At 68.1% G+C, this 56,271-nt stretch carries 53 protein-coding genes (1 of these 53 only partly in view); 29 read left to right on the top strand and 24 right to left on the bottom strand.

Annotated elements, in window-relative coordinates:
* Nucleotides 1-311, bottom strand: the start of a protein-coding gene (locus tag CRT60_RS18115) for an energy-coupling factor ABC transporter ATP-binding protein (RefSeq protein ID WP_098737967.1). 364 nt of this gene lie to the left of the window's left edge; the window shows 311 of its 675 coding nt (coding positions 1-311); the start codon lies at nucleotides 309-311; its stop codon lies beyond the left edge, outside the window.
* Nucleotides 312-516: 205 nt separating this feature from the next.
* On the opposite strand from CRT60_RS18115, the gene CRT60_RS18110 reads away from it, so the two are divergent.
* Together CRT60_RS18110 and CRT60_RS18105 are read left to right on the top strand one after the other, a co-directional pair.
* Complete coding sequence (locus CRT60_RS18110) at nucleotides 517-783, top strand: type II toxin-antitoxin system Phd/YefM family antitoxin (RefSeq protein WP_098737966.1); 267 nt, start codon at nucleotides 517-519, stop codon at nucleotides 781-783.
* Nucleotides 764-1,030, top strand: a complete 267-nt coding sequence (locus CRT60_RS18105) for a Txe/YoeB family addiction module toxin (protein WP_098737965.1) — start codon at nucleotides 764-766, stop codon at nucleotides 1,028-1,030. Before CRT60_RS18110 ends, CRT60_RS18105 begins: the two co-directional genes overlap by 20 nt.
* Before the next feature lie 55 nt (nucleotides 1,031-1,085).
* Here CRT60_RS18105 and CRT60_RS18100 read toward each other — a convergent pair whose 3' ends face one another.
* The 5 genes from CRT60_RS18100 to CRT60_RS18080 all read right to left on the bottom strand — a co-directional run bounded on the left by CRT60_RS18100 (nucleotide 1,086) and on the right by CRT60_RS18080 (nucleotide 5,010).
* Nucleotides 1,086-1,913, bottom strand: a complete 828-nt coding sequence (locus CRT60_RS18100; RefSeq protein ID WP_098737964.1) for an amino acid ABC transporter ATP-binding protein — start codon at nucleotides 1,911-1,913, stop codon at nucleotides 1,086-1,088.
* A complete protein-coding gene (locus CRT60_RS18095) occupies nucleotides 1,913-2,617 on the bottom strand; it encodes an amino acid ABC transporter permease (protein ID WP_098737963.1) in 705 nt (234 codons plus the stop codon). The genes CRT60_RS18100 and CRT60_RS18095 overlap by 1 nt, the downstream gene beginning before the upstream one ends.
* Before the next feature lie 4 nt (nucleotides 2,618-2,621).
* Complete coding sequence (locus CRT60_RS18090; protein WP_098737962.1) at nucleotides 2,622-3,269, bottom strand: amino acid ABC transporter permease; 648 nt, start codon at nucleotides 3,267-3,269, stop codon at nucleotides 2,622-2,624.
* Between the two features lie 71 nt (nucleotides 3,270-3,340).
* Nucleotides 3,341-4,171 carry a transporter substrate-binding domain-containing protein gene (locus tag CRT60_RS18085; protein ID WP_244592589.1) on the bottom strand — a complete coding sequence of 277 codons (831 nt, stop codon included), beginning with the start codon at nucleotides 4,169-4,171 and terminating at the stop codon, nucleotides 3,341-3,343.
* Nucleotides 4,172-4,236: 65 nt separating this feature from the next.
* Nucleotides 4,237-5,010, bottom strand: a complete 774-nt coding sequence (locus CRT60_RS18080; RefSeq protein WP_244592588.1) for a GntR family transcriptional regulator — start codon at nucleotides 5,008-5,010, stop codon at nucleotides 4,237-4,239.
* Nucleotides 5,011-5,292: 282 nt separating this feature from the next.
* Between CRT60_RS18080 and CRT60_RS18075 the strand changes: the two genes are divergently transcribed.
* From CRT60_RS18075 to CRT60_RS18065, 3 genes are read left to right on the top strand one after another with little or no spacing between them, the layout of a single operon-like run.
* On the top strand, nucleotides 5,293-6,618 hold the full coding sequence (locus tag CRT60_RS18075; protein WP_244592587.1) for a paraquat-inducible protein A: 1,326 nt from the start codon (nucleotides 5,293-5,295) through the stop codon (nucleotides 6,616-6,618).
* Nucleotides 6,611-8,329 carry a PqiB family protein gene (locus CRT60_RS18070; RefSeq protein WP_098737960.1) on the top strand — a complete coding sequence of 573 codons (1,719 nt, stop codon included), beginning with the start codon at nucleotides 6,611-6,613 and terminating at the stop codon, nucleotides 8,327-8,329. Before CRT60_RS18075 ends, CRT60_RS18070 begins: the two co-directional genes overlap by 8 nt.
* A gap of 29 nt (nucleotides 8,330-8,358) precedes the next feature.
* The gene (locus CRT60_RS18065; protein WP_244592586.1) at nucleotides 8,359-8,949 is read left to right on the top strand and encodes a PqiC family protein; all 591 of its coding nucleotides are present in this window, start codon (nucleotides 8,359-8,361) and stop codon (nucleotides 8,947-8,949) included.
* A gap of 19 nt (nucleotides 8,950-8,968) precedes the next feature.
* Here the strand turns inward: CRT60_RS18065 and CRT60_RS18060 are convergent, their stop codons facing one another.
* From CRT60_RS18060 to CRT60_RS18035, 6 genes are all read right to left on the bottom strand, one after another.
* Complete coding sequence (locus tag CRT60_RS18060) at nucleotides 8,969-9,520, bottom strand: hypothetical protein (RefSeq protein ID WP_098737958.1); 552 nt, start codon at nucleotides 9,518-9,520, stop codon at nucleotides 8,969-8,971.
* 93 nt (nucleotides 9,521-9,613) lie between these two features.
* Entirely contained in the window at nucleotides 9,614-10,372 is a 759-nt protein-coding gene (locus tag CRT60_RS18055; RefSeq protein ID WP_244592585.1) for an ABC transporter permease, read from the bottom strand.
* The gene (locus tag CRT60_RS18050) at nucleotides 10,369-11,328 is read right to left on the bottom strand and encodes an ABC transporter ATP-binding protein (protein WP_098737957.1); all 960 of its coding nucleotides are present in this window, start codon (nucleotides 11,326-11,328) and stop codon (nucleotides 10,369-10,371) included. The genes CRT60_RS18055 and CRT60_RS18050 overlap by 4 nt, the downstream gene beginning before the upstream one ends.
* Nucleotides 11,325-12,509: an ABC transporter permease gene (locus tag CRT60_RS18045; RefSeq protein ID WP_244592584.1), complete on the bottom strand. Its 1,185-nt coding sequence runs from the start codon at nucleotides 12,507-12,509 to the stop codon at nucleotides 11,325-11,327. The genes CRT60_RS18050 and CRT60_RS18045 overlap by 4 nt, the downstream gene beginning before the upstream one ends.
* 9 nt (nucleotides 12,510-12,518) lie before the next feature.
* Complete coding sequence (gene osmF, locus CRT60_RS18040) at nucleotides 12,519-13,451, bottom strand: glycine betaine ABC transporter substrate-binding protein OsmF (RefSeq protein ID WP_098737956.1); 933 nt, start codon at nucleotides 13,449-13,451, stop codon at nucleotides 12,519-12,521.
* 184 nt (nucleotides 13,452-13,635) lie between these two features.
* A complete protein-coding gene (locus CRT60_RS18035) occupies nucleotides 13,636-14,811 on the bottom strand; it encodes a glycosyltransferase family 4 protein (protein WP_143273317.1) in 1,176 nt (391 codons plus the stop codon).
* A gap of 328 nt (nucleotides 14,812-15,139) precedes the next feature.
* Here CRT60_RS18035 and CRT60_RS18030 point away from each other — a divergent pair, with 328 nt between their 5' ends.
* The 16 genes from CRT60_RS18030 to CRT60_RS17965 all read left to right on the top strand — a co-directional run bounded on the left by CRT60_RS18030 (nucleotide 15,140) and on the right by CRT60_RS17965 (nucleotide 34,060).
* Entirely contained in the window at nucleotides 15,140-15,733 is a 594-nt protein-coding gene (locus tag CRT60_RS18030; RefSeq protein ID WP_244592583.1) for a polysaccharide biosynthesis/export family protein, read from the top strand.
* Between the two features lie 3 nt (nucleotides 15,734-15,736).
* Nucleotides 15,737-16,849, top strand: a complete 1,113-nt coding sequence (locus CRT60_RS18025) for a glycosyltransferase (RefSeq protein WP_098737954.1) — start codon at nucleotides 15,737-15,739, stop codon at nucleotides 16,847-16,849.
* A 241-nt stretch (nucleotides 16,850-17,090) separates the two neighbouring features.
* Nucleotides 17,091-18,431: an outer membrane beta-barrel protein gene (locus CRT60_RS18020; protein WP_161958089.1), complete on the top strand. Its 1,341-nt coding sequence runs from the start codon at nucleotides 17,091-17,093 to the stop codon at nucleotides 18,429-18,431.
* Nucleotides 18,432-18,464: 33 nt separating this feature from the next.
* Entirely contained in the window at nucleotides 18,465-19,823 is a 1,359-nt protein-coding gene (locus CRT60_RS18015) for a sugar transferase (RefSeq protein ID WP_204561996.1), read from the top strand.
* A gap of 49 nt (nucleotides 19,824-19,872) precedes the next feature.
* Complete coding sequence (locus CRT60_RS18010; RefSeq protein ID WP_098737951.1) at nucleotides 19,873-22,140, top strand: GumC family protein; 2,268 nt, start codon at nucleotides 19,873-19,875, stop codon at nucleotides 22,138-22,140.
* A 58-nt stretch (nucleotides 22,141-22,198) separates the two neighbouring features.
* Entirely contained in the window at nucleotides 22,199-22,822 is a 624-nt protein-coding gene (locus tag CRT60_RS18005) for a hypothetical protein (RefSeq protein ID WP_098737950.1), read from the top strand.
* Nucleotides 22,823-22,842: 20 nt separating this feature from the next.
* A complete protein-coding gene (locus tag CRT60_RS36215; protein WP_161958087.1) occupies nucleotides 22,843-24,261 on the top strand; it encodes a hypothetical protein in 1,419 nt (472 codons plus the stop codon).
* Complete coding sequence (locus CRT60_RS18000; protein ID WP_161958086.1) at nucleotides 24,258-26,288, top strand: glycosyltransferase; 2,031 nt, start codon at nucleotides 24,258-24,260, stop codon at nucleotides 26,286-26,288. The genes CRT60_RS36215 and CRT60_RS18000 overlap by 4 nt, the downstream gene beginning before the upstream one ends.
* A complete protein-coding gene (locus CRT60_RS36210) occupies nucleotides 26,285-27,172 on the top strand; it encodes a hypothetical protein (protein WP_161958085.1) in 888 nt (295 codons plus the stop codon). Before CRT60_RS18000 ends, CRT60_RS36210 begins: the two co-directional genes overlap by 4 nt.
* Nucleotides 27,169-27,912, top strand: a complete 744-nt coding sequence (locus CRT60_RS17995) for a class I SAM-dependent methyltransferase (protein WP_161958084.1) — start codon at nucleotides 27,169-27,171, stop codon at nucleotides 27,910-27,912. Before CRT60_RS36210 ends, CRT60_RS17995 begins: the two co-directional genes overlap by 4 nt.
* Nucleotides 27,905-28,711 (top strand): polysaccharide deacetylase family protein, encoded by an 807-nt coding sequence (locus tag CRT60_RS17990; protein WP_161958083.1) that lies wholly within the window; start codon nucleotides 27,905-27,907, stop codon nucleotides 28,709-28,711. Before CRT60_RS17995 ends, CRT60_RS17990 begins: the two co-directional genes overlap by 8 nt.
* A complete protein-coding gene (locus CRT60_RS17985; protein ID WP_098737946.1) occupies nucleotides 28,708-29,595 on the top strand; it encodes a class I SAM-dependent methyltransferase in 888 nt (295 codons plus the stop codon). The genes CRT60_RS17990 and CRT60_RS17985 overlap by 4 nt, the downstream gene beginning before the upstream one ends.
* Before the next feature lie 5 nt (nucleotides 29,596-29,600).
* Nucleotides 29,601-30,866: a glycosyltransferase gene (locus CRT60_RS17980; protein ID WP_098737945.1), complete on the top strand. Its 1,266-nt coding sequence runs from the start codon at nucleotides 29,601-29,603 to the stop codon at nucleotides 30,864-30,866.
* Nucleotides 30,863-31,612 carry a polysaccharide deacetylase family protein gene (locus CRT60_RS17975; RefSeq protein WP_098737944.1) on the top strand — a complete coding sequence of 250 codons (750 nt, stop codon included), beginning with the start codon at nucleotides 30,863-30,865 and terminating at the stop codon, nucleotides 31,610-31,612. Before CRT60_RS17980 ends, CRT60_RS17975 begins: the two co-directional genes overlap by 4 nt.
* Nucleotides 31,609-32,880: a nucleoside/nucleotide kinase family protein gene (locus CRT60_RS17970; RefSeq protein WP_098737943.1), complete on the top strand. Its 1,272-nt coding sequence runs from the start codon at nucleotides 31,609-31,611 to the stop codon at nucleotides 32,878-32,880. The genes CRT60_RS17975 and CRT60_RS17970 overlap by 4 nt, the downstream gene beginning before the upstream one ends.
* Nucleotides 32,858-34,060 (top strand): glycosyltransferase, encoded by a 1,203-nt coding sequence (locus CRT60_RS17965; RefSeq protein ID WP_098737942.1) that lies wholly within the window; start codon nucleotides 32,858-32,860, stop codon nucleotides 34,058-34,060. Before CRT60_RS17970 ends, CRT60_RS17965 begins: the two co-directional genes overlap by 23 nt.
* Here CRT60_RS17965 and CRT60_RS17960 read toward each other — a convergent pair.
* A complete protein-coding gene (locus CRT60_RS17960) occupies nucleotides 34,044-36,326 on the bottom strand; it encodes a WecB/TagA/CpsF family glycosyltransferase (RefSeq protein WP_098737941.1) in 2,283 nt (760 codons plus the stop codon). The genes CRT60_RS17965 and CRT60_RS17960 overlap by 17 nt on opposite strands.
* Nucleotides 36,319-37,257: a class I SAM-dependent methyltransferase gene (locus CRT60_RS17955; protein ID WP_098737940.1), complete on the bottom strand. Its 939-nt coding sequence runs from the start codon at nucleotides 37,255-37,257 to the stop codon at nucleotides 36,319-36,321. Before CRT60_RS17955 ends, CRT60_RS17960 begins: the two co-directional genes overlap by 8 nt.
* Before the next feature lie 209 nt (nucleotides 37,258-37,466).
* Here CRT60_RS17955 and CRT60_RS17950 point away from each other — a divergent pair, with 209 nt between their 5' ends.
* The 6 genes from CRT60_RS17950 (at nucleotide 37,467) to CRT60_RS17925 (ending at nucleotide 45,489) form a co-directional block, all read left to right on the top strand.
* Nucleotides 37,467-38,822 carry an O-antigen ligase family protein gene (locus CRT60_RS17950; protein WP_161958082.1) on the top strand — a complete coding sequence of 452 codons (1,356 nt, stop codon included), beginning with the start codon at nucleotides 37,467-37,469 and terminating at the stop codon, nucleotides 38,820-38,822.
* A 173-nt stretch (nucleotides 38,823-38,995) separates the two neighbouring features.
* The gene (locus CRT60_RS17945; RefSeq protein WP_204561993.1) at nucleotides 38,996-40,141 is read left to right on the top strand and encodes a hypothetical protein; all 1,146 of its coding nucleotides are present in this window, start codon (nucleotides 38,996-38,998) and stop codon (nucleotides 40,139-40,141) included.
* Nucleotides 40,138-41,010, top strand: coding sequence for a metallophosphoesterase family protein (locus tag CRT60_RS17940; protein WP_244592582.1), 873 nt, complete (start codon nucleotides 40,138-40,140; stop codon nucleotides 41,008-41,010). Before CRT60_RS17945 ends, CRT60_RS17940 begins: the two co-directional genes overlap by 4 nt.
* Before the next feature lie 243 nt (nucleotides 41,011-41,253).
* A complete protein-coding gene (locus CRT60_RS17935) occupies nucleotides 41,254-41,781 on the top strand; it encodes an RNA polymerase sigma factor (protein ID WP_098737937.1) in 528 nt (175 codons plus the stop codon).
* A 92-nt stretch (nucleotides 41,782-41,873) separates the two neighbouring features.
* Entirely contained in the window at nucleotides 41,874-42,863 is a 990-nt protein-coding gene (locus CRT60_RS17930; protein ID WP_161958081.1) for a FecR family protein, read from the top strand.
* 193 nt (nucleotides 42,864-43,056) lie between these two features.
* Nucleotides 43,057-45,489 carry a TonB-dependent siderophore receptor gene (locus CRT60_RS17925; RefSeq protein ID WP_098737935.1) on the top strand — a complete coding sequence of 811 codons (2,433 nt, stop codon included), beginning with the start codon at nucleotides 43,057-43,059 and terminating at the stop codon, nucleotides 45,487-45,489.
* Here CRT60_RS17925 and CRT60_RS17920 read toward each other — a convergent pair.
* The 10 genes from CRT60_RS17920 to CRT60_RS17875 form a co-directional block, all read right to left on the bottom strand.
* Nucleotides 45,461-45,598 (bottom strand): helix-turn-helix domain-containing protein, encoded by a 138-nt coding sequence (locus CRT60_RS17920; protein WP_280177236.1) that lies wholly within the window; start codon nucleotides 45,596-45,598, stop codon nucleotides 45,461-45,463. The genes CRT60_RS17925 and CRT60_RS17920 overlap by 29 nt on opposite strands.
* 60 nt (nucleotides 45,599-45,658) lie before the next feature.
* Nucleotides 45,659-46,777 carry a pyrroloquinoline quinone biosynthesis protein PqqE gene (pqqE, locus tag CRT60_RS17915; RefSeq protein WP_098737934.1) on the bottom strand — a complete coding sequence of 373 codons (1,119 nt, stop codon included), beginning with the start codon at nucleotides 46,775-46,777 and terminating at the stop codon, nucleotides 45,659-45,661.
* Between the two features lie 37 nt (nucleotides 46,778-46,814).
* A complete protein-coding gene (gene pqqD, locus CRT60_RS17910) occupies nucleotides 46,815-47,111 on the bottom strand; it encodes a pyrroloquinoline quinone biosynthesis peptide chaperone PqqD (protein ID WP_143273312.1) in 297 nt (98 codons plus the stop codon).
* The gene (gene pqqC / locus CRT60_RS17905) at nucleotides 47,108-47,884 is read right to left on the bottom strand and encodes a pyrroloquinoline-quinone synthase PqqC (protein WP_098737933.1); all 777 of its coding nucleotides are present in this window, start codon (nucleotides 47,882-47,884) and stop codon (nucleotides 47,108-47,110) included. The genes pqqD and pqqC overlap by 4 nt, the downstream gene beginning before the upstream one ends.
* Nucleotides 47,881-48,813 (bottom strand): pyrroloquinoline quinone biosynthesis protein PqqB, encoded by a 933-nt coding sequence (gene pqqB, locus CRT60_RS17900; RefSeq protein WP_098737932.1) that lies wholly within the window; start codon nucleotides 48,811-48,813, stop codon nucleotides 47,881-47,883. Before pqqB ends, pqqC begins: the two co-directional genes overlap by 4 nt.
* 131 nt (nucleotides 48,814-48,944) lie before the next feature.
* Nucleotides 48,945-49,025, bottom strand: coding sequence for a pyrroloquinoline quinone precursor peptide PqqA (pqqA, locus tag CRT60_RS17895; RefSeq protein ID WP_014249839.1), 81 nt, complete (start codon nucleotides 49,023-49,025; stop codon nucleotides 48,945-48,947).
* Nucleotides 49,026-49,161: 136 nt separating this feature from the next.
* Nucleotides 49,162-49,773, bottom strand: a complete 612-nt coding sequence (locus tag CRT60_RS17890; protein ID WP_098737931.1) for a rhodanese-like domain-containing protein — start codon at nucleotides 49,771-49,773, stop codon at nucleotides 49,162-49,164.
* The gene (locus tag CRT60_RS17885) at nucleotides 49,773-50,423 is read right to left on the bottom strand and encodes a response regulator transcription factor (protein ID WP_098737930.1); all 651 of its coding nucleotides are present in this window, start codon (nucleotides 50,421-50,423) and stop codon (nucleotides 49,773-49,775) included. Before CRT60_RS17885 ends, CRT60_RS17890 begins: the two co-directional genes overlap by 1 nt.
* Before the next feature lie 172 nt (nucleotides 50,424-50,595).
* Nucleotides 50,596-51,057, bottom strand: a complete 462-nt coding sequence (gene pedF, locus CRT60_RS17880; protein ID WP_098737929.1) for a cytochrome c-550 PedF — start codon at nucleotides 51,055-51,057, stop codon at nucleotides 50,596-50,598.
* A gap of 265 nt (nucleotides 51,058-51,322) precedes the next feature.
* Nucleotides 51,323-52,240, bottom strand: a complete 918-nt coding sequence (locus CRT60_RS17875; RefSeq protein ID WP_098737928.1) for an SIS domain-containing protein — start codon at nucleotides 52,238-52,240, stop codon at nucleotides 51,323-51,325.
* Nucleotides 52,241-52,479: 239 nt separating this feature from the next.
* Between CRT60_RS17875 and edd the strand changes: the two genes are divergently transcribed.
* Nucleotides 52,480-54,318 (top strand): phosphogluconate dehydratase, encoded by a 1,839-nt coding sequence (edd, locus tag CRT60_RS17870; protein WP_098737927.1) that lies wholly within the window; start codon nucleotides 52,480-52,482, stop codon nucleotides 54,316-54,318.
* 138 nt (nucleotides 54,319-54,456) lie between these two features.
* Entirely contained in the window at nucleotides 54,457-55,977 is a 1,521-nt protein-coding gene (zwf, locus tag CRT60_RS17865; RefSeq protein ID WP_098737926.1) for a glucose-6-phosphate dehydrogenase, read from the top strand.
* Nucleotides 55,978-56,271 lie beyond the last annotated feature (294 nt).

The raw sequence follows: 56,271 nt of genomic DNA, 5'->3' as shown, positions 1-56,271 counted from the left end.
AGCTTGCGCGCCTTCAGCCCGAAGGCGAGATCCTCTTCCACCGTCGGATAGACGATCTGGGTGTCGGGATTCTGGAAGACGAAACCGACCCGCTGGCGCACCGCCCGGCCGTCGCTGCGGGTATCCAGCCCATCGACCGTGACAGTGCCGGCGGCCGGTACGATCAGCCCGTTCAGCAGGCGGGCCAGCGTGCTCTTGCCCGAGCCGTTGCCGCCGAGAATGGCGATGCGCCGCTCGGCCAGCCGCAGCGACAGGTCGTGCAGGACGGGGCGGTCGCCATAGGCGTGGGTGACGGACCGGAGTTCGATCATCGACGGAGCCAGGGCTTTCGCGTTGCAGTTCTGTTGCGCGTGCGAAAGGTTCTTAGCGGGTTTGTCGGCGGGGTGCCAGGGGGAGCGTGGCTGTAGTAAGGGAGACTTGAAATATGTCCATGTTTCTGTACATAATGTGATCGACAGAAGCCTTGATGAAAATCGAGGTGCTGCGCGGCCTTACGGACTTGGTAGGCGCCTTACAATGAGTCACATCAGCTACACCGATCTTAGAAACAACCTTGCCAGCGTGATGGACGAGGTCTGCGACAGCCGTGCACCATTGACCGTCACCCGACAAAAGGGGCGTTCGGTGGTGATGATTTCCGAAGAAGAGTTCGAAGGACTCATGGAGACGCTCCATCTCCTGAAAAGCCCTAGAAACGCGGAACGGCTGCTCAAGGGAATCGCTCAACTCGATGCTGGAAAAGGCATTGAGCGGGATATTCTGAATGAAGAAGGTTTGGACTGACGGCGCCTGGGAAGATTATTTACACTGGCAGAAGAATGATCGAGCCTTATTAAGGAAGATCAACGATCTGATCCGCGATGCCGAACGTAATCCGTTTTCAGGGCTGGGTAAGCCTGAACCTCTCAAGGAAGGACTCGCCGGCTGGTGGTCGCGCCGCATCACGGGCGAGCATCGACTGGTGTATCGGGTGACCGGGAGTGGTGACGCCCAGGCGCTCGAAATACTGGCCTGCCGGTATCATTACTGAGCCGCCACGAAGGCCGCCCCAATTGGGGCGGCCTTTCTTCATCGGCGAACGGCGGTCAGAAGCTGTTGCGCTCGTGATATGTTTGAAGGAATTGCTGCACCCGCGGCTCGGTCGATTCGTGGAAAACCTCGCGCGGGGTTCCGAAGGCGGCGATGCGGCCGCGGTCGAGGAAGGCCACCTTGTCCGCGACATTGGCGGCGAAGCCCATCTCGTGGGTCACCACCACCATGGTCATGCCGTCGGCCGCCAGATCGCGCATCACCTGCAACACCTCGCCCACCAATTCGGGGTCGAGCGCGGAGGTCGGCTCGTCGAACAGCATCAGGTGCGGTTCCATCGCGATGACGCGGGCGATGGCGACGCGCTGCTGCTGGCCGCCGGACAGGCGGGCGGGGTAACTGTCGGCCTTGGCCGCCAGACCCACCCGGTCCAGCATCCGGCGGGCGTGGGATGTTGCTGCGGCCTTGTCCATGCCGCGGACCTGCACCAGGGCTTCGGCCACATTCTCCAGCGCGGTCATGTGGGGCCACAGGTTGAACTGTTGGAACACCATGCCGACGTTGCGGCGCAAGCTCCGCAGGTCGCGGTTGGACAGGCGGCGGCGCGGCGTGTCCTCGCTATAGCCGACCAGCCTGCCTTCGATGCGGATCTCGCCGCGATCATAGACCTCCAGGAAGTTGATGCAGCGCAGAAGCGTGCTCTTGCCCGATCCGCTGGGGCCGATCAGGCAGACGACCTCCGACTTGTTGACGGTCAGATCGATGTCGCGCAGCACCTCGTTGGTGCCGAAGCTCTTGCCCACGCCGCGGATCGAGACCATCGGCACGGTATCGCCCTGGACACTGGTACGCGACAGGGGGACAGTTTGGGAAACGGCGGTCATCACGCCCTCGCGGTTGCAGTCTCGGACGACGACCCTTGCGGCGAGGCGTGGGTCAGGAAACGGGTGACGCGCGCCTCCAGCCGGCGGCCCAGGCGCGACACCACCTCCACCAGCAGCCAGTAGAACAGCGCCATCCCCAGGATGGTCTCGAAGGTGGCGAAGGTCTCCGCCGCCATCGTCTGCATCTCGTACATCAGTTCCGGCACGGTGATGATCGACAGCACCACCGTCTCCTTGGTCAGGATCGCCATCATGTTGACGATGGCCGGGATGGTCGACACCAGCATCGCCGGCACAATCACCCGGCGCAGGATTGAGCCGTAGGACATGCCGAGGCTGAGCGCCGCCTCCACCTGCCCCTTCGGCACCGCCTGATAGCCGGCGCGGAAAATCTCGGCGAAATAGGCGCTGCCGTAGATGCCGAGGCCGAGGATGCCGGCGGTCGTCGCCTCCAGCCGCAGGCCGATGGACGGGCCGCCGCTGTAGAGCAGGAACAGCTGGATTAGAAAGGGCGTGCCACGGATCACCTCGATATAGGCGCGGATGACCCAGCGCAGCGGCTTCACCGGTAGCTGCCGCAGCAGCATGAGCGCGAAGCCCAGCACCATGCCGATGAGGCAGCCGGCGCCCCAGCACAGGATGGTGACCCCGAAGCCGCGCAGCAGCGCCGGGCCGTACTGGACGAGAAGGGAAAGGTCCAACATCGGGTCAGGCCTGTTGCAGGCGGCGTTCGACCAGCGTGCCGAACAGGGCCAGCGCGCCGTTGATCGCCAGATAGATGAGGCCGGCCGCCAGATAGATCTCCAGCGGGCGGTAGTTGCTGGCCGAAATGGTCTGGCTGGTCCGCGTCAGCTCCGCCACCCCGACGACGGAGATCAGCGAGGATGCCTTTAGCAGCAGGATCAGCTCGTTGACCAGCGCGGGAACCGAGATGCGGAAAGCCTGCGGCAGCAGGATGCGCGTCCAGATCGACGACCCGGGGAAGCCCAGCGCCAGCGCCGCCTCCGACTGGCCGTGCGGGACGGCATTCAGCGCGCCGCGGTAGATCTCCGACACATAGGCGCCCGACGCGAGGCCGAGTGCCGCGATGGAGGCGACCAGCGGCGGCACGTCGATGCCGATCAGCGGCAGCATGTAGTAGATCAGCAGAAGCTGGATCAGCAGCGGAACGCCGCGGAAGAAGCTGACATAGACACCGCCGGCCATGTCGGCCGCCCGGCCGCCGGACTGGCGCGCCACGCAGACGGCAACGCCGATCACCTGCCCCAGCAGCACGCCGAGCAGGGAGACCCAGATGGTCGTGACGGCCGCTCCCAGCAGATAGGGAAAGGCGTCGATGATGACGCTGAACTTCATCGTGTGGGCCTTGGTCGGGCGATCCTGTCCTCTCCCGCCCGAAAGGCGGGAGAGGGAAGGTCATGCGTTCCTTAGAGCTGCGGTTCCGGAACGGTGGTCGGCAGCTCCTGCGAGACGCCGAACCACTTCTTCTGGATGGCGGCCATACGGCCGTCCTTCTGGATCTTCACGAGCGCGGCGTTGACCGCCTCGATCAGGCTCTTGTCGTCGTCGCTGGGGCGGCCGACCCAGGAGAAGTAGGACGGCTTGCCGAAGGGCGGCAGGACGACGGCGAAGGTCTCCTTGCGCTGGGCGGCGGCGAAGTTCAGGTTCGGCAGCGAGTTGACTGAGGCATCGACGCGGCCGGCGGCCAGGTCGGCGTAGGACTGGTTGCTGTCGACATATTCGCGCACGTCCGGCGGGGTCGGCAGAGTCTGGCCGAATTCCTTCACCTGGGCCAGCTGCGAGGTGCCCTTGCCGCCGCCGACCTTCTTGCCGGCGATGTCTTCCGGCTTGTTGATGGTCTTGTCGTCGGCGCGCTTCATCAGGGCGGCGGTCGCCTCGGAAATCGGAACGGTGAAGGAATAGCGCTTCACGCGCTCCTTCGTGATGGTGACCGGGGCGATGACCAGGTCGAACTTCTTGGCTTCCAGGCCCGGCAGCACGCTGGTCCAGGGCAGGTCCATGTACTTGGCCTTGACGCCCAGTTCCTTCGCCACCTCGTCGAACAGGTCCTTGTCGACGCCCTTGTATTCGTTGTTCTCAAGGAAATCGAAGGGCGGGAACTGCATCTCGGTGGCGACGGTGAAGACGCCCGCCTTCTTCACGTCGGCCAGCGTGTCGGCCATCGCCGTCCCGGCGGCGGCACCGGCGACCAGCAGGGTGGCGCCCAGCAGCGCCGTCTTGAACATCGTCCGAACCATAGCCTTGCTCTCCATCGTGAAGTCACCCCTGTTGCGGCCGGCGCCTGTCACCGGTCCTTTTGTGTTTACAAATTCAACTCGGTCGCGCTGTCGGTGATCGACGATCCGCTGAGGCTGAAGCGGTCACCGACCGAGAGGAAATGAACCAGCGTCACCGGCCGGCTGAGATGCATGGTCTGCCGCCGGATCGACAGGCAGGCCGCACCGGCTTCCACCCCCAGCAAGGCCGCCATCTCCGCCGTCGCGTTGACCGCGCGCACGGTGTGGTCGGCCGATGACCAGGGAACCCGGTCGACCAGCCATCGGCTGGGTGCCACGACATCGAAGGATTCGTCAACCACCTCCGGCACGACCTCGAGATTGACCAGCCGGCGTTCGTGCTGGATCGGCGTGCCGTCGCTGAAATGCAGGCATTCCAGCGTCAGGATCGGCGTCCCGTCGGGCAGGTCGGGCCAGCGGAGGCCCTCGCCGTTGCGAAAAATCTTGCGGTCGCGGATGCGGAATTCGTAGACACGCCCATCCCGCGCCACCACGTCGCCGATGTCCTCGATGGGCAGGGCGAAGCGGTCGCGGCGGCTGGTGGCGACGAAGGTGCCGGCGCGGCGGCGGCGGACCAGGAAGCCCTCGCGCGCCAACAGGGCGATGGCCTTGTGCACGGTCTGGCGGGAGACGCCGTAAAGGCCGGACAGTTCCGCCTCGTTGGGAAGGCGCTGGCCCGCCTGCCAGCGTCCGCGCAGGATCTGCCCGGCAACGGCACGCTTGATCTGGTCGAACAGGGGGCCGCGGCCGTCGAGGATGCTGTCCTCCGGCGCGCTGTCCGGAGCCGGACCGGCTTGCAACGGATGTTCCGGCGGGGACGCCGGTCCGTTACCGCGGTTCTGTCCGGTCAGGCCTTGCCGTGCCAACCCCTGCACCCCGCTCTCCGCGCCGCGTTGCGATGTGACGTTTCGGCAATAATGTATGTACATAATCTTTCGGTCAATCGCGAATTCCCGAACGTGACACAAGCCATGTTGCAATGCGGCGGAATTCCGCCTATCCGCTTCGCAGGGGCTTGCGCCAACGCTGATAAAAGCCAATTGGAGAGCGGGTTTCGTCGGCTGGAAGGTTCGCGTGCGTGCATGTCGGTTGGAACGGGCAAGGAAGGGTTGAGGGTGCCGGCGGCGGAGAGTCGTGACGATCTCGTCGCCTGTCCCGATTGCGGCCGCCTGCACCGCGTCCGCCTGCCGCCGCCGGGCCGCCGGGCCGAATGCACGCGCTGCGGTGCGGTGCTGTTCCGGAACGGGCGCGGCGGCGTTCGCCACGCGCTGCCGATGGCGGTCGCCAGCGCCCTGATGCTGCTGCTGATCGCCGCCAACCCGCTGATGGGCGTGAATATCCAGGGCAACGACCGCACGAGCCTCGTCACCACCGGGGTCGAGATTCTGGCCGACCAGGGCATGTGGCCGCTGTCGCTGCTGGTCGGCGCGCTGGTGCTGGCCGCCCCCTTCGCCCGCATCATGGCGGTGATCGCCGTGCTGCAACGGCTGCATGACGGGCGTCCTCCCGCCCGGGTGCGGGAGACGGCGCGGCTGTTCGCCTGGGCCGAGAAGCTGCGGCCCTGGGCGATGCTGGACGTCTTCCTGCTCGGGCTGCTGGTCGGCTATTCGCGGCTGAAGGGCTTCGCCAACGCGGAGTTCCTGGCCGGCGGACTGGCGCTGGGCGGCTTCGTGCTGGCCGGTACGCTGATGGATCTGGCGCTCGACAGCCGCCGGGTCTGGCAGGCGATCGACCATGTGCCGCCCAGCGATGCCCCGGCGCCCAGGCGCTGGATCGCCTGCACCGTCTGCCAGCGGGTCCATGGCTGCGACCATGGGCCGGCACCGGACCGCTGCACCCGCTGCCACAGCCGCCTGCACCCGCGCGAGCCAAACAGCCTGGAGCGCACGGCGGCGCTGGTGTCCGCCGGTGCCGTGCTCTACATCCCGGCCAACCTGCTGCCGGTGATGACCGTCGTCAATTTCGGCCAGGGTGCTCCCAGCACGATCCTCAGCGGCGTGCATGAACTGGCGGAGGCCGGGCTGTGGCCGCTCGCCCTGCTGGTCTTCGTCGCCAGCGTCGCCGTGCCGGTGCTGAAGCTGGCGGGGCTCGGCTGGTTCCTCCTGGCCGCGAGGCGGCGTTCGGCCGCGAGGCTGCATGCCCGGACGCGGCTGTACCGCATCATCGACTCCATCGGGCGCTGGTCCAACATCGACGTGTTCATGATCGCCATCCTCACGGCGCTGGTGCAGTTCGGCGCCGTCGCCTCCGTCCGCGCCGATCCCGGCGCCATCGCCTTCGCCGGCGTGGTCGTGCTGACCATGATCGCAAGCCACATCTTCGACCCGCGGGTGATGTGGGACCGCGCAGAAGAGGGCGCGCCCGATGCGGCGCAGAACGAACAGGCTGGAATGATGCGGCATGGCTGACGAGACCCGAGACAACGACCGGCCGGACACCCATTCGCCGGAAAGCCATCCGCCTGCCGATCACCCGCCGGCCAACCATCCGCCAGAGGTCGCGACACCGCCGCGCCGGCGGCTGTCGCCCCTGTGGCTGCTGCCGCTGGTGGCGGTGCTGATCGCCGGCTGGCTCGGCTGGCGCTGGTTGGAGGAGCGCGGGCCGCAGATCGTCATCACCTTCCAGTCCGGCGACGGGCTGGAGGCCGGGCGGACCCGCATCAAGCACAAGAACGTCGATCTGGGCGTGATCGAATCGGTGCGGCTGTCCGATGACCTGTCGCAGGTGATCGCCACCGCGCGCATGGACCGCACCGCCGCCCGCCATCTGAAGGACGGCACCCGCTTCTGGGTGGTGGCGCCGCGCCTCGGCCTCGGCGGGGTGTCGGGGCTCAGCACCGTGGTGTCCGGCACCTATGTGGAGATGGAGCCCGGCGGTGGCGACGACCGGCGGGAGTTCGACGCGCTGGACGAACCGCCGGTGGTCCGCGCCGACGTGCCGGGCCGCAGCTTCAACCTGAAGACCGAGCAGCTGGGATCGCTGGCCCAGGGCTCTCCCGTCTATTTCCGTGGCGTCCAGGTGGGCGAGGTGATGGGCTACAACCTGTCGCCGCAGGACCGCAGCGTGTCGGTGGCGATTTTCGTCCGTGCCCCCTATGAGGGGCTGGTGCATGAGGGAAGCCGCTTCTGGCGGTCGTCGGGCATCCAGTTCTCCGCCGGGGCCGACGGCATCAAGTTCCAGACGGAATCGCTGAAGTCGCTGGCGCTGGGCGGCGTGGTGCTGGAGACCCCGCCGGATCCGGAGGCAGGGGCACAGGCGCTCGATTGGGCCAGCTTCACGCTTTACGAGGATCAGGCGTCTGCGGCGGCTGCTCGCGACCGGCTGCGCGTGCGCTACCGGCTGGAGTTCCCCGGTTCGGTGCAGGGGTTGCAGGCAGGCGCGCCGGTGCTGATGCGTGGCCTGACCGTGGGCCATGTCGCCGCCGTGCGGCTGGTGTATGACGAGGCCAAGGAGGAACTGCACATCCCCGTCGACATTGATTTCGAACCCGATCTGGTCGCCCGGACCTATGCCGTGATCGATGGCAAGCCGATGGACGAGGCGGCGGTGCGCAAGCTGATCGCCATGCAGGTGCAGAAGGGGCTGCGGGCCCGGCTGGCCTCGGGCAACCTGATCACCGGGCAGAAGCTGGTGTCCTTCGACTACGCTCCCGGCCTGCCGCCCTCGCCGGGATCGGAGCGGTCGGAGTTGCCGACGGTGGCCTCCAGCGACCTCGATTCGATCATGGCCTCGGCCGGGGTGGTGATGGAGAAGATCTCAGCCCTGCCGCTGGACGCGCTGATCGCCGACCTGCGCGGCACCTTGCAGTCGGTCGGCGGGCTCGCCGGGTCGCCGGACCTCGCGCGGTCGCTGGCCGCACTCGCCAAGGCGCTGGGCAGCGCCGATGCGCTGATGCGCGACGCCGACCGGCAACTGCCGCAGCTGGTGAAGAGCCTGCGCGGGGTGGCGACCGCGGCGGAAGGCACGCTGAAGAACGCCAACGGGCTGCTGGGCGGTGGGAGCGGGCAGGCCGACCTGCCGGGCGTGATGCGGCAGCTGAACGATGCCGCGCGGTCCTTCCGTGTGCTGGCCGACTATCTGGAACGCCACCCGGAAGCGCTGCTGCGGGGCAAGAAATAATGGGACGGGGAGCAGAGGGGATGAAGGTGATGCGCGGATTCCGGAATGCTGCGCTGGCGCTGCCGCTTTTCGTTCTGGCGGCCTGCCAGTCGACGCCGGACAGCCGGCTCTACACGCTGGCGGTGATCCCGCCGGCCGGTACGGCGCAGCCGGCAGCGACAACGTCCCGGACCCTGGCCTTGGGCTCGCTCGACCTGCCGATGCTGATCGACCGGCCGCAGATCGTCCGCCGCATCGACGGCAACCGGGTGGAGACGCTTGAGTATGACCGCTGGGCGGAGCCGCTGGCCGATGGTCTGCGCTCCACCCTGGCCGGCGACCTTGCGGCGCGGTTGCCGGGGACGACGGTCCTGCCGGTGGCCGGCAGCGGGCTGGCCGAGGGGACGCCGGTGCTGGCCGTCACCGTGCTGCGCTTCGATGCCGACGCCACCGGGCGTGTGGTTCTGGACGCGCAATGGGCACTGTCGCCCGGCAGCGGGCCCGGGGCGCGCAAGATCGGGCCGACGCGCGAGACGGTGGAGGTGCCGGAGGCGGGCGCTGAGCCCGATGCGCAGGTGCGCAAGATGAGCCAGGCGGTTGCGACCCTGGCCGACCGCATCGCCGCGGGATTGCGGCGTTAGGCCGACTCGCGGCGCCGCCTCAATGCAGCAGGGTGGCGCCGCGGTCGGCGGTGGGGCGTGCCCTGTCCCGCTGCCTGTCGATGGGACAGGTGGTCGGCCGGCTCGGCATCGGCGACGCCTGCGCAGGGTCCGGCAGCGTCAGGCCGGCGCGGGCGAGGGCCGCGGCCAGGACGCAGAGCGGCGCCATCGCCATGCGCACGGCGGTCAGCGACAGCCAGTCGTTCATCAGCACCCCGGCCTCGCCATGCAGCCCTTGTTGAGCCAGCCGCAACATGTCGAGCAGCAGGGCCTCGTCGGTGCCCAAGGCCGGGCAGGGCGGACGGTGGAGGTCGAGCGGGCGGCTGGTGGCGGAGAGCACGATGCGCATCAGCGTGTCGAACGCCACCGCCGCGTCATTCGACAGACCGGCGGCGGTCATTCCATCCTGCCAATGCGGATGCTGGCGCTCCGGTTCGCGCAGAGGCTCCGCCCACAGCCGCAGCGCCGAGACGACCAGCGTCTCTGCATCGCACAGATCCTGGAAGCGCTCGCGGCGAGGGGCGGCGCGGCGATGGGGCTGCATGCTGGACATGACGGACTCCGCTTGGGGTGGATCGGCGGAGAGTAGAACGCTTAAATTGCGAATGCAAGTCATTCGCAATGTGTCACCGCTTCCGGTCCGGGGTCAGCGTTGCGACCAGCGCGTCAGCCACCCGGCGAGCCGGTCGAACCCGGCATCGATCACCACGGCGAGTGCGGCGACGATCAGCGCGCCCTGGATGACATAGGCCTGGTTGGACCCGTTCAGCCCGACGATGATCGGCAGGCCCAGGGTCTTGGCGCCGACGGTGGAGGCGATGGCGGCGGTGCCGACATTGACGATGACGGCGGTGCGGATGCCCGCCAGGATCACCGGGGCGGCCAGCGGCAGCTCGACGCGGAACAGCATCTCCGTCGGGCCCATGCCCAGGCCGCGGGCCGAGTCCAGCACCGGGGGCGGTACGCCGTCCAGCCCGGCGACCGTGTTCTCCACCACCGGCAACAGGGCGTAGAGCGTCAGGGCGATCAGCGCCGGTTCGGGACCGAAGCCCATCACCGGCACCGCCAGCGCCAGCACCGCCACCGGCGGGAAGGTCTGGCCCATGGTGGCGACGGTTTCCAGCAGGCCGCGGAATTCCCGTCCCCAGGGACGGGTGACGGCGATGCCGGCACCGCCGCCCAGCAGGATCGCGGCGAGGCTGGAGGCGCCGACCAGCGCCATATGGTCGAGCGTCAGGCTGACGAAGCTTTCCGCCTCGTACAGCGGCCGGTCCAGGCGGGGGAACAGCGTCGCGAACAGCGGCTTCAGCGACGGCATGCCCAGCACCAGCGCCACCAGCACCACCAGACCCAGCATCAGCCGGTCGGTCAGGAAATCCCGTGGGGCCATGCCGGCGCCGGTCATACGGTGCCGCCGGGGACCGTTCCGCCGGAGGTGGGGCGGACGAGGTCGGACAGGTGCAGCACGCCGGCCGGCCGGCCGTCGCCGTCCACCACCGGCAGCCGTTCGGTGCCGCGGGCGACCATCTCCGACAGGGCGCGGTGCAGCGGGGTTTCCGCAGCCAGCGGCTCGCCGGTCACGCTCTCCTGCCGGCGGGCGCGGTCGCCGACCGTCTCCACGGCCAGCCGCTTCAGACCCCATTCCTCGCGTCCGACAAGGTCGCGCACCAGCGGGCTGGCCGGACGGGTCAGAATGTCCAGCGGCGTGGCGCACTGGATCAGCCGGCCATGGTCCATCACCGCGATGCTGTCGCCCAGCCGCAGAGCCTCGTCCATGTCGTGGGTGACGAAGACCACGGTGGTGCCGGTGCGGCGGTGGATGGCCGACAGCTCCGTTTGCAGGCTGGCGCGGGTGATCGGGTCGAGCGCGCTGAACGGTTCGTCCATCAGCAGGATGCGCGGCTCCGCCGCGAGGGCACGGGCGACGCCGACGCGCTGCTGCTGTCCGCCGGACAGCTGGTGCGGATAGGCGCCGCGATACCGGCGGGGGTCGAGGTTCAGCAGTTCCAGCAGTTCCGTCACCCGGTCGCGGATGCGCGCCTTGGGCCAGCCGAGCAGGCCGGGAACGGTGGCGATGTTGCGTTCCACCGTCCAGTGCGGGAACAGCCCGACCGACTGGATGACGTAGCCCATGCGGCGGCGCAGTTCCTCCGGCTTCAGGGACGCGATGTCCTCGCCGTCGATGCGGATGGCGCCCTCGTCGGCGGGGATCAGTCGGTTGATCATCCGCAGCACCGTCGATTTGCCGGAGCCGGACGGCCCGATCAGCACCCGGAATTCCCCTTCCGCCACGGTGAAGGACACGGCATCCACCGCGGTCCAGGAGCCGAAGTGCTTGATTACCCGCTCGAATTCGATCATGGCGCACTCTTTCCCGGCAGGACGCCGATGCTGTGGGTGGCGGCGGCAATGCCGATGGAAAGCAGAGCGTCGGCCGCCACCGCCAGCAGAATGACGGGAACGGCGCCCAGCAGCACAAGGTCCAGCGCGTTGGCGAAAAGCCCCTGGAACATGATGGCGCCCAGCCCGCCCGCTCCGATCAGCGCCGCCACCGCCGCCAGCCCGACCGCCTGGACCACGGTGATGCGCAGTCCCGACAGGAAGACAGGCAGCGCCAGGGGCAGGTCGACGCGCAGGAAGATCTGGCGCGGCGTCAGCCCCATGCCCCGGGCGGCTTCGCGCACCGGGGCGGGAACGCCGTCCAGTCCGACCGCGGTGTTGCGGACGATGGGCAGCAGCGAATAGAGCGTCAGCGCGATCACCGCCGGCAGCGGTCCGACCCCGCTGATCCCCGACCCCGGCAGCATCGCGCCCAGCGCCGCCAGCGGTGCCATCAGCAGGCCGAACAGGGCGATGGACGGCACGGTCTGCACCACGTTCAGCACCGGGAACACCGCGCGCCCGACCGCCTGCACCCGGTGGGCCGCGACCCCGAGAGGGATGCCGATCAGCAGGGTCGGGACCAGCGCCGCCACCACCAGCATGGCATGGCGCAGCACGGCGTCGGCGAAGATCTCGCGCCGGTTGGCGTATTCCTTGAGGATCGACAGCGCGTCGAGATGGCCGGACGCCAGTTGCAGCGCCACCAGTGCTGCGACCGCCCCGCCGACCGCCATCCGGCCGATGGCGCCCAGACCCATCCGGCGCGCCGCGTCGATGGCGGTCAGCAGACCCGCCGCCGCCATCACCCAGAAGCCGGAAGCAAAGGAGGTCCGGGCCGCCGCGGACGCTCCCTGGGCCAGTGCCGCCGCCTGTGCGCCCGCCAGCCAGACCAGTCCGGCGGTGAACAGTCCGCCCGCCGCGACGGTCAGGCCAAGCCCGGCACGGGTGGGCTGCAGGAACGGCGTCGCCAGCAGCACCAACCCTGGCAGCAGGGCCGCGGCCCCATCCAGCCCCTGCACCGCTATCCACAGCGGCACCGGCCGTCCCGAAAGCAGACGGTTGGGTGCGAAGCCGAGAAAGGGCAAGGCCATGGCGGCGACCGCCGCGGCCAGCACCATCAGCAGGGCGACGCGGTTGTGCAGGAGAAGTCGGCTGGTCACGTCGCCGGCTTACTTCAGGAAGCCCTTGGACTTCAGGTAGTCGGTGGCGACCTGCTTCTGATCCTGGCCGTCCACCGAGATCTTGGCGTTCAGCCCGCGCAGGGTCTCGGCATCGAGGCTGGAGAAGACCGGGTTCAGCAGATCGGCGATCTTCGGGTTGGCGGTCAGCACGGCGGCGCGCACGGTCGGCGCCGGCTCATACACCATCTGCGCGCCCTTGGTGTCGGTCAGCACGACGAGGTCGAGCGCCGCGATGGCGCCGTCGGTGCCATAGACCATGGCGGTGTTGACGCCGGACGTCTGTTCGGCTGCCGCACGGATGGTGGCCGCGGTGTCGCCGCCGGCCAGGATCAGCATCTGGTCGGGCTTGAGCGCGAAGCCGTAGGTCTGCTGGAAGGAGGGCAGGGCGGCCGGGCTCTCCACGAACTCCGCCGATGCCGCGACCTTGGCCTTGCCGCCGCCGCCGACCCACTTGGCGAAATCCTCCATGGTCTTCAGTTTGTTGGCGTCGGCCACATCGCGCCGCACGGCCAGCGCCCAGGTGTTGTTGGCCGGGGCCGGCTTCAGCCAGACGATGCTGTTTTTCTCCTGGTCGAGCTGCCGGACCTTGTCATAGCCGGCGCCGGCATTCTTCCAGACCGGATCGCTGTCGACGTTGAAGAAGAAGGCGCCGTTGCCGGTGTATTCGGGATAGATGTCGATCTCGCCCGCCAGCAGGGCGCCGCGAACGATCTTGGTCGGGCCCAACTGGATTTTGTTCTCCGTCGGGATGCCGCCCGCCTGCAAGACCTGCAGGATCATGGTGCCGAGCAGCCCGCTTTCGGCATCCAGCTTCGAGCCGACGCGGACCGCATCCGCCGCCTGTGCCGTGCCGGCCACGAGACCGACTGCCAGGATTGCCGCACCCAGACAGGCGCGGCCCTTGTTGAAGATCGTGAACACCCCGGAACCTCCCCCTGAAAGCATTGGGAAAAGGATGGGTGACGGCTGCGCTTACGGCAAGCCGCGCTTTTCGTCTGTCCTGTCCCGGATATGAGTTTTCGCCTATTTCGCTGAGGAACTTCCTTTCTCGGATGGTCCTCTCAGGCAGAAAACTGCAGGACGTGAGGCGGTCTCCGTTTCCCGGTCAGCCGGTCTCGTTCCTCAGGTCACGAAGCAGCGCACGATAGCGGTCGGCGACCGCCCGTGCGGTGAAGCGTCGGCGCGCGCTGGCCAGCCCGGCGACCGAATAACGCTCCCACCGATCATGGTCCAAGAGAAGGGAGGCCATGGCATCGGACAGTGCGGCTGGGTCGCGCGTGTCGACCAGAAGGCCAGCCCGCCCCTCTTCCAGCACCCAGGGAATAGCCCCCGCATTCTGCCCGGCGACAATTGGGGTGCCCAATGCCAAGGCTTCGAGAGCGATCTGGCCGAAGGCCTCCTCCAAGGATGGATGAACGCACAGATGGCACTGGGCCAAGCGCTCCAGAACGACGGCGTTGGGGACAAGACCTGCGAAGACGATGCCATCGGCCAAGCCGGCGGACTGCGCCCAGCACTCGGCGGCCTGTCCTGGACCGTGCTCGGACCCGTAGAAGGTCAGGACGGCTGTTGGAAAGCGCCGCCGCAACATGGCGAAGGCCTGGATCAGCGTTCGCGTGTTCTTCAGACGCCCCCATCCGTTGGCGACAGAAACGAGTGCAGGTTCCCCTTCTGGCCAACGGCGCGGAACCGGGCGGAAGAAGCGCTCTTCAAGCGGCTGGCCAACCACCGGACAAGGTTTCCGGCTGAAGCGGCCGATCCGTTCCGCGATATAGGGGGAGGGCGCTGCGAAATGCCGCCCGGTGGCCAGCGTCCACAGGAACAGCCCCAGGCGGCCAAGCCGGTAGAGATCCGGCTTGAACCTGAGGATCCTCGGTGCCCAATCGTAGAACGTGATCAGGGTCGGATAGCCGGCGGCCAGGGCACCGAGGGCGAATTCGTAGCCCCAGTGGGCGCTGACGACGTCCGGCGGGTCCTTCCGGATCATGTCGCGAATCGCCCGGCGTTCCGCAGCCATGAGGTCCCGCATGCGATGCCTGCGGCGGTAGGGGGCGACATGGACCGTCAGGTTTCCCGCATCGAAGCGCTGATGGCAGGTCACGCCCTCATCCAACGTGTAGAGCACCACCCTGTCGCCGCCATCGCACAAGGCGAGCACAAGCTGGGAAATGACTGTGGATCCAAGCCCTTGCGGCAGCGCGGAATTCGGGAACATCGCGCCCAGAAGCGAGAGATCCGCTGGCGCGGCAATGCCGATGCGCATGGGGCGGGCTGTGTTCATGCCGTGAAGGATGTCCGGGGCGATGTGCAATCAAAAATGGCGGCCCTCCTGCCGCAAAGCTCCGGTGAGTTCGACCCGGTCACAGTTGCGGCGGTCGCGAACGCTATCGGACATGATCGGCGAAACAGGGACATGCAGGAGTGCCTTTCGATAGGTGCGAGACGCTTCTACATACCATTGAGCGTGTCATTGTCGCAGCGATGTTCGGCCTGCCACGCGCAGGGCGGCGGAATCCCGGGGACATCCGGGCAATGCGCTTCGGCATGGCGACCGAACGATCGGTCGGCTATACCATCCATATGGTATTGTTCGAACGGTGGGGATAACCTTGGCCAAAAGTCTGATCGTCCATGCCTGCAGGATGCTCCTGCTGACCAGCTTCGTCGCGCTTTCGGGTTGTGCATCGACCATCGGCGAGTTTCCAAGCGAACCGGCGCCGAAGAAGGTCAGCAACCTGACCGAAGGGTACCGTCTCGAACCGGGTAACCGCGTCCGGATCATCGTGTTCGAAGAGCCGAACCTGTCGGGCGACTTCTCGCTGGACAGCGTCGGCAACATCGCTCTTCCGCTCGCCGGCAACATTCCCGCCAGCGGGCTGACGGCCAGGGAAACCGGCAAGCGCATCGAAGATGTGCTGCGTCGCAACGCGCTGCTGCTCAACCCTTCGGTTTCGGTCGAGATCCAGACCTTCAAGCCCTTCTACGTGATGGGAGAGGTGCGGCAACCCGGAGAGTTTCCCTATACGACCGGGCTGACCGTCCTGAGCGCCATTGCCCGTGCAGGCGGATACGACTACCGTGCCCGTCAGAGCGAAGTCGTGCTGGTCCGTCCCCAGGGTGAAGAGCAGAAACTCTATCGCGCCGACGAGTTCACTCCGATCATGCCCGGCGACATCGTGAAGGTACTGGAGCGCCGGTACTAGCGGATGCCGCGCGTTCTGCATGTCCTGAATGCCTTGCAGCGCTCCGGTGCCGAGGTCATGCTTGCGGTCGCGACCCCGCATTTCCGCGACGCCGGCTATGACACCCATGTTTTGTCCACCGGTTCGGAGCGGGGGGTGTTCGCTCCGGCATTGGAGCGGGCCGGCTGTATCGTTCATCACCTGCCGTTCGAACGGACGCCCGGCTATGCCCGACTGTTTCGCCGCCTTCTGACCGAGGTGAAGCCGGATGTCGTCCATGTTCACTGCGAACGGGCGGCGCTGCTGTATGCGGCGTTGGCCGGACCGGCGACCAGGGTGGTGCGCACGATCCATGCCTGGTTCGATTTCACCGGGCCGCTGCGTCTGCGCAAGGGGGTGGAGCGCTGGCTGTGTCACCGCGTCTTCGGCGTCAGCCATGTCGTTCCCAGCCCGTCTGTGCGTGTGAATGAACGCCGCCGTTTTATGAACGACACAGCCCTTTGCCCCAACTGGTACGACGACACCCGGTTTTTTCCGCCAACGGACGCCGAACGGCAAGCCGCCCGGCGGGATTTCGGCTTTGCGCCGGACGATCTGGTGGTGGTGAGCATCGGCAATCATGAGCCGGTCAAGAATTATCACAGTGCCCTGCAGGCGATTGGCCGGTTCCGAGCGGAGCGAAGGGTGCGTTTCCTGCATGTCGGCCGTTCCGTCGATCCCGCCACAGGCGATTCCCTGGCGCAGCTGGCAGCCAGGCTGGGCCTGTCGGACCGGGCGTGTTTTGTCGGCCAGTCCGACGACGTGCCCCGCCACCTCCATGCCGCCGACCTTCACATGATGCCGTCGTTGCGGGAGGGATTCGGCATGGCGGCGGTAGAGGCCATGGCGAGCGGCCTGCCGCAGATTCTCGCCGACGTTCCCGGCCTTGCCGATTTCAGGGGGATCGCTCCCGGTGTGATTCATGTTCCGCCGACCATGGAGGGACTGGCCGCCGGTCTTGAAACGATGTCGGCGACCACCGACGGCGAGCATCGACGCAATGCTGCGGGGATCGCTGAGGCGGCACGCAGCCGTTTCTCAACCGGCGTCGGGGTTGCGCGCTATCTCCGGCTTTATGGGGGGCTGCGGTCCGATTGAGCTGGGCTGCATCGTCCAGCGTCGATCATCGGCGCGATGGATTCAGCCCTGCTCTGACAGGTCGCAACCGAAGATGGAAATCATTTCGCTTGGGGGAAAGGGCAGTCGTCGGCAGCGTTTCCCCGCTGTCCGGATGCTTCTTCGGTCATGCCGTCCGCGTCCAGACTATTCTTGTAGTATAAGACTTTAGTGTATGGTACTGGAATATTTTTAGGCATTGATGGTCTGTGAGGCTTTTACAATGTATGCTGGAACGATTTACAAGGATTGCCGGCAGATCGCGCTTGCGTTGGCAGTTCTCGGCACGGTGTCGAGTGCGTCGTTGGCCTTTGCCCAAACCTTGAACGTCCAGCAGGAAGAAGACCCCCGGCGGGCCAACAACGCCGCCCGGATCACCAAGGAAGTTTCTCCCAGCGACAGCGGGACAGACGACAAGGAGCGCGTCCAGGCTTCCTATCAGCCCAAGGGTATCGCACTCGGCAGCTTCATTCTGTTCCCGGCGATTGAAAACGAGGTCTTATTCAACAGCAATATCTACAGCACGCGTGACAACGTAAAAGCCGATATCGTCGACAAGGTGATGCCGGAAATCAAACTGCGCTCGCGGTTTTCCGAACATGCCGTCAATTTCACCGCGCGCGCCGAACAGTTTCTTTACCGCACCCATGATGCCGAGAACCATCTCGACGCCAATATCATGGCCGACGGCCGGTATGATCTGTCGCGCGACTGGGAAGCCAACGGCCTTCTCAGTTTCAACCGCAGCTATGAGGATCGCGGCAGTCCCGATGCCGTGGCCGGCGAACACCCGACCCTGACCAACACCTATTTCACCCGCCTTGGGTCCAAGCAGCGCAGCGGGCGCATGACCTATGCCGCCGTGCTGACACTCGACCGGCGTCTCTACGGCGACGTCTCCACGTCGACCGGCACCGCAATCAACAATTCGGATCGCAACCGCATCGAAAGCGAAGGCACGGTATCGGCATCCTATGAGTTGTTTCCCGGCTACGCGGCCGTTGCCGAACTGTCGGCCAATCGCCGGCACTATGACGACAGGCGTGACGATCTCGGCTTCGAACGGTCGAGTTGGGGGTATGCCGCCCGCACCGGCGTCAGCGTCGATCTCAGCCAGCTGGTTCGCGGCGATTTCACCGTGGGCTATATGGCGCAGGATTACGAGGATTCCCGCTTCACCGATCCGCACGGGCTGTCGGTGCGCGCGAGCTTCAACTGGACGCCGAGCAAGCTGACGGTGGTGGTGCCGAGCCTGGAGCGCTCCATCCAGGAAACCACCGCCTCCCAGACCAGCGCCCTGGTGCGAACCTCGGCCGGTCTGCTGGTGCGTCATGAATTGGAGCGCAACATCGTGCTGACCGCGAGCGGCAAGGTCTTCAACGATTATTACGAAGGCACCCGCCAAAGCAACTGGACCTATGAGGCCCGGCTGCGCGGCATCTGGGCACTCGCCCCGGAATATTACGTCGGCGCCGAGACGGGGACCCGCATCCGAACCTCCACCGTCAAATCGTCCGAATTCACGCAGACGGTCATGCTTCTGCGGCTTGGCGCGCATCTTTGAACGGAGTGAAGCACAGGTATGGTCGCCGCTCCGTTGAGCAGCTTGTCTGGACGCCGGCCGCGCATTGCATGGGCGCCGCTGATTTTGGCTCTGGTCGACCTGCTGGTTCTTGAAGCCGCGGTGCTCTGCGGCGTCGTCATGCGGTCTCTTCTTGCCATCTGGTTGCCCATCGGCATCGGTGCGGAGGTCTATTCCGGGGCGATGGTGGCGGTGGCCTGCATTCTGGCCGGCTACTGGATGGCCGGCCTCTATCCAGGCTATGGCCTGACCGGGGTCGAACGGCTGCGTCTGAGGACCATCGTCACCGCCATTGGTTTTGGAAGCCTGATCCTCTTCGACTACATCGCCCAGAATGGACAATGGTCGCGCGGCATCCTGCTGATCGCGGCCGGGACCTGCCTGGTCGCCGGGCCGGTGGTCGACGCGCTGATACGTGGCGTGCTGGTGTGGCGCGGAGTGTGGGGGGCGCCGGTGGCGGTGTTCGGCCCGCCGGAGCATCGCCACCGCGTCATCGACCGCCTGAACGACCGGCCGGACATCGGCTGGATACCGGTGTACGAGGCTGACGAGCCGGTCGCGGTGAACGGCGCCTCCTTCGCGGTTTTCGCCGTCCCATCCATCGAAGCCCTGGATGTCGAAACGATCGACCACCTGCCGTATCGCGGCATGATCCTCGTATTGTCCGGCGTGGTGGAGTGGCAGAATCTCTGGGTCTCCGCGCGCGATGTCGGCGCATGCATGGGATTGGAGATGCGGCGCAACCTGCTGGTCGGGTTGAACATGGCGATCAAGCGCGGCGTCGACCTGGCGCTGGTCCTGACATTCGGCCTGTGCGCCGTGCCGATCATTGCGGTCTTCGCCCTGCTGGTCAGGATCGTTTCGCCGGGGCCGGCCTTTTTCCTGCAATGGCGCGAGGGTAAGGGCGGTCGGCCCTTCCGCGTCATCAAGCTGCGCACCATGCGGGTCGATGCGGATACCGATCCGTCGCCGGTGCCGGACGGCGGGGATCCGGCGGTCTCCCAAGGACCGAGAGAGATGAAGCGGCCCGACGATCCGCGCATCATCCCCGGCCTGGGACACTTCATGCGCCGGTTCAGCATCGATGAGCTTCCTCAACTGCTGAACGTCCTTCGCGGGGAAATGAGCCTGGTGGGGCCGCGTCCCTTGCCGGCCTACCATATCGCCGCGCTCGATCCGGCATCGTGCCGCCTGCGCCGTATGGTCCGCCCCGGCCTGAGCGGCCTTTGGCAGGTGTCGGGGCGCAGCCTCAGTACTCTGGACGAACAGCAGGCGCTCGATTCCTATTATGTCCGGAACTGGTCGATCTGGCTCGACTTCCACATCCTGGCCCGTAGCGTCGCCATCGTGCTGACAGGGCGGGGCGCATGGTGATCGACCGAACCGTGCGCTTGAGGATTGCTGAACTGGGAATGCCGACACCATGACTTCCGCCGATCATTACGCTCCTCGGCACCACGCTCCCCGACATCACGATGCCCCGGCGCGGCACGCCCTGGGACTGGTGGGTGAACTCGACTTCAAGCAGACGCTGATCACTCTTTGGCGGCGGCGTTACTACATTCTGCTGCTGACGGCGATCGCCGCGGGCGGCGCCTGGCTTCTCGTGTCCCGCATCCAGCCGGTCTACACGGCGACGGCGGAAGTGATGATCGACAGCCGGCGGACGCGCATCGTCGACATCAAGGAGATTCTCTCGCAGCTCTCACCCCAGCTGGTCACCGTCAGTAGCGAGGTGGAGGTTTTGCAGTCCCGCACTCTTGCCACGCGGGTGGCCGATGCTCTCAATCTCTATGACGATCCCGAGTTCAACACCGCTCTCCGGCCGGAGCAGCCATCGCTGTTCGACTTCAGTTCGCTCAGGAGCGTGGTCACCCAGGTCCGGGACATGCTGTCGCTGGAGTCCCCGGCCCCCATGGACCCCACGCCGGCAGAAGCCGAAGCGAGCAAACGCGCCGAGGTGATCGACAGGCTGCGCAGCGGATTGGGCGTCGCCGCCGTTCCGCAGTCGATGGTCATCCGGATCTCGTACCGCTCCCCCAATCCGGCCGCGGCGTCGCGCATCGCCAACGCGTTCGCCGAACATTACATCACCGAGCAGCTCGAAGCGAAATTCCAGGCGGTCCGTTACGCCACCAACTGGCTGAACGAACGGCTGGAGGGATTGCGCCGGGATCTGGCGGCGAGCGAACAGGCGATCAGTGCCTATCGCGCCACCCACAATCTTCTGGAAAGCCACGGCGCGTCCACGACCCAGCAGAAACTGACCGAGCAGAACTCGCGCCTGGTGGAGACCCAGAGCAAGCGGGCCGAGGTCGCGGCAAGGATCGCGCGGCTGGAGGCTGTGGGCCGGGCCGGGCGGGGCATGGCGGCTTCGGACGAACTGCTTGACTCGTCGTTCCTCTCGCGGCTGAAGGAGCAGGAGGCGACGCTGTCCGGCCAAGCCTCCGACCTCGCGTCGCGCTATGGCGAGCGCCATCCGCAGATCGCGAAGATCCGTGCCGAGCTGGGGGAGATTCGCGGCAAGATTTCCGCCGAGATCGCTCGCCTGACCCAGGGGCTGCGCGGCGAATTGGCTGTTCTGCAAGATCGCGAACAGTCGATGTCCCGCGAGATCCGCGAGATGGAGTCGCGATCCTTCAGCCAGAACAACGCGGAAATCGGCTTGCGCGAACTGGAACGCGAGGCTCAGGCCAACCGCATTCTCTACGAAACCTTCCTCAACCGTTTCAAGGAAACCGACCAGCAGGAGACGATCCAGCAGCCGGACGCCCGCATCATCTCCTTCTCCGAGCGCCCGCGGTCACCGACCTCGCCGAAGAAATTCATGCTGATCCTGGCGGCCACGTTGGGCGGAATGATGTCGGCGCTCGCCCTGGTGCTGCTGGTCGAGAAGTTCGACAACACCATCCGGACCAAGGACCAGCTGGAGCAGCTGACCGGCCTGCCGGCGCTCGGGCTGGTGCCACAGATCAGCGGGCCGGCCGGCAGCGTCGCCGCCTATCTGGTGGAGCGCCCGGCCTCCTCCTACGCCGAGGCGTTCCGTATCGCCTGCTTCGCCATCCGCCATCCGCCGGACCGCCCGGAACCGAAGACACTGGTCATCACCTCGACGGTTCCCGACGAAGGCAAAAGCCTGACGTCCTTGTCGATCGGCCGGACCGCCGCGATGCTGGGCCTGCGGGTGCTGCTGGTCGATGCCGACATGCGTCGGGCCTCGATCGGCGCCAAGGTTGGGAAAGCATCGGATCTGAGCCTGGCCGAGGTGCTGACCGAGGGTTTGGATTTCCGCAGCGCGGTGATCCGCGATCCCCTGACCGGCCTCGACATCCTGACCGCCAGGGCCGATGGCCGGAGGCCGGTGGACATGCTGGCCATGGCCGACAAGGTGCAGCAGACCATGCAGGCGATGCGCGACGCCTATGACCTGGTGATCTTCGACTGTCCCCCGGTGCTCTCGGTCGCCGACGTGCAGATCCTCGCGCGCCATGCCGATGCGACCCTGTTCTGCCTGCGCTGGAACGCCACCCCGCGGGAGAGCGTGCTTGCCGCGGTCCGCATGCTGACGGATGCCAAGGCGAATGTCGCCGGGGTGCTTCTGACGCGCGTCAACGTACGAAAGCATGCCAGCTATGGTTACCGCGACATGGGGTATTACTATGGCAAGCACCGCAACTATTACACCAACTAGGCCGGTGACGGCCTCGGGGGGGCGGCACCCTGCCTCTGCATCGAAAGCCGCCGTCGCGGTGTCCGTGCTGTGCGGCCTGTTCGTCCTGGTCCTTTGCTTCGGACGGCTGGGTGCGGAATGGACGCTGCTGCAGAGCGCCACCCGTGCCCCGCGGGCGGCGCCGGCGGAGTTTGTCGATGCGTTGAGCCGGGAGGCAGCCGGGTCCGGTGTGGCGCGCGCCGCCGCCGTTGCCGCCGCCCTGCGTCTCGCCGGGTTTTCCAACGCGGAAAGCCGGGCGGAGCGCGAGGATCGTCTTGCCGCCACCGTGGCCGACCTGCATCGGGCGCTCCTGGGGGCGCCGCTGGTCGCGGCCAACTGGGAACGGCTGGCCTTCACCGAGCAACTCCGCCATCGCCCGCTCGAAGCCGCCCGGGCGTGGCGCATGGCGGTCGTCGCGGGAGCCTTCGATCCCGCCGCGATGGCGAGACGCCTGCAGAGCGGCTTCGCCCTGTGGCCCTACATGGACGCCGACGGGCGGGACGCCATGGATTTGCAGGTGCGCACTTTCTTCGCCTGGGGGCCGGGAAGCGTGACCGAGCTCGCCGTCCGCTTTGGCGCGGAGGAGATCGTGCGCCAGGGGTTGGCGGCGGAACCGGCGGCGGCCGCCGACTTCGAGCGGCGCCTCTCCCATCTCAAGCATTGAACGAGAGAAGACCGCGACCGATGGACGGCGAGTTTTTCCAGCAGTTCTTCAGCACCATGCAGGGGCCTGCGGCCCTGCTCGGCTTCTCCGTGCTGGCGGCGTCCGCAACCGTTGTCTGGGAGGTCGGGGTTGTCGCCGTGCTCGCCATGAGCCTCCTGGAGACGCAGCTCGGCATCGACCTCGGCTTCCCGGTCGCCGGCTATACGGTGTCGCCCTTCGATCTGGTGGCGATGGGATTGCTGATCGCCGCCTTCTTCCGCATCCTGGTGGCGGGACGGATGACGTGTTTCCAATTTCTTTGGCTGGTCATCCTCGGATACGGATTCCTGTGTTTCGCCGTTGGCGTGGGCAGTTTTGGACTGCAACCGGCGGTAAGTTTCTATCGTCAGCATTTTTACGTGCTCGCAGCCCTGTCCTATAGCCTCACCGTCGCCTGGACGCCGCCGCGCTTGGGGCGGCTGGTGCAAATCTGGCTGATCGCCGGGACGGCCCTGGCGGCGCTGGCCGCCGGCGAGTGGCTGCTGGGCGGAGTCATCCCCCGCGGCCGCGACTGGACGCAGGGATCCCTGTATGCCTTCGATCAGGTGCGGGTGCTGCCGGCCGCCTCGGCGTTGATCCTGGCGCAGGCCGGACTGGCCGGGCTTGCCGTATGGTCGCAGATCCGCTCCTCCCTGGTGGTGTGGGTGCTTTCCATCGTTCTGCTGCTCGTGTCTTTCAGCCTCTTTCACAGGAGTGTGTGGGGGGCGACGTTCGCCGGCCTTGGCGCATTGCTGACGTCCAGCCGGCAAAGGCTCGCCCGGTTCGCGCCATTTCTGCTGCTGGGCGGCGTGGGGCTGGCCCTGCTTTGGATGCTGTACCAGGGCATGGGGGGAAACCTCCTGACGCTTGCGTTCCAGTCGGCCATCGAAGAACCCTTCACCACGGAGAGCAGTCTGGGCTGGCGCATCACCGGCTGGAAACTGCTGCTGGAGCGCGTCTATTCCAGCGGGTGGCCGACGATCCTGTTCGGTGCCGGGTATGGCGCCGGCTACGAACGGCAGATCGGCTGGACGACCGTGTTCCAGTCGCCGCACAATTTCTACATCGCCATGCTTCTGGATACGGGGCTGGTCGGCGTTGGATTGTGGGTGTACGGCTTTGCCCGGACCGCCGCCGGATTGCTGGCGCGGCTCCCGGCCGGGCTTGCCGAATGGCGGCCTTGCCTCGTCTCCCTGCTGGCCACGATTGTCATCTACGACATTCCCTACAACCACCTCTCGGAGCAGGGCGTGTGGCTGGGCGCGCTGGCTGGGATCGCGGCAGCCGGTGGCGCCGGGGCGCGATCCCTGGGGCGATCCCCGGCGCGATCCCCGATGGCCTGGGCGACCGGCGCGCGGACGCCGGCGACCGTGCCGTTGGAGCGCGAGAGTCCCGACGGCGTCGCGACGGGGCAACCATGATCCGGCGCAGCCTCACGACGGTGATCGCCTGCCACAACCGGCGCGCGGTCACGCTTCGCTGCCTTGAGGCGCTGGATGCAGCAGCGCGGCGGATATCAGATTTCGATATCGAAACGATCCTTGTGGATGATGGCTGCACCGATGGCACGGCGTCGGCGGTGGCGGAGCTTTTTCCCGCCACGCGCATCGTGACGGCCGACGGCACGCTTTGGTGGGCGGGCGCGATGGCGCTTGGCCTGCGGTCCGGTTCTGCGGAGTCCGACTTCCAACTCTGGCTCAACGACGATGTCGTATTGCGGCCGGATGCGTTGGCGCGGCTGGTCGAAACCCATGACCGCTGGCTGAGGGACCATGGGCGGCCGCTGATCGTCGCCGGATCCGTGCTGTCGACGGAGGACGGATCAGTGACTTTTGGTGGCGGGCGGCGCAGCGGGTTCCATCCGTTGCGGTCGGTGCGGTTGCCGGTGAGCGATCTCCCCAGGGACTGCGAACTGGTCAACGGAAATGTCCTGCTGGTGCCGCGTGCGGCCGCCTCGCGCCTCGGCGGGATCGACCCGGTGTTCGCCGGCGTCCAGAGCATGGCCGACACCGACTATGGGCTGCGGGCGCTGGCCCTTGACATCGACGTGGCCGTCGCGCCCGGTTGGTCCGGTCACTGCGACCGGGACACCCGGCCGCCGCCCTGGCGCGATCCCGACCTTTCCCTCGTCGCCCGTCTGCGGGCGGTGACCGGCCCGCGTGGCCGTCCATGGCGGGCCTGGTTCGTCTTCGCCCGTCGGCACGGCGGCCCCCTGTGGCCGGTCTGGTGGGCTGCCCCTTTGATCAAGGGGGTGGTGGCGGCGCTTCGCCCTGACCCGACGCCGGACCGCCGTGTTCTCCTGGTGGAGGGCGTGGTCCCCGATTATCGCTTCGGGCTGATGCGGGCGCTGGCGCAATCGGCCGTTCCGCGTTTCATCGTGTATCATGGGGATGGGCAGGCCGGCCTGACGGCGGCGGCCAGCACGGCGGCACTGCCGATTGCCGCGCATCGTGGCCGTAACATCTTCTGGCCTCGGCTCTGCGGCGGCCGTTTCGCCTGGACGGCCGGCAGCTTCGCCGCCCTGGGCGGCCGCTTCGACGCCGCCTGTGTCGGCCTGCACACCCACGACCTGGGCGTTTGGGCGGTCTGTCTGGCCCGTCGTCTGCTCGGGCGGCCCAAGGTGATGATCAGTGGCCATTTCGCGCTTTCCCAACCGGGACGCTGGCCGCTGGGGCCGGTGCGGCGTCGATTGCGCCGCATCCTCGCCCGTAGCGCCGATGCCGTTCTCCCCTACACCGAAGAGGGGATGCGTGACTGTCTGGCCATCGGGATTCCCGCGGACCGCATCTTCGTCTGCGGCAACAGCGTCGATGTCGAACAGGCGCGGGCGTCTTTGGCGGCCTTGCCGCCGACGGCGGTGGAAGACGCCCGGCGCCGGTACGGGTTGCCCGACGGAGCGGTCTTCCTGTTCATCGGCCGGCTCTACGCGACCAAGCGGGTGGACGCCGCCATCGGGGCCATGCGTTTGCTCGCCGGCCACGGCGTCAAGGCCAGCCTGCTGGTCGTCGGCTCCGGTGTCGAAGACGGGCGTCTGAGAACCTTGGCGGCCGACCTGCCGACGGTGCGCTTCGCTGCGGCGGAGTTCGATCCCGCCGCCTTGGCCGCGCTGTTCGCGCTCGCCACCGCAGTGGTGGTGCCCGGCTCGGTCGGTCTGGTGGCGGCTCACGCCGCGGCGCATGGGGTTCCCGTGATCGCCTGTCGCGCCGGCGCTCCCCACGGTCCGGAATTCGCCTATCTGGAGGACGGCGAAAGCTGCCTTCTGACCGATGCCGTCGATCCCGCCGAGATTGCCGCGGCGATGGAGCGGCTTGCCGGGGATGCGGCCTTGCTGGCCCGCCTGCGCCGGGGGGCGTGGCGCACCGGCGACGCGCTGGGGGTGGAGCGGGCGGCCGACGCCTATGCCGCCGCGGCCCGCCGGATCCTCGGCCTCGCGGGGGTATCGTCATGACGGTTTGCGGCTCTACGGTTCCACGGCCGGAGATCGACGGGCACGACATTGCGCATCGGCTTTCCGCTGCGGGCATCGATGCGGAACCGATCTGGACGGATCGTCTCCAGTTCGGGCGGCTGGCGGTTCGGCTCGGCGACGGCGCCGGATTCGTCAAGCTGGCCTTCGGCGGCTTCGCCGTGGCGCTGGCCCGACGCGAGGCCGCCGCCTATGCCGCGCCGCCGCCGCGGTCGCCGTTCGTCCGTCCAGCCTTGCTGGGGTTTCATGACGGGGATGATTGGGCGGCGCTTTGGCTGTCACACGCCAACGGGGTTCCCCAATCGCGCTGGCGGTCGCTTCTCGTCCGATCCGGGCCGTTCGATCAGGGCGTCGGCGGCAAGAGCGTCGTCCGGCCATTGTCGGCGGTTTTGGCGGAAATGGTGCCGGAGGGGGAGGGCGACCCACGCTCCGCCGTCACCCGGCACAGGCGCGGGTTGCTGGATGAGGAGGGCGACCGCCCGGTGGCTTGCCGGCGGGCGCATGGCGATTTCATCCATTGGAACGTGCTGCGCCGCCGCGCTGCGCCGCCCACCCTGATCGATTTCGAATATGGAGTCGCCAACGCCCCGCTCGGCCATGACCGCCTCTATTGGACCGCTGTTCCCCTGCTGCGGCGTGCCGCCGCCATCGGCGGCGACGGGGTGGTCGCCCGAACCGCCGGATGGCTCGTCAGGCTCACCGGGGCGCGGCATCTGGCGGCGATCTTCCTGCTTCACCTCGGCCGTCGCCTGGAACTGGAGCAAGCGGCGGCGGCATGGCTGGGGGATGCGCGGTCGTCCGAGTGTCGCCGGCGAGTGCGGCTGCTGGCCCTGATCGGCCGTCTGTTGCCCGAGGTGACCCGATGATCGACCGGTTCGCCGCCCTCTATCGGCTGGCGCTCGACCTGCTGCTGCCGGAGCGGACGATGGTCCGCCGCTTCATCGCCGCCCATCTGGCCGGCGCCGCGCCCTCGCAATCGCCTTGCCTGGACATCGGGGCCGGACCCGATCCCTATGGCGCCGCGTTGCGGCGGGCGCTCGGCCCGGAAACGCAGATCGTCACGGTCGACATCGGCCCGGGCGACCGGGTCCGGGCGGTGGCCGACATCCAGAATCTGCCATTCGCCGACCGGTGCTTTTCGGTGGTGATCGCCTGTCACCTGTTGCAGCATGTGACGGATCCCCGGGCTGCCTTGGCGGAAGCGGCGCGTGTGCTGAGTCCGGGTGGCCTGATCCTTGTCGTCCACCCTTTCATCACCGTGCAGGGGCGCGACCGCGACCTCTGGCGCTGGACACTGGACGGCATGACCCTGGAACTGGAACGTGCCGGCTTGACGCCCGTGGCAGCGCAGTCGATCGGCGGACCTCTTTATGCGGTTGCCAGCCTCATGGCCTCGGTTCCCGGCCGCCTGCTGGTCACGCGGCGACAGGGCTGGCGGTCCGGCAGGACGCCGGCCGACGCCCTCCGGCTCGGGTTCTCCCTGCTTCTGGCCGCGCCGTTCCACACGCTGGCACGGCTGCTGGAGCCGCTGGACCGGGCGCTGTGGCCCCATGCGCCGTTTCATGTCGGCGGTATCGTCCTGGCGCGGAAGGCCGACCATGGCTGAACCGTCTCCGTCGGCTTCCCTCCTGACCACCTCATGGGACGACGGTCATCCGCTCGACATGAGGCTGGCCGAGAGGCTGCTCCGCCATGGCGTGACCGGTACCTTCTACGTCCCGGTGCGCAACCGGGCGGACCGGCCGGTGATGACGGCGGCCGACCTGCGGGAACTGGCGGCCGCAGGATTCGAGATCGGCTCCCACACCGCCGACCATCGCCGGCTGCCGGGCCTGTCGCGGGCGGATGCCGGACGCCAGATGGCAGATGGACGCGCTGCGCTGGAGGACATCCTTGGCCGGCCGGTGGACGGCTTCTGCTTCCCAGGGGGCCGGCCCGGGCGCTGGGGCCGGCTTCTGGCGCGGGAACTGGGGTTCTCCTACGCCAGGACCACCCAGATGCTCCGCATCGATGCCGGCGCCGACCCCTTTGCCATGGCCACGACCGCCCAGATCTACCCTCATCGGCCGGCGGCGCTTTGGCGCAACTGGCTGCGCCACGGCGGCGGGGGGAGCCGGCTGGCGATCCTGCGCGCCCTGGCACTGCGGGGGGGAGTGGCCCAGGACGTCGCTCTGGGCGACGCCCTTGCCGTGCTGGCGCGGCGGACGGCGCTTCGCCATGGGGTCTTCCACCTGTGGGGTCATTCGTGGGAGATCGATGCCCGCGGATTGTGGGGGGCGCTGGACCGCGCGCTCGCGGCGGCGGCGGCGGCCTTTCCGACCGAAAGCCGGGTGGTCAACCGTGCGCTCGTGACCCTTCGGCCGGTGAACGCCCCGCCGCCGCGACCACAGGACAGCTTCCCATGATGAGATTTCTGGCCAAGGTGGCGATCCAGCGGCTGATCGGCGCCGTTCCCGGCGGCGCGGCGCATTACGAGCGGACGCGACGGCGGCGGATCCTGGCCGATCTGGAGGAGGTGACGGTTCAGAAACTCGCCGTCGCCGGGCGGTATCTGGAGATACTCCGGGCGGCCGGCGGGACGGAGGCGGAAGCACTGACCGATCATCTGGAGATCGGCGGAGGCTGGCTTCCGGTCATTCCGCTGATCCTGCGCCGTCATGGACTGGCCCGGCAGACGATCATCGACGTCGCCCGCCTCATGCGGCCGGAGGACGCTGCCGCCGCCGCGGCGATTCTCGACCGGCTGGATCCCGCCGCCGCCCCGCTGGCCCCGGCGGCGGACGAGCCTCCGGCCGGCTGGCTGGAGCGGCTGGGCATCGCCTATCGCGCCCCGCTGTCGCCACCCCTGCCGTTTCCCGACGCCGGATTCGATCTGATCACGGCGACGCAGGTGCTGCAATATCCGGCGCCCGACCGGTTGCGCGCCATCCATCGCGATGCCGCCCGGCTGCTGCGGCCCGGTGGCCTCTATCTGCTGTCGATCGAACTGACCGACCTGTATCACCATTTCGATCCGGCCCTGCCACGCTTCCATTTCCTGCGGTATTCCGAAACGACGTGGCGTCGCTGGTTCGACAATCCCTACACCCCGCTGAACCGGCTGCGCGCGGTGCAGCATCGCGCGTTGCTGGAGGAGGCGCCGTTCGACATCCTGTTCTGGGAAACCACCGGCGGCGGGGCCGACGATCTCGCGGAACTGCGGCGCGCCCCGCCGCATGCCGAGTTCTCCCATCTGCCCGACCGCGAACTGGCGCGCGATGGGCTGATCGCTCTGGCGCGGAGGCGCTGACGGCCATGCGGGTGCTGCTCTCCGCCTACGCCTGCGCGCCCGGCCGCGGCTCCGAACCCGGCCTGGGCTGGGGCTGGGCAACCGCCCTGATAGAGGCCGGGCATGAGACGCATGTTCTGACCCGCAAGCGCTGGCGGACGGAGATCGAGCGCGCGATGGCGGGGGGGCCGCCGCCCCGCCTGCATGTCCACTATTACGACCTGCCATCCTGGCTGGACGCCGGTTTCCGCAGGCTCGGCGGGCCCGGCAAGCGGCTGCGCTATTGCCTGTGGCAGGTCGCAGTCAAGGGGCGGGTGCGCAGCCTGTTGTCCGCCACCCGCTTCGATGCGGCCCAACACGTCACCTTCGCTCAATTCTGGTCGCCCTGCGCCCTGACCGAGGCGGCGCGCCTGGGCGTTCCCTTCATCTGGGGGCCGGTCGGCGGCGGCGAGATCGAACCCGCCGCCTTCTGGCCGGGCTTGGGGATGAAGGCGGCGCTGTGGGAGGCGGCGCGCTGGCTCCTTCACCGTGCGTCCCCCTGGCTGCCCTGGGCGCGCGCCACCGCCGCGGCGTGCCGGGTCGCGGTCGCGGCCACGCCGGAAACAGCCGAACGTCTGGCCCGGCTGGGGGCGCGCCGGGTGATCGTCCGCTCGCAGGTGGCGCTGGAGGCGGACCGGCTGGCGATGCTGGCATCCCTGGGCGAAACCGTCCCGAAGGCGGTACCGGCAAGGCTGATCTATCTCGGCGACCTGCTTCCCCACAAGGGAGCCCGCCTTGCGCTGGAGGCGGTGGCCGGACTGTCCGGCGACTGGAGGTTGGACATCGTCGGCGACGGTCCCGACAGAGGCTGGCTGGAAAGCCGGGCGGCGCGGCTCGGCATTGCCGGCAGGATCCTCTTCCACGGCCGTTTGCCGCAGGAGGAAGCATGGCGGCTGATGGCCGCCGGGCGGGTGCTGCTGTTGCCGGCCCTGCATGATTCGGGAGGCTTCGCGGTGGCCGAGGCCATGGCCGCCGGCCTGCCGCCGGTCTGCCTTGCCCTGGGCGGACCGGGCGCCATGGCCGGGGAGGGCGGGATCGCCGTGCCGGCGCGGAAACCGGCGGAAGCGGTTCGCGGGCTGACGCAAGCACTGCGCAGCCTGATCGAGGAGCCGGCGCGCTGGCAAGCCCTGTCCCGGCGGGCGGGCGGGAACGCCGGCAACCGCTTCGGCTGGCCGGCGGCCGTCGGGGCCGTCTATGCGGCGGCCGGGTTGACGATGGAACAAGCTGGCGGGACGGCGGAGGACGGGCCATGAGCATGTGCTTCCTCGTCTATCACCGGCTGACCGGAGACGCGGCGGGCCGCCGGTTCCACGATGTCGCCCCCGCAATGCTGGAGCGGCATCTCGACCTGCTGGGCCGGCTGGGGGCCTGCGCATCGGACGGGCCGCCGACCTTGCGGCTTGCGGACGGCCATGGCGTGGCCCTGACCTTCGACGATGGATCGGTTGATCATCTCGCCGCGGCGCGTTGCCTGGACCGCCGGGGTTGGCGCGGAGCCTTCTTCATTCCCGCCGGGCGGATCGGCGAGGCGGGGCGGCTGGGCCGGGCCGACGTGGCGGCGCTGGCGGCGTCCGGCCATGTCGTCGGCTGCCATGGCTGGAGCCATCGGCCGTTCGACCGGCTGACGGCCGGGGAGCTTGCCGCCGAATTGTCCGACAGCCGCGAACGCCTCGGCGCACTCACGGCAGGCGCGGTGGACTGGCTGGCTCCGCCCGGCGGGATATGGACCCCCGTCGCCGCCGAGGCGGCGCGGCGGCTTGGATTCCGTCATATCCGCGGCACCGGTTGGGGGGTGGCGCCGGCCGGGTGGGACACGGAGTCCGACGCCATTCTGCCGGCAATCGTCCTGTCCGGCCATGTCGGTCCGCGGGCGCTGGGCTGGCTGCTGAAGGCCCGGCCGGATGGTGTTCTCGGCAGGCTTGCCGGCGTCAAGGCCGGCATCAAGCGGCTGGTGGGCGAGGCTGTGTGGGATGGCGTGCGCGAGGCGATGCGGCGATGAGTCGGGAAGCGCTGCTGGCCGAACTGCTGCGCACGGCGCAGGGCCGGGGCTGGCATCTGGCGCGGCTGGACGCCGCCGACGACCCGGCGGCGGCTTTCGAGGGAGCCGATGCCGATCTCCTCGCCGGCTGGCGGCGCTGGCCGGATTGGCTGGGGCTGGTCCGTGCCGTGGCCGAACGCAGGGGCTGGAAGGTCGTCAACGCCGTCCCGATGGGGGGCGTGATGGCGGTGTGGGTGGCCGATCCGGCGGCCGGTTTGGCCGATCCGTCGGGGGCGGCGCAGATCGATTTCCACCGTGCGCTCAGCGCCCGCGGCGTGCCGTTCGCCGATGTGCCCGCCCTTTTCGCCGCCGCCACCGTCGAGCGTGGGGTGCTGCGGCTGCGGCCGGAGGATGCCCGTGCCGTGCGGAGCCTGGAAAAGTGGCTGGTGCATGGCGGCGCGTCGCCCGTCGACGTTCCGGCGGCGCTGGCGCTGGCGGCCCTGGGGCGCGAGGACGGTCTTGACCGGGCATGGGGTGGACCGGCGACACGGCGTTTCGCCGCGCTGATGGTCGCGTTGCGGCGCCGTCCGACTGTGGTCCTGCGCCTGGCGGTGGCCAAAATCCTGGATTGGGGCCGGCGGCTGGTCCGCCCGCCCGGCATTCTGCTGGCGGTGAGCGGACCCGATGGGGCCGGCAAGTCCTCGCTGATCGCCGGGCTGACGGCGGCGCTTCCCCGCCGCATGGCCCCCGGCGTCCGCGTGTTCCACACCCGGCCGTTTCTGCTGCCGCGCCTGGGCGTATCGCCTCCTCCACCCGTGGCGGTGGAGGACGTCGCGCCCCGGATCCCTCCCGGCCTCGTCCGTTCCTGGATCCGCTGGGCGATTGCCTGCGCCGATTATTGGCTGGGCGGGCTGCTGTGGGTCCGGCCGGCGCTGGTGGCCGGACGGGTGGTGGTGTTCGACCGCTATGTTCCCGACTACCGCGCGGCGCCCGGTCGCCGGGGGATTGCCGTTCCGGCCCCGGCCCTGGCGCTGATGGCCCGCTTCGCCCCGCATCCCGCCGTCACCGTCGTGTTGACCGCGCCACCCGATGTTTTGATCCGGCGGAAGGGGGAAGCGACGCTGGAGGAGGCCGCGCGCCAGAACCGGGCTTATGCGCGGCTGGCGGCGGAGCAGCCGGGCGGACTGGCGCTGGACACCGGCGCGTTGGAGCCGGCGGCGGTGGGCCTGAAGGTCCGCGCTCATCTGATCGAGGTTATGGCGGTCCATGCGCGTCCTGATCGTTCATGAGCGCTACCGCCAGCGCGGCGGCGAGGATGTGGTGGTCGAAAGCGAGACCGAACTGCTGGCCCGTTACGGCGTGGAAACGGATCTGCTGACGGCGGACAACGCCGCCATCGACGGCGGCGGCTCCCTTGGCCTCGCCGTCGGCGCCCTGTGGTCGCGCAGCGGATATGCGTCGACCAGGGCTGCGATCGCGCGGTTCCGTCCCGACATCGTCCATGTCCACAACAGCTTTCCGCTGCTGTCCGCGTCGGTGTTCGATGCCGCCCGCTCGATGAACGTGCCGGTCGTGCAGACCCTGCACAACTATCGCCTGCTGTGTCCCAACGCCCTGCTGTTGCGCGACGGCGCACCGTGCGAGGCCTGCGTCGGGCAAACCTTCAAATGGTCGGGCTTGCGGCATGGCTGTTACCGCGGAAGCCGTGCCGCCACCGCGGCGGTGGCCGGATATGCGTTGTCACAGCGCCTGGGGGGCGTTCATCGCCGTGGCGTGGCCGTCTATCACGCCCTGACCCCGTTCGCCGCCGGGCTTTTCGCGCGCGGCGGGATCCCGGCCGATCGGATCGCCGTCCGCCCTCCGTTGCTCGACTACCCGTCCGCCCGCGGCGGCGCGGCGGTGGGGCATCCGGCGGGCGGCCCGCCGCGTGCCGGCGCGCTGTTCGTGGGCCGGCTCAGCCCGGAAAAGGGTCTCGATACCCTGCTGTCCGCCTGGAGAGGCGTGGATGCTCCCTTGGACATCATCGGCGATGGCCCCGATATGGACCGGCTTCGCGGCATGGCGCCCCGGCAGGTCCGCTTCCACGGGACACAGCCGGCCGCCACGGTGGCGCAGGCCATGGCGCGGGCGGCGCTGCTGGTGTTCCCGTCCTTGTGCTACGAGAATTTCCCGCTGGTGGTGGCCGAGGCGATGGCGGCGGGATTGCCGGCGCTGTGCGCCGGGGGCGGAGCGGCGGCGGATGTGCTGGGGGAGGCGGGCGACCCGCGCCTGTTCGCCCGTCCCGGCGATGCGGAGGACTGGCGGCGCAAGGCCGTGGCCCTTCTGGCCGATCGGTGCGCTCTGGCAAGTCTGGGAGCGAGGGGACGGGACTCCTGGGAGCGTCGTCTGGCGCCGGACGCGGCCTTCGCCGCCACGCTGGCGCTGTACCGGCGCGCGCTGCGCGTTTCGTCGTTCAGCCCCGTCCCCTGACAAGGCGCGCGAGGGTGAGCGCGACGAACAGCGTGTTGCCGACCAGATAACGCCGGGCCAGACGGCGCGGTTCCGAACACAGTCGGAACAGCCATTCCAACCCGTTGCGGCCCATCCAGGGCGGCGCCTGCCGCTTGGTGCCGGCCAGGAAGTCGAAGGCGGCGCCAACCCCGATCATCATCGGTGCCGCCACCTGTCCGCGATGACGGGCCATCCATTTTTCCTGTTTCGGCGCGCCGAGGCCGATCCAGACGATGTCGGGCCGGGCCGCGTTGATTGCGGCGACGATCTCCGCCTCCTCCGCCCCGGTCATCGGTCGGAAGGGCGGAGCCAGCGTCCCGACGATCTGGAGATCGGGGAAACGGCGCTGGAGATTGTCGGTCAGTGCCGCCAGCGTCTCGTCGGTGGCGCCCAGCAGGAAATGGCGCCACCCCTGCGTGGCCGAGGCGGCGCAGACCGCCAGCGTCAGGTCCGGCCCGTACACCCGCTCGGCCGGCAGCCCCGCCGCCCGGCACCACCACACCAGCGGCACGCCGTCGGTTCCGACCAGGGACGCCCTGGCATAGGCGGCCGCCAGTTCCGGATCTCGCCGGCTTTCGATGACCCCGTGCACCGTCGCAAGGCAGATGTAGCTGGGCGTGCCGGTGGCGATCCAGTCGGTGATGGCAGCCACCGCCCGGTCGAGGCTGAAGGGATCGACGCCGAGGCCGAGCACGTCGAGCCGCGCCGTTCCGGGCGGCGGCAGAGGCGATGCGTCCGGCGTGGCATCCGGCGCGGCGGCCGGTGGAGCCGGCTCGGGCGGCACGGTGGCCGACCGCCCGGTTAGGGCCGGCAGCAGGTGGTGGAAGACGGTTCGACGCAAAGGCCGATAGGGGTGATAGAGCAGGGTGCCGAGCAGGGCCAGGATGGAAAGGCCGATGGCAAGGACGGTGCCGGAGGCCGGGCTGCCACCCAGCGCCACGCCGGCCCCCGCCGCCGCCGCGACGACGGGTGTGGGCAACAGGGCGGCGGCAAGGCGGACGGCCACGGCGCCCGGCGCCGCTCCGCAGGTGCGCGCCGCCGCCGGCAGCAGCAGCATGGCCGCCGCCAACTCCACGGCGACGAGGCAGAGCGCCACCTCCTCGGCCCTGGCTGGCGAAACCAGCAGCAGCGCGGCGCCTATCGCCAGCAGATAGGCCGACTGGATCATCGCGCGGACCGTCAGCCGGCCGGCCCCTTCCAGCAGGGAGCCGGAGACCTGGGTAACGGACCGGACGGCGCTCCACACGGCCAGCCAGAAGAAGGGGGCGGCCGTGGCCGACCAGTCTTCGCCAAGCGCCAGGGGAACCAGGGCGGTCGCGGCGGCGGCCATGCCGGCGGCGATGGCGGCGGTCATCGTGACCATCAGCATCAGGCTGCTCAGCCAGACCTCCCGCCTTGCGGCCGGATCGTCGCCCAGGCGGCTGAACAGCGGGAACAGGATTTGGCCCAGCCCGGCAGCGACCATCTCCAACGGCACGACCGTAAGGGCGAAGGCGCGGTCCCACAAGCCGGCCCCATAGGCGCCGCACAGCAGAAAGACGGCCACCGGCAACAGGTGCAGGCCCGCGGAGTCGAGAATGCGCAATGTCAGGAAGCGCGACGACAGCCTCGCCAGTTCGATGCCGCGGATGCGGGTGAGCGGAACGATCCGCAGGATGCCGGCGCTGGAGCGGAGAGCCAGCAGCGCGAGGATGGCGGCTTGCGTCAGAGCGCCCGCCAGCAGGCTCCAGGCACCGAATCCAGCGACGGCCAGAGGCGTTGCGACCAGCCCTTGCCCCACCAGCATCGCGCTCAGCCCCCACAGGCCGATGGCGCGGAAATCCAGCCGCCGCCGGGCCAGGGCAAGGCCGGTCTGCCCCGCTCCGGACAGCACGGCGATCAAGCCGTAGGCCCGGATCAGCCAGACCGCCTCGGGATGCCCGCTCCATCCCGCCAGCCAGGGAGCGAGCAGCCAGATCAGCGAAGCGGTGACGGCCCCCGCCGCCGCCGATGTCCAGAAAAAGACCGGACCGTCGCGCGCGGTGTCGAAATCGGGCTTCTGGATGATGGCGGACGAAATGCCGAGATCGGCCAGATAGAGCGCGAAACGGACGGTGCCTGCGGCCGCGGCCATCAGCCCGTAGTCGGCGGGCGCCACGAAACGCGCGGTCAGGCAGGCCAGCGCCAGTTGAAGGATGGCGGCAACGGTGTTGAGGCCCCAGGTCCAGCGCAGGGAGCGTCCGATCACGGCGACCTGTTCACCCATGCCGCCGGTCCGGTCGCCGCGCGACGACGAGGATCATGTGATCGGTCCAGCTCGGCGGCAAGGACGAGAGCAGGAGCCGCCCCAGGGGATTGAGCGAGACCGGCCGTTTCATCCCGGCGGTCCCCGCCATCCGGCCGAAAATCTGATAGAGCCGGTCGGCGTGATAGAGCCGCTCGACGGCGATGGTCTCGAAACCGGCGGCTCCGATCAGTCCGGTGATGTGCGCGGCGGTGAAGCGGTATTCGTAGAAGCGGCGCCCATGGTCCGGTGCGAAGCTGAACTTGACGGGAATGCCCGACCGCCGCCGCCGTCCGATGGCGTCCAGCCGCTGCCTTTCGGTGTCGCGGGAATAGGTCGTCGTCGGCTTGCCCAGCAAGCGGCGCACTGCGTCCCAGCCATACAGCCGGTGGAAAATATGGTCCTTGGCCCGTTCCAGCCGGAACGAGGCGTTGGCGTCGGGCACCGTCAGGATCATCGTGCCGCCCGGCCTCAGCACCCGATGCATTTCGGCCAGGGCACCCTCGGGTCCGTCGATCAGATGCTCCACGACCCCCAGCGAGAGGATGGCGTCGAACGCGGCGTCGCCGTAGGGCATGCGTTCGACGTCCCCCTGGATGAAGGGAATGTCCGGCCAGGCGGCGCGGCACCGCTCGACGTTCGCGGCATTGATCTCGATCCCGTCGACGGCAAAGCCCCGGTCGGCAAGCGCCTTGAGCCATTTCCCCGATCCGGCGCCCGCTTCGAGAACATGCGATCCCGGTGCAATCCGGCGGTGGATGATCGCGGCGAGCGGATCGGCGGCGCAGCCTGCGACCAGCTCCGTCAGGTCGGCTTGGGTGAAGTCGAATTCGACCGTACGCGCGGGTGTCACATCACTCATCGGAATCCGTTCGGATCGGTGGGGGCCAATCCATGCCATCGGCCAATCCATGACACCAGAATATTCCGAAGCCAACGGCGGGCTGCACGAGGCGCGGTATCTGGCAGTTGCGGACCCGCTTGAGGCGGGTCATCGGATCTTCTACCTTCGGGCCTCATCGTCGTGCGTCCCGACGCCACCCTCCGAAGGACCGATCGACCCCCATGCGGCCACGGCGACTGCATTTCTGGATTTTCCTGGCAACGGTATCGCTTGCCCCCTTGCCGCTCGGCGCCAACCGGCCCTTGGCCTGGACGGCGCTGGCGCTGGCCATGGCAGTCCTGTCGATTCTGTGGCCCCTGGCCGTCCAGCGCGAACGGGGTGCGCCGAGCAACGGCGTCGGTCCCCTGGCCATTCCCGGTGTTGCGTTCCTGTGCGTGGCGGGATGGGTGGCGGCGCAGACCTGGCTGGCGCGCCCCTTCGTCGCTTGGCATCCGCTGTGGACCGATGTTGCGGCGGCGTTGTCCGTGGCGCCGGACGCGGTTGGCCGCCTGGGTTTGGCGCCATCGGCCGCGGTGGAGGGCCTAGTCCGGCTGTCCTGTTACGCACTGACATTCTGGCTGGCCTATCAGCACGCGGCCTCGGGGCGGCGGGCCGACGCCCTGGTCGATGGTCTGGCTGTCGTCGCCGCGTTGTATGCGCTCTATGGGCTGGCCGCCTTCACCGCCGACCCGCCGATGGTCCTCTGGATGGAGAAATGGGCCTACCGCGACAACCTGACCTCCACCTTCGTCAACCGCAACAGCTACGCAACCTATGCGGGGCTGGGGCTGCTGGCGGCATTGGCCGCTGTCGTCCGTCGGCTTGAAGGGGGCGGGCAGCGAAGCCGCCTGCTGCGGCATCTGGCGCGTCCGACGCTGTTCTATCTGTTGACCGCGATCCCGGTGATCGCGGCGCTTGTGGCGACGGGATCCCGTGGCGGAATGGCCGCTGCCGCCGTCGGTGTGGCGGTGTTCGCCTACGGCCTGCTCTCGCCGCGCTGGGGTCGGTGGCGGAGGGTGATGGCCGGTGCCGCTCTCGCGGGGGCGGTCGTGCTGGCCTTTCTGGTGTTCCTCGACCATGGCGCGACCCATCCGGCCTCCGAAGCGGCGGATCGCCTCCGGGTCTATGTCGTCACCGCCGGCCTGATCGCCGAAAGCCCCTGGACCGGCTATGGGCTGGGCAGCTTTCCCGATGTCTTTGCCATGGCCCGTCCGGCCAGCATCTCCCAGATCTGGCTGCAGGCGCACAACCTTTATCTGGAACTGGCGATGGAGTTGGGCATTCCAGCCGCGCTGGGCCTGCTGTCTGCCATCGTCTGGGTGTTCGCCGCTTGTCTGCGAGCCGCGCTCCGGCATCGCGGACGGAGGGTGCATGCATCCTTGGGCTGTGCCGCGACAGCGTTGGTGGCGGTCCATTCCCTGGTCGATTTCAGCATGCAGATTCCCGCGGTTGCGATGACCTGGGCGGCCATTGCCGGAACCGCCATGGGATGCGCGGCGCGTCCCGTGAGGAGCGTGTCCACGGGTGCCGGAGGGCTGGGACCGCGGGTGCCGGTGGATGAAGCAGCGCCAATGGGGGTTGGCACGGCGACCTGATCGGTCGGGCAGGTTGTGGCGCTGGAGCCGCATCGACCGCAGCCCCTGGTGACGAGACCGCAAGTAGAATTTCAAGGCGTTCGCCGTCCATTCGATCGACGGGTGAACGCCCTGGTCAATCAACAGGATCGTGTGCTAGATCTTTTCTTATGTGAATGAACGGGTTCTGCCCGGTGCGGCATCCGCTGGACTGTCAAAACCGCGTTGCGATCTGCGGGGGTGAGATGAAGGTCTTTTCTGACAGCCGAGGGAAACGCCGCATCGATATGGCGGGCACGGTTCTGGCCCTTGCGGTTCTGACCCTTGCCGCTCCGCTGTCGCCGGCCTGGTCCCAGCAGGCCCGGCAAGGCCAGCAGAACGGTTCGGCAGCGGCCAGTCTTCCTCCGGCCTTGCAGGCGGCGTTCAGCGCCGGCAATTCACAGCAGATCGCCGCCGCCATCGCCACCCTGTCCGGCGGCAACCCGACGGTTGCCGCATCGCTGTCCGCCAGCCTGCTGTCCACTGCGGAAGCCATCCTCGCCACCGATCCGATGCGGGCGATTCAAGCCGCCGCCGCCGCTGTCCAGGCGGTGCGCGCGACTACTGTCGCCGCCGCGGCGCCCCAGCAGACGGAATCGGTCCTGACCCAGGCCGCGCGCATTTTCGTCGCTCCCACGGCGCAGAGGGTTGCCCCGGAGTTGACGGCCTCCGTCGCGGCCGCCGCCATCTCCGTTGCGGTCTCGACGGGGAACCCGACCCTGGTGGCCAATGTTTCCGCCAACGCCATGCGGGTCGCCGAGTCTGTGCTTTCCGTGAACCCCGCGGCCGCGGTCCAGATCGCCAGCCAGGCGATGCAGGCGGTGAGTTCGAGCGTGGTCCAGCAGAGTTCTCCGCAGCAGGTGATGGCCGTCGCCACCTCCGCCGCCCGGATCATCGTCAATCCTGAAGCACAACGGGTTTCGCCGCAGGCCGTGGGGGCCATCGCCGGAACGGTCGCCACGGTGGTGTCCAGCCCGGCCGTGTATCAGTCGGCACCCGCCACGGCGATCCAGGCCATGGCAAACTCCTATGCTGCGGCACAATCCACAGTCGTCGCATCGGTCGCCCCGTCCGCGTCGCGGGAGGTCGCCCGGGCAATCGCCGATGCCGGCAAGAGCAACGTTCTCAGTCAGGTCAATCCGAACAACCCGTCTGAGATGAACCGCATCCTGAACAATTCCGCCCCGGCCACGGCATCGAGCACGCAAACCGATCAGCAGCAGACCGGGACCCAAACGCCCCAGGTCACCAACCCGAGCAACGACGCGTCGACCATCTTTGCCAACGCCAGCCCGTCGTGATCGAATTCCGGTTTTCGTCACGCCGCCCTTTTGATTGGCTTCGCACCCGGATTGATCGTGTCATCGGTAACGCGCATGACGGCGACGATGTCCGTGCAGAGCCTTCCCGCGTTCCGGATGACGTCCTGGTTTATGCCATCGGCGATGTCCATGGCTGTCTGGGGCAGCTGGACGGGTTGCTGGACCGTGTCCGTGCGGACGCCGACCGGCAGCCGGACGGTATGCAGCGGTCGCTGATCTTTCTCGGCGATTACATCGACCGCGGCCCCGATAGCGCCGGGGTGATCGAACGCCTCGTCTCTCTTTCGATGCCGGGCTTTTCCCTTCGATTTCTGATCGGCAATCACGAGCAGGCGATGCTGGAGTTTCTGCGTGACCCCGTGTCCGGCCAGGATTGGCTGCAGTTTGGAGGGGTTGCGACGTTGGCCAGCTACGGTGTGACCGCTCTGCACAATCTGGATGACCCGACGCATCTGGCCTTGCTTCGCGACGATCTGTGCCGCTGCCTTCCGCCCTCCCATCGGGTGTTTCTGGAGAATCTCGCGCCGTTGGCGATCGTTGGCGATTATGCCTTCGTCCATGCAGGCATTCGTCCTGGCCTGCCCCTTGCCGATCAGAATCAGAACGATCTGTGTCGGATACGGGAGCCGTTTCTGGGTTTTGTCGGACCGCACGAAAAACGGATCGTCCACGGTCATTCGATAAGTCCGTTTCCCGAGGCGCGCCACAACCGGATTGGCATCGATACCGGCGCCTATGCCGGCGGACCTCTGACCTCGGTGGTGCTGCACGGCACGACGATCCGTTTCATCCAGGCTCGTGCCGACGGATCCCGATCCGGCCCGTCAGACGCCGGGCCGAACCGGTGAACCGCGCAGGGATTCCCGGAGCGGTTCAGTCACGAACATCCTGACCAGCCTGGGCATGCCGACCACCTGCAAAGTCGATTGATCACCGAGCCTTCCAGGTGGAATCCGCCACCTCGCCCATTTGCGCACCAAAGTCTTGCGGGCGGGTTCCGGCAGCCGGGCGCGGCGTCGTTTCGCGTTTGAGAATCATTATCAATTGAGCTAGGCTGCCCGCCGCTGGGTGAGGAACCGGGAAGGCAGGGTATGGGGGACAGGGAAAAACCCGGTCTGGTTGCAGGGTTCCAGGAGCATTATGGGGATTTGCTGCGCTTCCTGATCTGGCGGACCGGCGATGCCGACCATGCCGCCGATGTGGCGCAGGACACCTATTTCCGGCTTGCGGCGATCCAGGAGTCTGAAAAGCCGATCGGCAACCTCCGTGCCTATATCCTGAGGGTCGCCCGCAACCTGTCGATCGACCGGCTGCGCCGGGACAAATGGCTGGTCTCGGCCGAGACGGTCGCGACCGAGGTCGCGGCGGTGACCGACGACGCCGTTTCGCCGGACGAGGCGCTGCTGTCCAAGGAGCGGCTGCGCCTGCTCGACGAGGCCTTGCAGGCCTTGCCGGCCAAACCGCGCGAGGCCCTGCTGCTGCACCGGCTCGGCGGCCTGTCCCAGGCCGAGATCGCCGCCCGCCTCGGGGTTTCGGAAAGCATGGTCACGAAATATGTGGCCCAGGCCATGAAGCATTGCCGGACGTGGCGCCAGCGGCTGGACAGCGAAAGATCGTAGGGAAATATCGTGATGCCGCTCCTGTCGCTGTCGCCGCCGGAAAACGTCCTATGGTAGAGACGCCCCGTCCTTCCGCCACAGGCTGTCCGCCGATGTCCGATCCGAATGCCTCCATCCTCGATGAGGAAGCGCTTGATTGGCTGGTCCGCGTCGGCTTCGGCACGGCCGCCCCGGACGAGTTCGCGGCATGGCGCGCCCGCAGCCCTGCCCACGAGCAGGCCGCCCGCTCGGCCGAGGCGCTGTGGCGCGACATCGGCCACACCGCGACGGCAGCGGAGTTCTCCCGGCGCGAAGCCGTGTGCAGCCGGCCGCAGTCCCTGCCGGCGGGCGGGATGCGCCGCGGCCCGGACCGGCGCCCGGAACACCTGGGACGCCGTGCCGTGATGACCGGCGCCATGGCGGTGTCGGCTGCCGCGCTGGTGGCGGCCTCCGGACTGTTCGGCCCGCTGGCCGGGCTGACCGCCGACCACGCTACCCGGCCGGGGGAGCGCCGCGAGGTCTCCCTGCCCGACGGCTCAATGGTGGTGCTCAACACCTCGACCGCCCTCTCGATCCGCTTCACCGCGGCGGAACGGCGCATCGTCCTGACCACCGGCGAAGCCTTCTTCGCGGTGGCGAAGGATCCCGACCGGCCCTTCGTGGTGGCGGCGCGCGGCGGCGAGACGCGGGCCATCGGCACTGCCTTCGCCGTCCGCACCGACGGCGACGAGGTGCGTGTCACCGTCAGCGAGGGCATCGTTGAGCTGATCGACGCCGCCGGCTGGCCGGTGCGCCTGCTTGCCGGACAGGGGGCGGGGTATGGCGGGGTCGGCGGCAGGCCGGTGCCGCAACGGGTGAACGAGGCGGTGGCGACGGCGTGGCGGCGCGGCAAGCTGATCTTCAACCAGCGTCCGCTGGTCGAGGTCGCGGCCGAGATAAGCCGTTACCGCTCCGGCCGCGTCGTCGTCGCCAACCCGGAACTGGAGCGTCTGCCGGTGACCGGGGTCTTCGAGCTGGACGACCAGGACGCCATGCTGCGCGCCATCGAGCAGGCCCTGCCGGTCAGGGTGCTGCAACTGCCGTTGCTGACCGTTCTGCGGTAGAGGCTGCGGCAGGGGGAGTGGCAGGGGCGGCGTCAGGAGCCGCCCCGAAGTTTTTTGCGAAATCGCCGAAAATCTCATCCAGGCCGCTGTCACCTGGCCATTCGTCATCCGTCCTTTGGTGGGACGCGAATGATTTGCATTCGCTGATCGGGGGCGTCCCGTTTCATGAACGACTGCCACCAGGGGAATTGCAATGGCCGTTCGGGCGGTTCGCATCGTCGGGCGAGGATTTCGCCGGTTTCTTCTTCTGTCCACCGCTTGCGCGGCTCTCGCCGCCCTGCCGGCGTCCCATGCCGCCGCTGCTGGTGCCACCACCGTCGCCACCACCGTCGCTCAGGCCGGTGCGGAGCCGGCGATGCATTTCAGCGTTCCCGCCCAATCGCTCGACACCGCACTGACCGCCTTTGCCGATCAAGCCGGGTTCCGCCTGCTCTTCTCGGCCCCGGCGGTGCAGGGGTTGTCCAGTCCGGGCCTGGACGTCACCGCCACACCGGTCGACGCGCTCAACCGGCTGCTGGCCGGCAGCGGCTTCACCTGGCGTTTCACCGGCTCCAAGACCGTCACGCTGGAGAAGGTCGCCGCCGCCGGCGCCGTCCTGCTCGATCCGGTGACGGTGCAGGGCGGCGGGGTCGGGCGCGCGAGCGCCTATGGCCCGGTGCCGGGCTATGTGGCGACCCGCTCCGCCGGCGCCACCAAGACCGACACCCCGCTGGTCGAGACGCCGCAAAGCATCAGCGTCGTCGGCGCGGAGGAACTGGAGGCGCGCAATGTCCAGACCCTGGAGGATGCCGTCAAATACACGCCGGGCGTCGTGCTGTCCTACGGCTCGGTCGGCGATTCGCGCAGCTCCTGGTACAAGATGCGCGGCTTCCCGGTCACCACCACCTATTACCGCGACGGGTTGAAGGTCGCTGGCCAGAGCTGGCAGCGGATGGATTCCTTCCTGATGGAGCGGGTCGAGATCCTGCGCGGCCCGGCCTCCGTCATGTACGGCCAGAGCGTTCCCGGCGGTCTCATCAACATGGTCAGCAAGCTGCCGCAGGACGTCCAGTCGGCCGAGGTCGCGGTGGAATACGGTTCCAACGACTGGAAGCGCATCGAAGGCGACATCACCGGCCCGCTGGACCAGGACAGGGAGCTGCTCTACCGCATCACCGCCGCCGTCCAGGACAGCAACGGCCTGAACGGAATCGAGCATGACCGGGCCGACCGCAAGATGATCGCGCCCTCGCTGACCTGGAGACCGCAGCAGGGGACCAGCGTCACGCTGGCCGCCGTCCACCAGACCGACGACAGCCGGGGCTGGACGCCGCGCCGCCGCTACACCACGGCGGCCGGCACGACCGACCCGAAGACCTACATGGGCGAGCCGGACTATGACCGCTTCCAGCAGGAACAGACCCAGCTGACCCTGCTGGCCGAGCATGCGGTCAATGACAGCCTGAAATTCTCCTTCGGCGGCCGCTATGCGAAATACGACCTGGATTACCGGCAGGTCTGGCCCGGCAGCTTCCAGGCCAACGGCCGGATCATGAACCGCGCCCAGTATCTCTACGCCCAGGATGCCGAGACCTATGCGTTCGACGCCCGCGCCGAAGGGAAGTTCTCCGTCCTCTCCGCCGACCACACGCTGTTGGGCGGGGTGGATTATTCCTATCTGACCATGAAGGACGGTTTCGGATCGCGGGCGGTCGAGACCACGCTCGACCTGTTCAACCCGGTCTACGGGCGCTACGGGTCGGAACCGGCCCTGTCGGTCGACGACTTGGACAGCCGCATGCTCGGCGTCTATGTCCAGGACCAGATCTCGGTCGGCGAGAACTGGGTCTTCCTGCTCGGCGGGCGCCGCGATTTCCCCGGCGTCTCCAGCGGCCTCGCCTACCAGAACGCCTATACCGGCCGCTTCGGCGTCGCCTACAAGACCGATTTCGGTCTGGTCCCCTACGCCAGCTACGCCGAATCCTTCGAGCCCCAATCGGGCACCGCCTGGGGCGGCACCCGCTTCACGCCCACCACCGGCCGTCAGTACGAGATCGGCGTGAAGTACGAGCCGCAGGGCACCAACCTGCTGGCGACCGTCGCCCTGTTCGACCTGCGCAAGCAGAATGTGCTGACAACCGACCCCGACCCGACCCACCTGTGCAACGGCAGCCGGTGCAGCGTGCAGACCGGCGAGGTGAAGTCGCAGGGCGTTGAGCTGGGGCTGACCATGGGGTTGGCCCAGGGGCTGAACGCCGTCGCCGCCTACACCTACAACCCGATCGAGGTGACCAAGAGCAACATCGCCGGCGAGATCGGCCGCCAGCAGTCCGACCAGCCGATCCACACCGCGTCGCTGTGGCTGGATTACGGCGTGCAGGACGGGCCGCTGGAAGGTTTCGGGCTGGGCGGCGGCCTGCGCTTCGTCGGCAAGACCACCAACAGTTCCAGCAACGTCACCACCGCCGGCTATGTGATGGACGAGATGATGGTGCGCTACACCGCCGAGGCGTGGCGCCTGTCGGTCAATGTCCGCAACCTCCTTGACCGCGAAGTCGAGTATTCCTGCACCAGGAATGCGACGCAGTCGATGTGCTACCTCAACGAACCGCTGACCGTCACCGCCCGCGTTTCGCGGAAGTTCTGAACCGGCAGCGGCAGAGGCCTCGGTCGTCCGGCTGCACCGGGATGCCGTTCTTGCGCAGCTTGGCATGGAGGGTGGTGCGCGACAGGCCGAGGCTGCGCGCGGCCTCCAGCTTGTTTGAATCACCCTGGGGGGAGATCGAGGCCGATACTCCCCCCGACGCTCAACCGCTCTACAGTCCGCGATAGGTCCACTCTGTCCCCAAAGCCGCGGCGTCGCGGTCGCGCAGCACGGCGACCTCCGCATGGGCCGGCGACAGCTCGCAAACCGGGTCGGCCGCATCGGCGCTGCCCGCCAGGGCCAGGGCCTGACAGCGGCAGCCGCCCCAATCCTCTTCCTTGTGGTCGCAGGACTGGCAGGGCTCCGGCATCCAGTCGGTGCCGCGGTAGCGGGTGAAGGCCGGGCCGTCGCGCCAGATGTCGGACAGGCTGCGGTCGTGCACCGTCTCGAACGCCATCCCCGGAATCGTCTCCGCGGCATGGCAGGGCAGAACCCGGCCGCGCGGGGTGACGTTCATGAACCGGCGCGCCCAGCCGCCCATGCAGCTCTTCGGCCGGCGGGCGTAATAATCCGGTACGACGTAATCGACGACGATCCGCCCGGCCAGTTCGGGCAGCCGGCCGCGCACCGCCGCGTCCATCGCCAGCAACTGCTCACGCGACGGCATCAGGGCCGCGCGGTTGGCGAGCGCCCAACCGTAATACTGCACGTTGGCGATCTCGATCCGTCCGGCACCGAGATCCATCGCCAGATCGATGACGTCATTCACCCGGTCGATGTTGTGGCGGTGCAGAACCGCGTTGATGGTCAGCGCCATGCCCTGCCGGACCACCGCCCGTGCCACCTCCAGCTTCTTCACGTGGCCGCCCTTGAAGCCGCCGACGCGGTCGGCGCCGGTCGCTTCGGCATCCTGAAGGCTGATCTGCACATGCTGAAGCCCGGCGCGCTGCAACCGCTCCAACCGGGCCCGATCGAGCAGCACGGCCGAGGTGATGAGATTGCTGTAGAGCCCGATCTCCGTCGCGTGGGCAACCAGCTCCTCCAGATCCTTGCGGACGCAGGGCTCTCCGCCGGAGAAATGCACTTGCAGCGCACCGACGTCCGCCGCCTCGTCCAGCACGCGCTTCCAGGTGGCGGTGTCCAGTTCCGCGCTGGCGGACTCGAGCGCCACCGGGTTGGAACAATAGGGACAGCGAAGCGGACAGCGGTGCGTCAGCTCCATCAGCACGGCGAAGGGCGGGGCCGGTTCGGCGGCCGAAGATGCCGCGAAGGCGGGCAGGGCGCAGCTCATTGAACACACCTCCTGGAGACACACCTCCCGGGGCATCTCATGTGACGACATAACCCTTGTTGCGCAGGTCGGTCAGCATCTCCAGCACGTCGGCGGCGACCTCCGTGCGCGGCGCGTCGTACTCCACGGTCAGCCGGTCGATGCCGGCCGCCACGTCGGCGATCTCCGCACCGACACAGGCGCGCACCACCGCCAGCGCCATCTCGTCCAGCACCAGAAGCCGCTCCGGCCCCATCAGCATCCACTGGCCGCGGCGGCGGTCGTTGCGCAGCATGACGCCGGGGGCCAGCCGCAGCCGGTCGGTCTCGGCAATGTGGGGAGCGATGGCGTTCACCGGCTGTACCGTGTCGGTTCCATGTCCACCGGCACGAAAGCCCCGGGCGGGATCAGGTTGGGGCTGACATAGGCATGGTGCAGGGCATCCAGCTGCGCCCACAGCAGCTCGGTCTTGAAGCGCAGGGCCCGCAGGCAGTGCCGCTGCTGTTCCGCCGTGTGGGCATTGGTCAGCACATAATCCAGACCGAATTCCACGTCGCGCGGCGCCTCGTCCAGACGCTTGCGGAAATAGGACAGCGTGCTGTCGTTGGCGAAGGCGTAGTTGCGCTCGAAGCCGGCGATGCGTTCGCGGTGGATCGACGGTGCGAACAGCTCGGTCAGCGAGGATGCCACCGCCTCCAGCAGCGAATGGTCGCGCACGAAATTGACATAGGCATCCACGGCGAAGCGGGTGGCGGGCAAGAGACCCTCCAGCGACTTCACATAGTCGCGGTCCAGCCCGAGCCCGTCGGTCAGTCGCAGCCAGCGTTCGATGCCGCCGACCTTGGTCTCGTCCAGTTCGCCGGTCTGGGTCAGCCCGTCATGGTCCAGCACGCGCTGCAACCAGGCGCGGCGCAGCGCCGGATCGTCCATGCGCGACATGATGGTCAGATCCTTGCGCGGGATCGACACCTGATAATAGAAGCGGTTCAGCGCCCAGGCCTGGATCTGCCCCTTCTGCAGCTTGCCGCCATGCAGCAGCTGATGGAACGGGTGGAGGTCGTGATACTGCCGTTCGCCGATGGCATAGAGCGCGGCGCGGAACTCCTCTCGGGACATCAGCTCAGTCATAGGGTCAGCTCCAGCCCGTCATGGGCGATGCGCCAGCCGGCCGCCTCGGCCTCCGCCCGTTCGGGCGAATCCTCCAGCAGGGCGGGGTTCGTGTTGTTGATGTGGATGTAGAATTTGCGGGCGACGCTCAGCGGCGCGAAGGCGGCCATGCTGCCGGCCGGCCCCGACATCGGCATGTGGCCCATGCGTGCCGCCGTCTTCACCCCGGTGCCGCTGCGAATCATCTCGTCGTCGGTCCAGGTGGTGCCGTCGAACAGAACGAGCGGCGCCCCGTGCAGCCGGTCGGCCAGCCAGCCCGGCATGGCGGCGCAGCCGGGGATGTAGAAGAAGCCGTCGCTGGACCCGTCGCTGGGGCGGATGCGCAGCGCCACCGTGTCCTCGGCTACGGAGCCGAAGCCGGGTCCGGCCGACGCGTCCTCCAGATAGAGCGCCACCTTGCCCGGCACCGCGAACGCCTCGACCTCCAGCCCCAGCGGCCGGCCGTCGGCGCCGGCGGGCTGGAACGGCTCGCCCAGCGCCATCGCGCGGCGGGCAACCAGCTCGGGATTCAACACGTTGAACACGCTGTTGCCGGCCAGAACGCCATGGACGCGCGGGGTGGCATAGACGGCGAAGGGATGGGATTCGCGAAGGGTCAGCAGACCGGCGACATGGTCGATGTCGGCATTGGTCAGAAGCGCCGCGCCGATCGGATTGCCGCGCAGGCCATTCCGGGGGTGAAGCTGCGGGTTGGCGAGCAGTTGAGCGCCGAGGTCGGGCGAGGCGTTCAGCAAGAGCCAGCGTTCGCCGTCGGCGGTTACCGCCAGCGACGATTGGGTGCGGGGCTTGGCCGCCGGATCGCCGGAACGGGCACGGCGGCAACCCTCGCAGGCGCAGTTCCATTGCGGGAAGCCCCCGCCGGCTGCCGAACCGAGGACGAGAATCTTCATGGCCACCGTCTTGAGCGCGTCTTGGGCGCGATCCTTAGAGAAAAAGCGCGGTCCTTGAGAAAAAGGCCCTATGGAAGGCAGGTCCGGGGAAGAGCTGTCACGCCGTGCTTCCCCGGCCCCATTCGTCCGGCTTACAGGCCGGCGCAGGCGTAGGCGTTGATCTCGGTGCCGACGGCGATTTCGGTGGTCTTCGGTTTGCGCCAGGTCTTCATCGCGTGATACTCCTGCTTGCTGACTGTTGCTTACCAGGATGGTTGGCAAGATGAAGAGTAGCGGTCCGGGGCGGAGGGCCGCCATGCTACCATGGTGTAATCCGCCACCTCCTTCGGTGCCGATCCGCCCCCGATATCAGGGAGTGGGGGCAGCGGGAGGCGGCAGCGGATGCGCCTCCTCCGTCGGCAGACCGGCCTCCATCCAGCCGTCGATGCCCGTCGGATACCAATGGACACGGGCATAACCAAGCAACACCGCCCGCTTGGCCGCGTTCCATGAAAGCCAGCAATCGGACAGGCAGTAGAACAAAAGATCACGCGAGCGGTCGCCGCCGGTCAGCCGGTCCAGTTGGGACTCGAACCATGCCAGCGTCACCGGATCGGGCGCGCCCACCCCCACATTGGGCAGCCAGACGCTGCCGGGAATTTGCCGGTAGGGCTTCGATTGCAGCCAGGGGCCGCCGGGCAGCGTGCTGCGCTCCAGCCGCTGGACGAAGACCGGAATAAGACGGCCTTGCGACAGCAGCGCCTGCACCGCAGGGGTGTCGACCGTCTCCGCCCCGGCGACCCCGTCCGGCGTGGGCGAGCGGTAGTCGGACAGGCGGTAGCCGTCCGGCTGTGGAATGCCAGCGGCAAGGGCAGCGGTGGTGAGAGCGAGGGTGAGGAGAAGAGCGGCGACTGCCGGGAGGTTGGAACCCCACCCGATCTCCCTCGCCGGGCGGGGTGGGGGTAAGCGCCTGCAGGTCATTACCGACGGTCGGCCAGCACACGGTTGGCAATCACCACCGCCTGGGTGCGGCTGTAGACCTTCAGCTTTTGCAGGATCGCCGAGACATGGGCCTTCACCGTCGTCTCGGTGATGCTGAGGTCGAAGGCGATCTCCTTGTTCAGCTTGCCGGTGCCCAGAAGCTCCAGCACCCGCAGCTGCTGCGCGGTCAAGGTGGAGATGCGCCGCGCGATCTCTGCGGTCTCGGCATCCTCGGCCTCGTCGGCGGTCGCCTCTTCCGCGGCTTGGGGAGGAACGTAAAGCTCGCCGTTCAGGACTTGGCGCAGGGCGGCGGCGATGGCGTCGCGCGGGGTCGATTTGGGAATGAAGCCGGCGGCCCCGCTCTCCATCGCCTCGCGCACCCAGCGGCGTTCCTCATGGGCCGAGACGACGACGACCGGTGTCGCCGGAAAGCGCTGACGCAATATCCGCAGCCCGCCCAGGCCGTTCATGCCCGGCATGTTGACGTCGAGCAGCACGAGATCGAGGTCGCCTCGTTCCTCCAGCGCCTGCATGACGCTGTCGAGCCGGTCCGCCTCCATCACGTCGGTGGCTTGGCAGGAATAGAGCACCGCGCTGCGCAAAGCGTCGCGCACCATCGGATGGTCATCGGCAATCAGGATCCGGGTCATGGCCTGCGGTTCCCTGCACAGCGGCAGAAAAGATGAAGATTGGGACAGCGTCCCGCCTCCATTGTGTCAGAGCGAAATGGACGGGTGCAACAACGCGAACGACCCAAATTGTTTTGTGCGCGAACATGTCGCACCGCCATCGGATGTACTCCCCTTCGGCTGGAGCGTGCCCTCACTCCTCGTGCACGGTTTCCAGCCAGGAGCGGATCGACCACAGCGCCTCCTGCCCGAGGGCGTCGCCGAATTTCGGCATGTAGGTGACGCCGTTGCGGATCGAGCCGTTGGTGACGCGCTCCTTGAACCACTCGTCGCCGGCATCGCCCTTCTCCAGATAGCGCAGGTCAGGGGCGATGCCGCCGGACACCGCACCCAGCCCATGGCAGCGCGCGCAGTTCTGGTTGAAGGCCGAGGCACCGATCTCGACGGCGCGCGGGTTGCCGCGGTAGGGATTGCTGTCCCGCCATGTCTCGCCCAGCTTGTCCAGCCCGGCGGTGTCCACCGGCTGCGGGACGACGTCGCCATGGGCGAGAGCCTGGCCGCACAGTGCCACCGTCAACAGGCCGGCCAGGGCAAGCGGGGCGAAGGGGGCGAGGCGGCGGGACCGGGTGGGCGGCTTGGCGGGCCTCTGCGTCATCTGTTGCGTCCTCTTCCTGCATCCGTCTTTGGGCTCCCGCTTTGTGCCGTGCCGCAGACTCCGTGTTTCGTGGAGGTGCTTGACGGTTGCAGGGCCGGATTGCGGCCGAGGATAGCAATCGTTCGTTCGCTTAATTATTCGACGATGGTACAAGACCCGCCAGCGAGGCCGGAATTGCGCCGCGGCGGCTTGGTCTATGGTCGGATGACGCAAAGGGCAAGCCTCTGGAAATCCGCCCCTCTGGAAATCCGCAGGGAGCCCGCCGTCAGGTCAGCGGCGGCAGCCGCCCGGCATTGATTGCCGCCTTCACCTTCGCCAGTTGCCGCACCGCCGGATCGCCCAGCCGCAGCGCCACCCCCGTCGACAGCACGTCGATCAGCGTCAGGTGCACCAGCCGCGAGGCCATCGGTGTGTACATCTCGGTGTCCTCCACCGGGCGGCTGGCGATGACGACGCTCGCCATCGCGGCCAGAGGCGACCGCGGCGCGGTGATCGCCACCACTGCCGTACCCTGCGACCGCGCCGCCGCCGCCAGTTCGTTGATCGTCCCGCTGCGCCCGGTGTTGGACAGTGCCAGCAGCACTCCGCCGGCCGTCATGTTGACCAGCAGCATGCGCGCCAGCACCGGATCGGCGCAGGGCTGGGCGTCGGCGCCGAAGCGCAACAGCTTGTGCGCGGCATCTTGGGCCAGCGCGCTCGACCCGCCAGTGCCGACGCACAGAACCCGCGACGCGCCCGCAAGAAGGGCGATGGCACGTTCCAGCGCCTCATCGTTGAGAATGGCCGATGCAGCGGTCAAAGCTGCCGCACTCGATGAAAAAATTTTTCGCGCCAATGTTCCGACATCGTCGTCCGGCGCGACGTCCTTGCTGACATAGGGGGTCCCGCCGCGCACCTCGCCGCGCAACGCATCCCGTGCCTGGGATTCGGCAAGCCGCAGCTTGAAATCCGGGAAGCCGGCGCAGCCGACGCTGCGGCAGAAACGCACCACGGTCGCCTCGCTGACCTCCGCCGCCTGCGCCAGCGACGTGACGTTCAGGTCGAGCACCCGCCGCGGATCGGCGAGCACCAAGTCGGCGATCCGCCCTTCCGACCGTTTCAGCTCGCTTCGCAACCGGCGGATCTCATCCAGTATATCCAATGGTGCAGGAAGGGCGGCTGTGCTGTTGACCGGGGATGTCATGGCGTAAAGTTACTTCCCAGGAAAGGGCCGATTCCGCGAGGCGCCGGCCGCTGGACCATCGCGAAAGCGGCAGCGTCCGGAGCGGCGCTGGGTCCATTATGAAGAATTTTGCCGTGAATGGCGAGAAATCCAGGCCGAGCCACCCCATTTGTGAAAAAATTTTTCTTCACAGCCCGTCCTCCCAGGCGTATGGTCCGTTTCGGAAATCATCGCCTCCCACAAACGGTCGAGACGCGATCATGAGCAAGCCCGCCCCCCTGAATTCTGTCGTCGCCCGCGTGACGGAGCGTATTGCGGAGCGCAGCCGCGACCGCCGTGCCGCCTATCTGGCGCGGCTGGAAAGCGCCGGCGGAAAGCCGCGCCGCCAGCGCCTGGGCTGCGCCAACCTCGCCCACGCCTTTGCGGCCTGCGGTGCGAACGACAAGGCGGCGCTGCGCGGCGAGACACAGCCGTCGATCGGCATCGTCACCGCCTACAACGACATGCTGTCCGCCCATCAGCCCTACGAGCGCTATCCCGCGATGATCCGCGAGTCGGTTCGCGCGGCCGGGGGCGTGGCGCAGGTCGCCGGCGGCGTGCCAGCCATGTGCGACGGCGTCACCCAGGGTTACGAGGGCATGGAGCTGTCGCTGTTCAGCCGCGACGTGATCGCGCTGGCGACCGGCGTCGCACTCTCCCACGCGACCTTCGACGGCGTCCTGTGCCTGGGCATCTGCGACAAGATCGTCCCCGGCCTGGTGATCGGATCGCTTGCCTTCGGCCATCTGCCGACGATCTTCGTCCCCGCCGGCCCGATGCCGTCGGGCCTGTCGAATGCCGACAAGGCCAAGGCGCGCCAGCTCTATGCCCAGGGCAAGGTCGGTCGCGAGGAGCTGCTGGAGGCGGAGTCCCAGTCCTACCATGCGCCGGGCACCTGCACCTTCTACGGCACTGCCAACACCAACCAGATGCTGATGGAGATCATGGGCCTGCACCTGCCGGGCGCCAGCTTCGTCAACCCCAACACGCCGCTGCGCGACGCGCTGACCGATGCCGCCGCCCGCCGTGTGGTGGCGATGACCGCCCCCGGCGCCGGCACCCCCATCGGCCGCATCGTCGATGAGCGCGCGCTGGTCAACGGCATCGTCGGGCTGCTGGCCACCGGCGGTTCGACCAACCATACCCTGCACATCCCGGCCATTGCCGCCGCCGCCGGCATCGAACTGAACTGGGAGGATTTCTCGGAGCTTTCGGCGGTCGTCCCGCTGCTGGCCCGCGTCTACCCCAACGGCAGCGCCGACGTGAACCGCTTCCATCAGGCCGGCGGCATGCCCTTCGTCATCGGTCAGCTGATCGATGCCGGCCTGCTCCACACCGACATCTCCACCATCCATGGCGACGGCGGCCTGGAGCCCTACCGCAGCATGCCGGAACTGGACGAGGGCGGCGCCCTGGCCTGGACCCGTGCCGCCACCGACCAGAGCGGCGACCCGTCGGTCGTCGCCACCACCGCGGCACCCTTCGCCGCCGAAGGGGGCTTGCGCGTGCTGACCGGCAACCTCGGCCGTGGCGTCATCAAGACCTCGGCGGTCAAGCCGGAGCATCGTCTTGTCGAGGCCCCGGCCCGCGTCTTCGACAGCCAGGAGGCGGTCCAGACAGCCTTCCGCGCCGGCGAACTCGACCGCGATGTGATCGTCGTCGTCCGCTACCAGGGTCCCGGAGCCAACGGCATGCCGGAACTGCACAAGCTGACCCCGCCGCTGGGTGTGTTGCAGGACAAGGGATTCAAGGTCGCTCTGGTGACCGACGGCCGGATGTCCGGCGCGTCGGGCAAGGTCCCGGCCGCCATCCACGTCACGCCGGAGGTCAAGGGCGGCGGTCCGCTCGGCCGCGTGCGCGACGGCGACATCCTGCGGCTGGACGCGGAGGCCGGAACGTTGAACGCTCTGGTCGATGCGGCGGAGTGGGAAAGCCGCGGCGCCCCCCCGCCGCCGAGCGAAGATGCCTCCCATGGCTGCGGGCGGGAGCTGTTCTCCCTGTTCCGCAACAATGCCGGCCCGGCGGAGAGCGGTGCCTCCGTCCTCAACCTGCTGGGGTGATCCCGCAGGACAGAATCCTGGAAACGCGGGCTGGCATCGGGCCGTGCCGGCCCCGCATTGTGACTGGCCCATCCCTGTGGCACCATGACGCACGGGCAAACCAAAGGCACCGTGCCATCGACGTCGAGAGGTCCGAAGATGCACTCCCGCTCCACCGGTGCAGCCCCCGCACTGCCTCCCTTCGACTATACGGTGTTCGGCGGCACCGGCGATCTGGCCCTGCGCAAGCTGTTGCCGGCGCTCTACCTGCGCGACAAGGCGGGGCAGGTGGCCGACGGCAGCCGCATCATCGGCGTCTCGCGCAGCCCGCTGGCTCCGTCCGACTACCGCGCCAAGGCGGAGGAGGCGATCCGCGAGCATGTGCCGGCCGACGAGCGCGATACCGCCCTGGTCGCCCGCTTCCTGGAGCGGCTGGATTACGTCCCGGTCGACGCCACCTCGGACAATGGCTGGGACGAGCTGGCGGAGCGGCTGAACACACCGCCGCCGCGCAGCGGCGGTGCCGTGCGCATCTTCTATCTCGCCACCTCTCCCAGCCTGTTCGGTCCGGTCAGCGATCAGCTGCGCGCCTTCGGCCTTGCAACTCCGGAGTCTCGCGTCGTTCTGGAAAAGCCCATCGGCCGCGACCTCGCCTCGGCGCAGGAGATCAACGACCGCGTCGGCGCCGTCTTCACCGAGCAGCAGATTTACCGCATCGACCATTATCTCGGTAAGGAGACGGTGCAGAACCTGCTGGCTCTGCGCTTCGGCAACTCCCTGTTCGAGCCGCTGTGGAATGCCAACCACATCGACCATGTGCAGATCACCGTCGCCGAAACGGTCGGCGTGGAGGAGCGCGGCGGCTATTACGACCAGTCCGGCGCCCTGCGGGATATGGTCCAGAACCACCTGTTGCAGCTCGTCTGTCTGGTCGGTATGGAATGCCCGATCTCGCTCGCCCAGGAATCGGTGCGCGACGAGAAGCTGAAGGTCCTGCGCTCGCTCAAGGCCATCGGGGCGGACGAGGTCGGTGGCTGCACCGTCCGCGGCCAATACCGCGCCGGCGCGGTGGCCGGTGGTGCTGTGCCCGGCTATCTCGACGAACCCGGCATTCCGCCCGGCAGCGGCACCGAGACCTTCGTTGCGCTGAAGCTGGAGATCGACAACTGGCGCTGGGCCGGCGTGCCCTTCTATCTGCGCAGCGGCAAGCGCCTGCCGGCCAAGATGTCGGAGATCGTCATCCAGTTCCGGCCGATCCGACATTCGATCTTCCCGCAAGGGGCGGGGGAGCTGCAGGCCAACCGCCTGATCGTCCGGCTCCAGCCCGACGAGAGCATTCGCCTGCATCTGATGACCAAGGAGCCGGGGCCGGGCGGCATGCGTCTGCGGCCGGCGGCGCTGAATCTCAGCTTCGCCCAGACCTTCGGTGGCCGGTTCCCGGATGCCTACGAGCGTCTGCTAATGGATGTGGTGCGCGGCAACTCCACCCTGTTCATGCGCCGCGACGAGGTCGAGGCGGCTTGGCAGTGGGCGGAGCCGATCATCGACGGCTGGATGTCCCGGCACGAGATGCCGAAGCCCTATATCGCCGGCACCTGGGGGCCTTCGCAGTCCATCGCTCTGATCGAGCGCGACGGCCGCACTTGGCACGACGACGAAATCCCGTCGGCCGCCTTCTGACGGGCAGGGGGCGCCGCACCATGCGGTGCCCCTCTCGGGCCTCCGATCAAAAAATCGTCATGGGAGTGAAGAAAGTTCTTGCGCGGTTCGGGTTGGGCCGCATATAAGACGCCTCCCGACGCGAACGACGCCGGCGCCGCCGAAACGGCAGCGACCGACACGCGGAAGGGAAGCCCGACAAACCGGCGCTTGACAGTCGAACCCCAGGGGTTCGGCCAAGCAGCGGTTTCTGCATCGGGCGGGTTCATTGACAAGTTAATACCGTGTTGTGAGAAGGGATGCGCAGGCGGCGGC

It is taken from the genome of Azospirillum palustre (assembly GCF_002573965.1).
Lineage (GTDB): Bacteria > Pseudomonadota > Alphaproteobacteria > Azospirillales > Azospirillaceae > Azospirillum > Azospirillum palustre.
The sequence above is the reverse complement of the archived record's forward strand: the minus strand, read 5'-3'. Positions and strand labels throughout refer to the sequence as shown.

Excerpts from the sequence above, each read along its gene's own strand:
- CRT60_RS18110 (WP_098737966.1), top strand. The coding sequence starts at position 517 with ATGAGTCACATCAGCTACACCGATCTTAGAAACAACCTTGCCAGCGTG.
- CRT60_RS18105 (WP_098737965.1), top strand. The coding sequence starts at position 764 with ATGAAGAAGGTTTGGACTGACGGCGCCTGGGAAGATTATTTACACTGG.
- CRT60_RS18100 (WP_098737964.1), bottom strand. The coding sequence starts at position 1,913 with ATGACCGCCGTTTCCCAAACTGTCCCCCTGTCGCGTACCAGTGTCCAG.
- CRT60_RS18095 (WP_098737963.1), bottom strand. The coding sequence starts at position 2,617 with ATGTTGGACCTTTCCCTTCTCGTCCAGTACGGCCCGGCGCTGCTGCGC.
- CRT60_RS18090 (WP_098737962.1), bottom strand. The coding sequence starts at position 3,269 with ATGAAGTTCAGCGTCATCATCGACGCCTTTCCCTATCTGCTGGGAGCG.
- CRT60_RS18085 (WP_244592589.1), bottom strand. The coding sequence starts at position 4,171 with ATGGTTCGGACGATGTTCAAGACGGCGCTGCTGGGCGCCACCCTGCTG.
- CRT60_RS18075 (WP_244592587.1), top strand. The coding sequence starts at position 5,293 with ATGTCGGTTGGAACGGGCAAGGAAGGGTTGAGGGTGCCGGCGGCGGAG.
- CRT60_RS18070 (WP_098737960.1), top strand. The coding sequence starts at position 6,611 with ATGGCTGACGAGACCCGAGACAACGACCGGCCGGACACCCATTCGCCG.
- CRT60_RS18065 (WP_244592586.1), top strand. The coding sequence starts at position 8,359 with ATGCGCGGATTCCGGAATGCTGCGCTGGCGCTGCCGCTTTTCGTTCTG.
- CRT60_RS18060 (WP_098737958.1), bottom strand. The coding sequence starts at position 9,520 with ATGTCCAGCATGCAGCCCCATCGCCGCGCCGCCCCTCGCCGCGAGCGC.
- CRT60_RS18055 (WP_244592585.1), bottom strand. The coding sequence starts at position 10,372 with ATGACCGGCGCCGGCATGGCCCCACGGGATTTCCTGACCGACCGGCTG.
- CRT60_RS18050 (WP_098737957.1), bottom strand. The coding sequence starts at position 11,328 with ATGATCGAATTCGAGCGGGTAATCAAGCACTTCGGCTCCTGGACCGCG.
- CRT60_RS18035 (WP_143273317.1), bottom strand. The coding sequence starts at position 14,811 with ATGAACACAGCCCGCCCCATGCGCATCGGCATTGCCGCGCCAGCGGAT.
- CRT60_RS18025 (WP_098737954.1), top strand. The coding sequence starts at position 15,737 with ATGCCGCGCGTTCTGCATGTCCTGAATGCCTTGCAGCGCTCCGGTGCC.
- CRT60_RS18020 (WP_161958089.1), top strand. The coding sequence starts at position 17,091 with ATGTATGCTGGAACGATTTACAAGGATTGCCGGCAGATCGCGCTTGCG.
- CRT60_RS18010 (WP_098737951.1), top strand. The coding sequence starts at position 19,873 with ATGACTTCCGCCGATCATTACGCTCCTCGGCACCACGCTCCCCGACAT.
- CRT60_RS36215 (WP_161958087.1), top strand. The coding sequence starts at position 22,843 with ATGGACGGCGAGTTTTTCCAGCAGTTCTTCAGCACCATGCAGGGGCCT.
- CRT60_RS18000 (WP_161958086.1), top strand. The coding sequence starts at position 24,258 with ATGATCCGGCGCAGCCTCACGACGGTGATCGCCTGCCACAACCGGCGC.
- CRT60_RS36210 (WP_161958085.1), top strand. The coding sequence starts at position 26,285 with ATGACGGTTTGCGGCTCTACGGTTCCACGGCCGGAGATCGACGGGCAC.
- CRT60_RS17995 (WP_161958084.1), top strand. The coding sequence starts at position 27,169 with ATGATCGACCGGTTCGCCGCCCTCTATCGGCTGGCGCTCGACCTGCTG.
- CRT60_RS17990 (WP_161958083.1), top strand. The coding sequence starts at position 27,905 with ATGGCTGAACCGTCTCCGTCGGCTTCCCTCCTGACCACCTCATGGGAC.
- CRT60_RS17985 (WP_098737946.1), top strand. The coding sequence starts at position 28,708 with ATGATGAGATTTCTGGCCAAGGTGGCGATCCAGCGGCTGATCGGCGCC.
- CRT60_RS17980 (WP_098737945.1), top strand. The coding sequence starts at position 29,601 with ATGCGGGTGCTGCTCTCCGCCTACGCCTGCGCGCCCGGCCGCGGCTCC.
- CRT60_RS17975 (WP_098737944.1), top strand. The coding sequence starts at position 30,863 with ATGAGCATGTGCTTCCTCGTCTATCACCGGCTGACCGGAGACGCGGCG.
- CRT60_RS17970 (WP_098737943.1), top strand. The coding sequence starts at position 31,609 with ATGAGTCGGGAAGCGCTGCTGGCCGAACTGCTGCGCACGGCGCAGGGC.
- CRT60_RS17965 (WP_098737942.1), top strand. The coding sequence starts at position 32,858 with ATGCGCGTCCTGATCGTTCATGAGCGCTACCGCCAGCGCGGCGGCGAG.
- CRT60_RS17960 (WP_098737941.1), bottom strand. The coding sequence starts at position 36,326 with ATGGGTGAACAGGTCGCCGTGATCGGACGCTCCCTGCGCTGGACCTGG.
- CRT60_RS17955 (WP_098737940.1), bottom strand. The coding sequence starts at position 37,257 with ATGGATTGGCCGATGGCATGGATTGGCCCCCACCGATCCGAACGGATT.
- CRT60_RS17935 (WP_098737937.1), top strand. The coding sequence starts at position 41,254 with ATGGGGGACAGGGAAAAACCCGGTCTGGTTGCAGGGTTCCAGGAGCAT.
- CRT60_RS17930 (WP_161958081.1), top strand. The coding sequence starts at position 41,874 with ATGTCCGATCCGAATGCCTCCATCCTCGATGAGGAAGCGCTTGATTGG.
- CRT60_RS17925 (WP_098737935.1), top strand. The coding sequence starts at position 43,057 with ATGGCCGTTCGGGCGGTTCGCATCGTCGGGCGAGGATTTCGCCGGTTT.
- pqqE (WP_098737934.1), bottom strand. The coding sequence starts at position 46,777 with ATGAGCTGCGCCCTGCCCGCCTTCGCGGCATCTTCGGCCGCCGAACCG.
- pqqC (WP_098737933.1), bottom strand. The coding sequence starts at position 47,884 with ATGACTGAGCTGATGTCCCGAGAGGAGTTCCGCGCCGCGCTCTATGCC.
- pqqB (WP_098737932.1), bottom strand. The coding sequence starts at position 48,813 with ATGAAGATTCTCGTCCTCGGTTCGGCAGCCGGCGGGGGCTTCCCGCAA.
- pqqA (WP_014249839.1), bottom strand. The coding sequence starts at position 49,025 with ATGAAGACCTGGCGCAAACCGAAGACCACCGAAATCGCCGTCGGCACC.
- CRT60_RS17890 (WP_098737931.1), bottom strand. The coding sequence starts at position 49,773 with ATGACCTGCAGGCGCTTACCCCCACCCCGCCCGGCGAGGGAGATCGGG.
- CRT60_RS17885 (WP_098737930.1), bottom strand. The coding sequence starts at position 50,423 with ATGACCCGGATCCTGATTGCCGATGACCATCCGATGGTGCGCGACGCT.
- pedF (WP_098737929.1), bottom strand. The coding sequence starts at position 51,057 with ATGACGCAGAGGCCCGCCAAGCCGCCCACCCGGTCCCGCCGCCTCGCC.
- CRT60_RS17875 (WP_098737928.1), bottom strand. The coding sequence starts at position 52,240 with ATGACATCCCCGGTCAACAGCACAGCCGCCCTTCCTGCACCATTGGAT.
- edd (WP_098737927.1), top strand. The coding sequence starts at position 52,480 with ATGAGCAAGCCCGCCCCCCTGAATTCTGTCGTCGCCCGCGTGACGGAG.
- zwf (WP_098737926.1), top strand. The coding sequence starts at position 54,457 with ATGCACTCCCGCTCCACCGGTGCAGCCCCCGCACTGCCTCCCTTCGAC.